Origin of the sequence: Floridaenema aerugineum BLCC-F46, assembly GCF_041929345.1 — a bacterium.
GTDB classification, from domain to species: Bacteria; Cyanobacteriota; Cyanobacteriia; order Cyanobacteriales; family Aerosakkonemataceae; genus Floridanema; species Floridanema aerugineum.
Genome location: NZ_JBHFNQ010000271.1, coordinates 1 through 57,671 on the forward strand (window position 1 = coordinate 1; position 57,671 = coordinate 57,671).

General features: G+C 41.1%; 50 protein-coding genes, 1 tRNA gene and 1 pseudogene (1 of these 52 running past the window's edge). 30 read left to right on the top strand and 22 right to left on the bottom strand.

Annotated elements, in window-relative coordinates; all coding sequences use genetic code 11:
- The first annotated feature begins 136 nt into the window (after positions 1–136).
- From ACE1CC_RS36260 to ACE1CC_RS36280, 5 genes are all read left to right on the top strand, one after another.
- Positions 137–865 (top strand): HAD family hydrolase, encoded by a 729-nt coding sequence (locus ACE1CC_RS36260; RefSeq protein WP_413275292.1) that lies wholly within the window; start codon positions 137–139, stop codon positions 863–865.
- Positions 866–938: 73 nt separating this feature from the next.
- Positions 939–1,011, top strand: a tRNA-Ala gene (locus ACE1CC_RS36265).
- Positions 1,012–1,190: 179 nt separating this feature from the next.
- Entirely contained in the window at positions 1,191–1,424 is a 234-nt protein-coding gene (locus tag ACE1CC_RS36270) for a hypothetical protein (RefSeq protein WP_413275293.1), read from the top strand.
- Between the two features lie 77 nt (positions 1,425–1,501).
- On the top strand, positions 1,502–2,572 hold the full coding sequence (locus ACE1CC_RS36275; RefSeq protein ID WP_413275294.1) for an amino acid ABC transporter substrate-binding protein: 1,071 nt from the start codon (positions 1,502–1,504) through the stop codon (positions 2,570–2,572).
- A gap of 10 nt (positions 2,573–2,582) precedes the next feature.
- Positions 2,583–3,491 carry an amino acid ABC transporter permease gene (locus ACE1CC_RS36280; RefSeq protein ID WP_413275295.1) on the top strand — a complete coding sequence of 303 codons (909 nt, stop codon included), beginning with the start codon at positions 2,583–2,585 and terminating at the stop codon, positions 3,489–3,491.
- An 18-nt stretch (positions 3,492–3,509) separates the two neighbouring features.
- On the opposite strand, the gene ACE1CC_RS36285 is transcribed toward ACE1CC_RS36280, so the two are convergent.
- Positions 3,510–3,851: a hypothetical protein gene (locus ACE1CC_RS36285; protein ID WP_413275296.1), complete on the bottom strand. Its 342-nt coding sequence runs from the start codon at positions 3,849–3,851 to the stop codon at positions 3,510–3,512.
- A 99-nt stretch (positions 3,852–3,950) separates the two neighbouring features.
- Between ACE1CC_RS36285 and ACE1CC_RS36290 the strand changes: the two genes are divergently transcribed.
- Complete coding sequence (locus tag ACE1CC_RS36290; RefSeq protein WP_413275297.1) at positions 3,951–5,000, top strand: amino acid ABC transporter permease; 1,050 nt, start codon at positions 3,951–3,953, stop codon at positions 4,998–5,000.
- 264 nt (positions 5,001–5,264) lie between these two features.
- Here the strand turns inward: ACE1CC_RS36290 and ACE1CC_RS36295 are convergent, their stop codons facing one another.
- Complete coding sequence (locus tag ACE1CC_RS36295) at positions 5,265–8,351, bottom strand: type ISP restriction/modification enzyme (protein WP_413275298.1); 3,087 nt, start codon at positions 8,349–8,351, stop codon at positions 5,265–5,267.
- A gap of 148 nt (positions 8,352–8,499) precedes the next feature.
- Here ACE1CC_RS36295 and ACE1CC_RS36300 point away from each other — a divergent pair, with 148 nt between their 5' ends.
- On the top strand, positions 8,500–9,240 hold the full coding sequence (locus tag ACE1CC_RS36300; protein WP_413275299.1) for an amino acid ABC transporter ATP-binding protein: 741 nt from the start codon (positions 8,500–8,502) through the stop codon (positions 9,238–9,240).
- 83 nt (positions 9,241–9,323) lie between these two features.
- Here the strand turns inward: ACE1CC_RS36300 and ACE1CC_RS36305 are convergent, their stop codons facing one another.
- From ACE1CC_RS36305 to ACE1CC_RS36325, 5 genes are all read right to left on the bottom strand, one after another.
- Complete coding sequence (locus ACE1CC_RS36305) at positions 9,324–9,950, bottom strand: hypothetical protein (RefSeq protein ID WP_413275300.1); 627 nt, start codon at positions 9,948–9,950, stop codon at positions 9,324–9,326.
- An 85-nt stretch (positions 9,951–10,035) separates the two neighbouring features.
- Positions 10,036–11,151: a bifunctional diaminohydroxyphosphoribosylaminopyrimidine deaminase/5-amino-6-(5-phosphoribosylamino)uracil reductase RibD gene (ribD, locus tag ACE1CC_RS36310; RefSeq protein WP_413275301.1), complete on the bottom strand. Its 1,116-nt coding sequence runs from the start codon at positions 11,149–11,151 to the stop codon at positions 10,036–10,038.
- Positions 11,152–11,331: 180 nt separating this feature from the next.
- Positions 11,332–11,880: a rod shape-determining protein MreD gene (gene mreD, locus ACE1CC_RS36315; RefSeq protein WP_413275302.1), complete on the bottom strand. Its 549-nt coding sequence runs from the start codon at positions 11,878–11,880 to the stop codon at positions 11,332–11,334.
- 99 nt (positions 11,881–11,979) lie between these two features.
- The gene (gene mreC / locus ACE1CC_RS36320) at positions 11,980–12,756 is read right to left on the bottom strand and encodes a rod shape-determining protein MreC (protein WP_413275303.1); all 777 of its coding nucleotides are present in this window, start codon (positions 12,754–12,756) and stop codon (positions 11,980–11,982) included.
- A 37-nt stretch (positions 12,757–12,793) separates the two neighbouring features.
- A complete protein-coding gene (locus ACE1CC_RS36325) occupies positions 12,794–13,801 on the bottom strand; it encodes a rod shape-determining protein (RefSeq protein ID WP_413262538.1) in 1,008 nt (335 codons plus the stop codon).
- Between the two features lie 407 nt (positions 13,802–14,208).
- Between ACE1CC_RS36325 and ACE1CC_RS36330 the strand changes: the two genes are divergently transcribed.
- The 3 genes and pseudogenes from ACE1CC_RS36330 to ssb form a co-directional block, all read left to right on the top strand.
- Positions 14,209–14,406: a hypothetical protein gene (locus ACE1CC_RS36330; protein WP_413275304.1), complete on the top strand. Its 198-nt coding sequence runs from the start codon at positions 14,209–14,211 to the stop codon at positions 14,404–14,406.
- 339 nt (positions 14,407–14,745) lie between these two features.
- Positions 14,746–16,497, top strand: a complete 1,752-nt coding sequence (gene ltrA / locus ACE1CC_RS36335; protein WP_413275305.1) for a group II intron reverse transcriptase/maturase — start codon at positions 14,746–14,748, stop codon at positions 16,495–16,497.
- Between the two features lie 30 nt (positions 16,498–16,527).
- Positions 16,528–16,827 (top strand): annotated as a pseudogene (gene ssb, locus ACE1CC_RS36340) (single-stranded DNA-binding protein); the annotation flags it as partial.
- Positions 16,828–16,914: 87 nt separating this feature from the next.
- Here ssb and ACE1CC_RS36345 read toward each other — a convergent pair.
- A complete protein-coding gene (locus ACE1CC_RS36345) occupies positions 16,915–17,652 on the bottom strand; it encodes an SIMPL domain-containing protein (RefSeq protein WP_413275306.1) in 738 nt (245 codons plus the stop codon).
- Positions 17,653–17,783: 131 nt separating this feature from the next.
- On the opposite strand from ACE1CC_RS36345, the gene ACE1CC_RS36350 reads away from it, so the two are divergent.
- The 8 genes from ACE1CC_RS36350 (at position 17,784) to ACE1CC_RS36385 (ending at position 28,550) form a co-directional block, all read left to right on the top strand.
- Positions 17,784–19,322 carry a cation:proton antiporter gene (locus ACE1CC_RS36350; protein WP_413275307.1) on the top strand — a complete coding sequence of 513 codons (1,539 nt, stop codon included), beginning with the start codon at positions 17,784–17,786 and terminating at the stop codon, positions 19,320–19,322.
- 286 nt (positions 19,323–19,608) lie between these two features.
- Positions 19,609–19,863 (top strand): helix-turn-helix domain-containing protein, encoded by a 255-nt coding sequence (locus ACE1CC_RS36355; RefSeq protein ID WP_413275308.1) that lies wholly within the window; start codon positions 19,609–19,611, stop codon positions 19,861–19,863.
- Positions 19,814–20,248, top strand: a complete 435-nt coding sequence (locus ACE1CC_RS36360) for a hypothetical protein (RefSeq protein WP_413275309.1) — start codon at positions 19,814–19,816, stop codon at positions 20,246–20,248. The genes ACE1CC_RS36355 and ACE1CC_RS36360 overlap by 50 nt, the downstream gene beginning before the upstream one ends.
- 43 nt (positions 20,249–20,291) lie before the next feature.
- On the top strand, positions 20,292–22,100 hold the full coding sequence (locus ACE1CC_RS36365; RefSeq protein WP_413275310.1) for an N-acetylmuramoyl-L-alanine amidase: 1,809 nt from the start codon (positions 20,292–20,294) through the stop codon (positions 22,098–22,100).
- Positions 22,101–22,329: 229 nt separating this feature from the next.
- Positions 22,330–23,163, top strand: coding sequence for a glutamate racemase (gene murI, locus ACE1CC_RS36370; RefSeq protein WP_413275311.1), 834 nt, complete (start codon positions 22,330–22,332; stop codon positions 23,161–23,163).
- 813 nt (positions 23,164–23,976) lie between these two features.
- Positions 23,977–24,948, top strand: a complete 972-nt coding sequence (sds, locus tag ACE1CC_RS36375; protein WP_413275357.1) for a solanesyl diphosphate synthase — start codon at positions 23,977–23,979, stop codon at positions 24,946–24,948.
- Between the two features lie 255 nt (positions 24,949–25,203).
- Positions 25,204–25,527, top strand: a complete 324-nt coding sequence (locus tag ACE1CC_RS36380) for a type IV pilin-like G/H family protein (RefSeq protein WP_413275312.1) — start codon at positions 25,204–25,206, stop codon at positions 25,525–25,527.
- Positions 25,528–25,901: 374 nt separating this feature from the next.
- On the top strand, positions 25,902–28,550 hold the full coding sequence (locus ACE1CC_RS36385) for an AAA-like domain-containing protein (protein ID WP_413275313.1): 2,649 nt from the start codon (positions 25,902–25,904) through the stop codon (positions 28,548–28,550).
- Between the two features lie 140 nt (positions 28,551–28,690).
- Here ACE1CC_RS36385 and ACE1CC_RS36390 read toward each other — a convergent pair whose 3' ends face one another.
- Entirely contained in the window at positions 28,691–30,451 is a 1,761-nt protein-coding gene (locus ACE1CC_RS36390) for an AAA-like domain-containing protein (RefSeq protein WP_413275314.1), read from the bottom strand.
- 207 nt (positions 30,452–30,658) lie between these two features.
- Between ACE1CC_RS36390 and ACE1CC_RS36395 the strand changes: the two genes are divergently transcribed.
- From ACE1CC_RS36395 to ACE1CC_RS36405, 3 genes are read left to right on the top strand one after another with little or no spacing between them, the layout of a single operon-like run.
- Complete coding sequence (locus tag ACE1CC_RS36395) at positions 30,659–31,177, top strand: NfeD family protein (protein ID WP_413275315.1); 519 nt, start codon at positions 30,659–30,661, stop codon at positions 31,175–31,177.
- Between the two features lie 19 nt (positions 31,178–31,196).
- A complete protein-coding gene (locus ACE1CC_RS36400) occupies positions 31,197–31,730 on the top strand; it encodes an NfeD family protein (protein WP_413275316.1) in 534 nt (177 codons plus the stop codon).
- A 59-nt stretch (positions 31,731–31,789) separates the two neighbouring features.
- Positions 31,790–32,377, top strand: a complete 588-nt coding sequence (locus ACE1CC_RS36405; protein ID WP_413275317.1) for an SPFH domain-containing protein — start codon at positions 31,790–31,792, stop codon at positions 32,375–32,377.
- A gap of 106 nt (positions 32,378–32,483) precedes the next feature.
- Here ACE1CC_RS36405 and ACE1CC_RS36410 read toward each other — a convergent pair whose 3' ends face one another.
- Positions 32,484–32,972: a hypothetical protein gene (locus tag ACE1CC_RS36410; RefSeq protein ID WP_413275318.1), complete on the bottom strand. Its 489-nt coding sequence runs from the start codon at positions 32,970–32,972 to the stop codon at positions 32,484–32,486.
- A gap of 56 nt (positions 32,973–33,028) precedes the next feature.
- On the opposite strand from ACE1CC_RS36410, the gene ACE1CC_RS36415 reads away from it, so the two are divergent.
- The 3 genes from ACE1CC_RS36415 to ACE1CC_RS36425 are packed head-to-tail and all read left to right on the top strand — an operon-like array spanning position 33,029 to position 37,681.
- Positions 33,029–34,237 (top strand): hypothetical protein, encoded by a 1,209-nt coding sequence (locus ACE1CC_RS36415; protein WP_413275319.1) that lies wholly within the window; start codon positions 33,029–33,031, stop codon positions 34,235–34,237.
- A gap of 32 nt (positions 34,238–34,269) precedes the next feature.
- Positions 34,270–35,301, top strand: a complete 1,032-nt coding sequence (locus tag ACE1CC_RS36420; RefSeq protein ID WP_413275320.1) for a hypothetical protein — start codon at positions 34,270–34,272, stop codon at positions 35,299–35,301.
- A gap of 55 nt (positions 35,302–35,356) precedes the next feature.
- A complete protein-coding gene (locus ACE1CC_RS36425; RefSeq protein ID WP_413275321.1) occupies positions 35,357–37,681 on the top strand; it encodes a transglutaminaseTgpA domain-containing protein in 2,325 nt (774 codons plus the stop codon).
- Positions 37,682–37,740: 59 nt separating this feature from the next.
- Here the strand turns inward: ACE1CC_RS36425 and ACE1CC_RS36430 are convergent, their stop codons facing one another.
- Positions 37,741–38,154, bottom strand: coding sequence for a hypothetical protein (locus ACE1CC_RS36430; RefSeq protein WP_413275322.1), 414 nt, complete (start codon positions 38,152–38,154; stop codon positions 37,741–37,743).
- Positions 38,155–38,341: 187 nt separating this feature from the next.
- On the opposite strand from ACE1CC_RS36430, the gene ACE1CC_RS36435 reads away from it, so the two are divergent.
- Complete coding sequence (locus tag ACE1CC_RS36435; protein ID WP_413275323.1) at positions 38,342–39,028, top strand: ATP-dependent Zn protease; 687 nt, start codon at positions 38,342–38,344, stop codon at positions 39,026–39,028.
- On the opposite strand, the gene ACE1CC_RS36440 is transcribed toward ACE1CC_RS36435, so the two are convergent.
- A complete protein-coding gene (locus ACE1CC_RS36440) occupies positions 39,013–40,008 on the bottom strand; it encodes a GGDEF domain-containing protein (protein WP_413275324.1) in 996 nt (331 codons plus the stop codon). The genes ACE1CC_RS36435 and ACE1CC_RS36440 overlap by 16 nt on opposite strands.
- Before the next feature lie 1,182 nt (positions 40,009–41,190).
- On the opposite strand from ACE1CC_RS36440, the gene ACE1CC_RS36445 reads away from it, so the two are divergent.
- A complete protein-coding gene (locus tag ACE1CC_RS36445; RefSeq protein WP_413275325.1) occupies positions 41,191–42,228 on the top strand; it encodes a diguanylate cyclase domain-containing protein in 1,038 nt (345 codons plus the stop codon).
- On the opposite strand, the gene ACE1CC_RS36450 is transcribed toward ACE1CC_RS36445, so the two are convergent.
- The 4 genes from ACE1CC_RS36450 to infC all read right to left on the bottom strand — a co-directional run bounded on the left by ACE1CC_RS36450 (position 42,225) and on the right by infC (position 48,285).
- On the bottom strand, positions 42,225–42,704 hold the full coding sequence (locus tag ACE1CC_RS36450; RefSeq protein WP_413275326.1) for a Crp/Fnr family transcriptional regulator: 480 nt from the start codon (positions 42,702–42,704) through the stop codon (positions 42,225–42,227). The genes ACE1CC_RS36445 and ACE1CC_RS36450 overlap by 4 nt on opposite strands.
- Positions 42,705–42,789: 85 nt before the next feature.
- Positions 42,790–45,966, bottom strand: coding sequence for an MFS transporter (locus tag ACE1CC_RS36455; protein ID WP_413275327.1), 3,177 nt, complete (start codon positions 45,964–45,966; stop codon positions 42,790–42,792).
- 238 nt (positions 45,967–46,204) lie between these two features.
- Positions 46,205–47,470: an RNA-guided endonuclease InsQ/TnpB family protein gene (locus ACE1CC_RS36460; RefSeq protein WP_459563966.1), complete on the bottom strand. Its 1,266-nt coding sequence runs from the start codon at positions 47,468–47,470 to the stop codon at positions 46,205–46,207.
- A gap of 281 nt (positions 47,471–47,751) precedes the next feature.
- Positions 47,752–48,285, bottom strand: a complete 534-nt coding sequence (gene infC / locus ACE1CC_RS36465) for a translation initiation factor IF-3 (protein ID WP_413266108.1) — start codon at positions 48,283–48,285, stop codon at positions 47,752–47,754.
- A gap of 310 nt (positions 48,286–48,595) precedes the next feature.
- Here infC and ACE1CC_RS36470 point away from each other — a divergent pair, with 310 nt between their 5' ends.
- Positions 48,596–49,561 (top strand): alpha/beta fold hydrolase, encoded by a 966-nt coding sequence (locus ACE1CC_RS36470; protein ID WP_413275329.1) that lies wholly within the window; start codon positions 48,596–48,598, stop codon positions 49,559–49,561.
- Between the two features lie 38 nt (positions 49,562–49,599).
- Here ACE1CC_RS36470 and ACE1CC_RS36475 read toward each other — a convergent pair whose 3' ends face one another.
- The gene (locus tag ACE1CC_RS36475; protein ID WP_413275330.1) at positions 49,600–49,926 is read right to left on the bottom strand and encodes a BON domain-containing protein; all 327 of its coding nucleotides are present in this window, start codon (positions 49,924–49,926) and stop codon (positions 49,600–49,602) included.
- A 576-nt stretch (positions 49,927–50,502) separates the two neighbouring features.
- On the opposite strand from ACE1CC_RS36475, the gene ilvN reads away from it, so the two are divergent.
- Positions 50,503–51,024: an acetolactate synthase small subunit gene (gene ilvN / locus ACE1CC_RS36480; RefSeq protein WP_413275331.1), complete on the top strand. Its 522-nt coding sequence runs from the start codon at positions 50,503–50,505 to the stop codon at positions 51,022–51,024.
- A gap of 172 nt (positions 51,025–51,196) precedes the next feature.
- Here the strand turns inward: ilvN and ACE1CC_RS36485 are convergent, their stop codons facing one another.
- The 4 genes from ACE1CC_RS36485 to ACE1CC_RS36500 form a co-directional block, all read right to left on the bottom strand.
- A complete protein-coding gene (locus ACE1CC_RS36485; protein WP_413275332.1) occupies positions 51,197–52,198 on the bottom strand; it encodes a zinc-dependent alcohol dehydrogenase family protein in 1,002 nt (333 codons plus the stop codon).
- A gap of 125 nt (positions 52,199–52,323) precedes the next feature.
- Complete coding sequence (locus tag ACE1CC_RS36490) at positions 52,324–52,845, bottom strand: hypothetical protein (protein WP_413275333.1); 522 nt, start codon at positions 52,843–52,845, stop codon at positions 52,324–52,326.
- 16 nt (positions 52,846–52,861) lie between these two features.
- Positions 52,862–54,238: an AAA family ATPase gene (locus ACE1CC_RS36495; RefSeq protein ID WP_413275334.1), complete on the bottom strand. Its 1,377-nt coding sequence runs from the start codon at positions 54,236–54,238 to the stop codon at positions 52,862–52,864.
- 215 nt (positions 54,239–54,453) lie between these two features.
- Positions 54,454–54,777, bottom strand: a complete 324-nt coding sequence (locus tag ACE1CC_RS36500; RefSeq protein ID WP_413275335.1) for a helix-turn-helix domain-containing protein — start codon at positions 54,775–54,777, stop codon at positions 54,454–54,456.
- 165 nt (positions 54,778–54,942) lie between these two features.
- On the opposite strand from ACE1CC_RS36500, the gene ACE1CC_RS36505 reads away from it, so the two are divergent.
- Together ACE1CC_RS36505 and ACE1CC_RS36510 are read left to right on the top strand one after the other, a co-directional pair.
- A complete protein-coding gene (locus tag ACE1CC_RS36505; RefSeq protein ID WP_413275336.1) occupies positions 54,943–55,341 on the top strand; it encodes a hypothetical protein in 399 nt (132 codons plus the stop codon).
- A gap of 325 nt (positions 55,342–55,666) precedes the next feature.
- Positions 55,667–57,067, top strand: coding sequence for a sugar porter family MFS transporter (locus tag ACE1CC_RS36510; protein WP_413275337.1), 1,401 nt, complete (start codon positions 55,667–55,669; stop codon positions 57,065–57,067).
- 67 nt (positions 57,068–57,134) lie between these two features.
- Here the strand turns inward: ACE1CC_RS36510 and ACE1CC_RS36515 are convergent, their stop codons facing one another.
- On the bottom strand, positions 57,135–57,671 hold the end of the coding sequence (locus tag ACE1CC_RS36515; protein ID WP_413275338.1) for a dihydrolipoamide acetyltransferase family protein. The gene runs 753 nt beyond the window's last position; only the last 537 of its 1,290 coding nucleotides appear in the window; its start codon lies off the right edge, out of view; its stop codon occupies positions 57,135–57,137.

The window sequence follows — 57,671 nt, forward strand, 5'->3', positions numbered from 1 at the left end:
CCTTTTTTTTTAAACAAATTAATTTTTAATTTTATTAATTTTTGGTTTTTTTATTTTTGTTTGTTGGTTTTTATTCTATTTTTTTCAAAAAACCCCCCAACAACGTACCCATAAACAATCTAAAATCTAAAGTCGAATGGCTCTTAAGGCAGTTTTGTTTGATTTTAACGGTATCATCATCAACGATGAGCCAATTCATGAGCAGCTGATTGAGGAGATTTTAATTGCAGAGAATCTGCGACCGAAACGGGGCGAATTTCGGCAAATTTGTCTGGGAAGAAGCGATCGCGCTTGTCTGAGCGACCTTTTCTCCCGTCGAGGTCGAGTACTTACAGAAAGTTACCTCAATCAGCTAATTTCCCGCAAAGCTCAAGCTTACCAAGAACGGATTGCAGAAATGGCAGAATTGCCGATATATCCTGGTTTGGAAGACTTTATTCACAAAATACAAGCCGCTAATCTGAAAATTGGCTTGGTGACGGGGGCAGTGCGATCGGACGTTGAAGTAGTATTAAGTCGGGCTAACTTGACGCAATACTTTTCGGTAATGTCTACCAGCGATGATTTAAAAGTTAGTAAACCAGAACCAGATGGTTACTTACTGGCGATCGAATTATTAAACCACGAATTTGAAAATCTTGACTTGCAACCCTCAGAATGTTTAGCAATTGAAGATACCCCAGCTGGTATTACCTCTGCTAAACGCGCCGGAATGCAGGTGGTAGGAGTAGCAAATACCTACCCATTTCATATAATGCAGCGTCAAGCTAATTGGACTGTAGATTATTTTTGGGATTTGGAATTGGAACGCATCCAGCAAGTGTTTTCTCAAGAAAAATTTCAACCAACCGTCACAGAATGTTAAAATAAATTTTTGATGGTTAAAAGTCGTTTACTCGTCGCTAAAAGACTTGGAATCGCCAAAAAACTAGGTAAATGGGGAATTAGCTCAGTTGGTAGAGCGCTGCGATCGCACCGCAGAGGTCAGGGATTCGAGTTCCCTATTCTCCATCAGATATAGCTTCTAGGGATTGAGACAGGACTCAATCAGCACTGACTCAGTTCTAATCAAGAAATTGTTCGATTTATTAAGCGATTTGTAAATCTTGTTTCAACTTGTGTTGTCTACTGTTTGGTATGACAATTATTGGCTATCTTAAAACATAAAGCAATAGTTAAGAGGAGATTCCATGACTCCGTATATGCTCCGACAAATTTGGTCTTTGATTGAAGATACCCAATCAAATATACTGCTAAAGCTAGATGACGCTAGTTTAGTCCAATGGCTGCTCAAACAATTGAAAAATCAAGGTTCTTTGAGCAATAACGACGCAGATGTTTTGAGCGACTACCTGCACTCAAAATTAACCCTGATTCGTGATTTAGCCCAAGAACGTCAATCTGGTTGGCAAGAAAGCCACTAGTTGTAAACTAGGTTACATTTATCTCTCTTACTCTCAATTTAGTAGGGAAAGCAAAGGAGAAAATAAGCACAAAATATATGCCTAGATGGTGTTGCAGTATACTAATCACAATACCAATATTGTTGACCCTAATTAGTTGTAGTGGGGCCCAGAGAAAAACTGCCGTTACACAAGATGGGAGTGCTACACAACAAGCTAAAGGTCGGTTAGAGACAATAAAAAATCGTGGCAAACTAATTTGTGGTGTTAGTGGGGAATTGCCTGGTTTTAGTTTTGTTCGCGCAGATGGGAGATATGCTGGATTAGATGTGGATATTTGTCGAGCGATCGCAGCTGCCATATTTAACAATCCTAACGCCGTTCAATTCCGCAACCTGAATGCCAAAGAAAGATTTACCGCCGTTCAAACAGGTGAAGTAGATGTTCTGAGTCGAAATACTACTTGGACTTTGGGAAGAGATACTTCGGTAAAAATGGAATTTGCCCCCGTAATTTTTTACGACGGACAAGGCATGATGGTGCGGAAAAATAGTGGGTTGAAAAAACTCGAAGACCTCAAAGGTAAACCAATTTGTACCCAAACAGGGACGACAAACGAACAAAACCTTGCCGATCAAATGCGTCGTCGAGGACTACCTTATCAACCCGTAGTTTTTGAAGATGTAAATACAGCTTATACTGCTTATGCAGAAGGTCGTTGTGATGCGGTAACTTCAGATCGATCGCAATTACTTTCCCGTCGCACAGCATTACCAAACCCTCAAGATCATGAAATCTTAAATGTGGTAATGTCCAAAGAACCATTAGCCCCCGCAGTCGCCGAAGGTGACACTCGTTGGACTAATATTGTGAGATGGGTAGTTTACACCTTAATTGAAGCTGAAGAACTAGGTGTAAATTCTAAAAATGTGACGCAATTAATCAGTAGTAAAGATCCGTTATTCCGTAGGTTTTTAGGAGTAGAAGGAGGTTTAGGTAAAGGTTTAGGTTTAACTAATGATTTTACGGTGCGGATCGTTAAATCTGTAGGTAACTACGGGGAAATTTATAACCGTAATTTAGGGCCAAATACAGCCTTAAAATTAGACCGAGGTCTAAACAACCTGTGGACAAAAAAAGGCTTACTCTATGCTCCTCCTTTTCGCTAAAGCCTGATTTATGTGGAATAATAGCCGTTTTTGGCGCTGGTTTGCACAAATATTGTTAATCCTGCTAGTAATAATTCTAGCTATATTTTTATGGTCAAATTTTACAGTAAATTTACAACAATTAGGTTTGCAGTTTGGCTTTGATTTCCTGAATTTACAAGCTGGTTTTGATATTGGTGAGACAATAGTTAATTATAAATCTACTGATACTTTCGCCGCCGCTTTATTTGTTGGTTTAATAAACACATTGCGGGTAATGGCGATCGGTCTAGTTTCAGCAAGTATTGTGGGAATTATTGTCGGAGTGGCGCGACTTTCTGATAATTGGTTAGTCCGAAACTTGGCAATGATTTATGTAGAAATTCTCCGCAATACTCCTTTATTATTACAACTTTTATTTTGGTATTTTGCCTTTTTCTTGAAGTTACCGCAACCAGGAAATTCTATCTCCTTATTTGGCATATTTGCTTTATCAAATCGCGGTTTACAACTTCCGGGAGGAATCGCACTTTATCCAGAATTTCTAACTTTAATTTTAGGTTTAACTTTATATACAGGTGCGTTTATTGCCGAAATTATTCGCGGTGGTATTCAAGCAGTACCAAAAGGACAATGGGAAGCGGCGCGATCGCTAGGATTAAAACCTTTACAATTAATGCGGTTAGTAGTTTTTCCTCAAGCTTTAAGAGTAATTATTCCCCCATTAACCAGTCAGTATTTAAATTTAGCGAAAAATTCTAGTTTAGCAATTGCGATCGGCTTTCCTGATATTTATGCGATCGCTTCTACCACCAACAATATTACTGGCAGAGCCGTAGAAGTTATCCTAATTATCATGATAACATATCTGACAATTAGTTTGAGTATTTCTTTACTCTTGAATTTCTCCAATCGCCGGATACAAATAAAAGAAAGATAGGAGGATTAACTGAAATTATCAGAATCGCTGATTGTTTTGGATTTTTGCGATCGTCACCGACAATTCGTTTATATTTCCTTCCATTGAGTGACAATAATGAGATAAAGAATCCATCGTCATCAAATGAGACTTCGATCGAGAAGCCGCCATTTCAAACAACTGTTTAGTCAGCCTTGTATAATTAGCCCTAGCTTGTTCCGTAACGTTTTGTAGCAGATCTAAATCAGCAATACTTGCATCTGTTTCCCCAAACTCTTCCCAAATCCGAAATCCCAAATTACTAGCTTGATAAGTTAATTGCAGCAATCGCTTTTCCAAGTTAAAAGCAATAGTTAGAGCTTCTTCCGGTAATTCTGCCATAAGATTTGTGTTAAGCCTTGAAAGCTAAAGGAGATTATCCGATAATAAACTATGCTCCATTAAGCATAATATTATAACATTCATCAAATCTTAGTGAACATGAATGATGGCAATAACTCTCCACCCTTAAAAATCAGAAGTAGAACCCTCAACTGGTTACTAAAAAACCTGTTTAACACTTGGTACAACAGTTTATTAACTCTGCTCTGCCTTTGTATAATATTTATCTTTGGAAAGAACTTCTTATATTGGGGATTTAACCAAGCACAATGGACAGTTGTCACCACAAATTTACGCTTGTTTTTAGTGGGTCGTTATCCCGTTGATTTAACTTGGCGAATTTGGACAATCGTCGGAATTATTATTACACTTACTGGGGTAACTTGGGGAGCATTAACTAAACGGTTTTTTGCTCAAATAATTAGTTGGCTTCCCTTAATTTGGGCGCTATCTTTTCCCCTAGTGATGTGGTTAATTGGCGGAGGGTTCGGATTAAAACCAGTTGGTAGCGACTTATGGACAGGTTTATTATTAACGTTAATCTTAGCAATTATTAGCATTGTACTTTGTTTTCCTTTAGGCATTGTGTTAGCATTAGGAAGACAAAGCGACCTGCCAGTAGTGCGGATATTCAGTATTATTTACATTGAACTAATTCGGGGATTACCGTTAATTGGTATTTTGTTTATAGCGCAGGTAATGTTACCTTTATTTTTACCATCAGATTGGAGATTAGATCGGGTGGTGAGAGCGATCGCAGGACTCACCCTCTTCAGCGCCGCATACATGGCAGAAAACGTCCGAGGCGGGTTACAAGCAGTTCCTCGCGGACAAAAAGAAGCAGCCAAAGCATTAGGATTAAATCCGGTTTTAATTACCTCATTAATAGTTTTACCCCAAGCATTGAAAGTAGCAATTCCCTCAATTGTTGGGCAATTTATTGGATTATTTAAAGACACATCATTGTTAGCAATTTTTGCATTGCTGGAATTGACGGGGATGGCGCGATCGATCTTAGCGCAACCAGAATTTCTCGGAAAATATGCCGAAGTTTACTTATTTGTGGGGGTGATTTATTGGGTATTTTGTTATTCGATGTCTTTAGCGAGTCGGAGGTTAGAAAAGCAATTAGGTGTAGGACAAAGATAGAAAGAATATTGAACCGCACAGACGCAGAGTTGCGTAGGGACACGGCATCATAAATATTTTGGACAAACAGATAAAGTTAATTATGCCGTGTCCCTACCCTCACCAACAGACTTTTTCAGCAAGCTCTAATTATGGGTAATCGACCCGACATGATATTAGTCCTCTTTAGAGGAGTTTCGCTATTAGCCTGCGAATTGATTCGCAGGCGGATTGTGGGGCTGATGCAAGATTTAAATCTACATTCATCTGCGGTTAAAATTTAACTCATTCCAAAGGAAACCCAGGAATCAACTCATCAATTTCTCCCATAATTTCCCTAGTTTCCTTCAGCGCCACCACAACCCGTTGATAGTGTAAAATATCATCAAAAGACAAACTCCGCCTCGCATTTTTCCGATCCTTCAACCACTTCTCTAAAACCTGATATCCACCAATCTTAAACTCCCAAACTTCCGGGGGAATACCCGCAAAATATTGCTCTTTATTAATATAAACTCGCTGTTCAGTCTCTTTATAAGTAACTTGAGTCACAGCATCATCACTATCACCTTGATATTTGGTGATTAACTTATTCAGTTTTTTCGATTCCATCAAATGCAGTTTAACTAATTCTTCCCCTTTTTGCGCCAAACTTCCGAAAAGATCATCATCGCTAGTCAAAGGTAAACGGGGAAAATCAATTTTCAGAAATTCCGCGTAACGTTGGCGATAGGTAGGACAGTGAAAGATAGCGTAAGCGTAATAAAAAATCGCTTCTTGCGTAGGAATGTAACCCAGTTTTTGCCGAATGGCGCTGAGAAATTTTGATGATAAATTGGGAGTTCGTTCAGTGAATAAGTTACCTTGCTCGTTTTCAGTGTCGGGGTAAAGGTAGAGAGGGAAAATGTTATTTATGTCGTATGCAGCGCAGGATTTATGACTACAAATATATTGATTTACTAATGTTCCCCACTCATCTACTGTTTTACGGGTTGTTATAAGTACTAAATTTATCTTATTGACAATATGCCTCATGACTTCACTTCTAGGCATACAAATAAAACCTCGTGTCAGTCCGGTATAGTAAGTATAACGCTCATCAAATGGTCGATAAAGTATCGGTACAATATGTTTATTTTCAATCCCATGTTTACGAATGTCAGCTTGTGCAAGTGAAACTTTCCAATCTCGTGTATCATTTCCCAAGCTATATATTTGCCTTGCTTCTTCTACGGGAAGCGATACAAAATCTCTCACAGTACTTTCAACTTCCTCAGCAGACCATTTGATTGTTAAAGAATCTCGTGCTGTTACTATACCAACAGAGTTAACAAGCATAATATCTGTAATTTTCCAACCTTCATTATACTCTTTCTGTAAAACTCTGTTCTGAGGTGATAATAAGTAAAAAGGTGAATTAGGTTGAACATTTTCCCATTCAACAGTATCAACATTCAAACGATTTAGATTTTCATATTTATCAGCACGACTTCCCCACAAATCAGCATGATAAACTCGCGCAGGTACAGATTTTCCCGGTTCCTTAACAAAAATCCCAATACTCACACCTTGCTGAATATCAAACACATTTTGATCCGGTGAACCATCAGGACAAACTTCCTTCTTTTTCGCATTTCCATGCAAATCCAAAATATAAATATCGCTAAAACTCTGCATCAAACTTTGACGCATTCCCCGAAAAGTCGGATTATCAATATAACCGTGATTCGTCACAAAAGCTAAAACCCCAAAACCAGTTTGATTAATTCGCCATTGTCCAAACCGAATAAATTTCACATAATCATCTTGCAACCATTTAGGGTTACGTTCTCCTAAAGGTAAACCATCCACCTGATAATAATCTCGCACCAAACTATCAATCCATTCCCCCTTATTTGCAGAATGTCCCGAATAAGGAGGATTACCCAAAACCACCATTACCGGAACATCCCGCTTAATATTCGCCGCCTCATTCGCCTCATTTGCCACAAATTGACCAAACAAAACCTCTGACTGTTTCAAAGCTTCATCTAAGGTATTTGTCAGATAAATTCCTAACCTTTGTTTAGCCGTAAACTCATACCCCAAATTTTGCAATTGCCACCCCAGCTTTAAGTGTGCAATACTATAAGGAGCCATTAATAACTCAAAACCGAATAATCGAGATAAAAGATTACTTTTAACATAATCATTCCAACTCCTAGCCAAACCCATCTCTTCTAAATTCTGGTAAATTTGATTCACCACCGCATAAAGAAAAGTTCCCGTCCCCGTCGCTGGATCGAGAATTTGCACCCTTGGTTGTTGCGTAACTTTATCCTTAGCATTATCCGCCAACCCCAAAGGTAAATTAAACCGATCTTTAAGAATCAAATCAACAGAACGAACGATAAAAGAAACTACAGGTTCAGGAGTATAATAAACCCCGCGACTCTTACGCAGTGCAGCATCATAAGCAGCGAGAAACGTCTCATAAAAATGGACAACCGGATCTTCCTGACGAGTGCGACGACCGAAATTTTCCAGAATATTACCCATATCAACTTGGGCTAATAATTGCACTAAATTATCAACAGCCCAGTTAATCTTACTAATAGCATCAGTATCAACAACCGTATCAAACAACCTTTTCAAAAATGGATTAGTCGGCGGAATAAATAACCCAGCTGTCCGTCGTTCAAAAGGATAACCACCCGGATTTTGTTGATGTCCAACTCTCGCCGCAAACAACCCATAAGAAATAGTTTGGGCGTACATATCCCCAAAAGCAGCATCATCCAAATCAGGAAGTAAAACTTCTTTAAAACCTCGCTGAAGCTGATGTAACTCCCCCGCTTCCGTTTCCAACTTCAAAGCTTCCGAAACAGCATATTTAATCGCCTTTGTTAACCTTGCCATTTGTTTAGCCAGTTCCTCTGGACTAGTGATAGTTTCACCAGTAAAATTGAGAAAACTATTAATTAATTCAGCAGTACTTCTCTGTTCGGAAACATCGACAAGTTGAAGATCATTTTTATAGCGTTCTCCCAAAAAAGCCGTCAATCGCTTTTTCCCTTCCACATACCAGCGAAATTCCAGATAATTAGTCAAAATCAGATTAGAAAAAGACTCTCGATATCGTTCTAATTGCTCTGATTTTTCAATCACATCTAAATCTAACCCAATCTCTTTAGCTTCTACATAACCTACTAGCAAATCTCGCCTTCTTACCGTAAAATCAGGAATACCAGCCTTATTCCCTTTTTCTTCTATAAATGCCTCTATCTCTTGTGCCGAATTATCCAAAATAGCTTTTAATGCTGGATAATTGGTACGTTCGCTACCTCGTTGTAGGCTTTTTTTAAGAGACTGGATATAGCGGCTGAAATCCATATTTTCAAGCAATCCAAAGACAGCAGTATATTTTTTACATAGTACAGTTCTGCACTAACTTAATTCCCCGTTCCTTACACTTTGTAATTCATAGTTATTAAACTCATCAATTCTCAATCAATCTTTTAAACTCTAGAGGTCAACCAAAATGCCAGAACAAAACCCAATCATCATCGCCCAAAACGTACACAAATACTACGGACAATTTCACGTCCTCAAAGGCGTTAACCTCACCGTCAACAAAGGCGAAGTAGTCGTATTAATGGGCCCATCAGGTTCCGGTAAATCCACCTTTATTCGCACCTTCAACGCCTTAGAAGAATACCAAAAAGGACGCATCGAAATCGACGGAATAACCCTCAATAATAACACTCGTAATATTGACACAATTCGCCGAGAAGTAGGAATGGTATTTCAACAATTTAACCTATTCCCGCATTTAACCGTCCTGCAAAACATCACCTTAGCACCAATTTGGGTACGGAAACGATCGCAAAAACAAGCCCAAGAAACCGCAATGCAACTATTAGAAAGAGTCGGAATATTGCAACAAGCTGCCAAATATCCCGCCCAACTTTCAGGAGGACAACAACAACGAGTTGCGATCGCCCGCGCCCTCGCCATGCAGCCTAAAATCATGTTATTCGACGAGCCCACATCAGCACTAGACCCAGAAATGGTGCGAGAAGTACTCGATGTCATGCGAACCTTAGCCCAAAGCGGAATGACAATGGTAGTAGTTACTCATGAAGTAGGATTTGCCCGTGAAGTAGCCGATCGCGTTATTCTCATGGACAGTGGTTTAATAGTAGAAGAAGCCACCCCCGACCAATTTTTCCAACGCCCCCAAGAAGAACGAACCAAGCAATTTTTATCACAAATCCTTTAATCATTTACACAGAAACCCGGTTTTTTCACGTAATTCCATTATTTCAGCGTTAGAGTAGTCAGAAAAACCGGGTTTCTTGATAACTAATCAATAGGTTCTAGTGGTCTAGGAGTAGAAACTCCCGTAGGTTGAGTAAAATTCCGGCTGGAATTATACAAAGTATTTGACACTAGAGCAAAAGCCAAATAAGCAGGTAAAATAATAGCTCCTAAAGCCGCCACCATCCCCAAAATAACAAAGGGTTTGTTAGAAGGGCCATACTGAGTTCTGTAAGGGTCAATAGCCAGCCTTTCCGGTTTAATTAAATCTCGTAAAGCCACCGGACGCTTAAATCTTACCCGACGGTCATCCAGCTTTTCTAATAAAATCCAACCAGCCTCTCCCTCTTCCTCACACAAACGCTGTAAAATTGCCGGATCGCGAAAAATATCTCGATTAGCCCGAACAATTTTAAACTCCCAACCAGTTAAACGCAATTCACGAGGTATTCCCTGCGGTATTCCCTGGGGTACTCCAGGGGGCGAAATATGATGAGATTGCCCAAGCATTTCCATCTCGGTGTTTATCTTGGATTCATAACGGGTCAAAGTTTCTTCCTCCTGTTCCTCTTTTTCCAGCACTGACTGATACCAGCGCATCCATCCACCCAAAGCTGTTGCCTGGACACCAAGGCTACCGACAAATAAAGTTAAAAGGGTAAATTCAAACATCTTTTGCTAGTCTATTCCACATCTTGCTGCTGTAGATCTTCTGGCTTGCGAAAATAACTGAAATTATCTAAAACTCATCCCTAAATTAATTTATGAGGATTCCTTTTGCCTCCTGCCTGCCTAAAGGTAGATAACCTTCCATCAGACAATCTGGGCCAATAGTTCGCCAACTAACCCTTTCCAGAGTTAAAGCTTCTGTCATCTTTTGGAAACCTAAATCACCCACAGGAGAAGGTGCGCCATCCCCACCGATAATTTTTGGGGCAATAAAAGCCATTACTTTTTGAACAGCAGCTTCTGCGATCGCCGAAGCTGCCAAAACTCCCCCACATTCCCACAACACCGATAAAAACCCTAAATCATATAAATAAGACATAACTCTAGCTGGAGTTAAAGAATCTAACTCAACTACATTCACACCCTTTCTCAAAAGTAACTTTTGCAGATCGGGATTTGCTCCTACTTGAGTTAAAACCAAAGTAGCAGCCGCCTCCGTCTCCCACAAATAAGCATTGTCCGGCAACTCCAAACTCCGAGTCATCACCACCCGCAAAGGATTTCGCGCCTCCACTTGATGACTCGTTAAATGAGGGTTATCCAAACGCACCGTATTCCCACCCACAATCACCGCATCACAAGCAGCCCGCAATTGATGTACCACACCACGCGCCGCTAAATCTGTAATCCAAGAACTATGTCCCCTAGTTGTGGCAATTTTCCCATCCAAAGTCATCGCATATTTCAGAATCCCAAACGGACGTTTATATAAAATGCGATGTACAAAAGCTTCATTTAATTGGCGACAAGCTTCCTCTTCCACCCCTACTACTACTTCTATCCCAGCTTCGCGCAACCTGTCAATTCCCGTACCGGAAACTAGCGGATTCGGGTCTACCATCCCGACTACCACCTTAGCCACCCCCGCTGCAATCAGCGCCTCCGTACAAGGCGGCGTTCTCCCGTAGTGATTACAAGGTTCCAAACTCACATAAATCGTCGCACCCCGCGCCAAATGCTCAGCCTCCCGCAAAGCAAACACCTCCGCGTGTGGCTGACCCGCCCCCGGATGATACCCCTGGCCGACAATTTGTCCATTTTGCACCACCACCGCCCCCACCATTGGATTAGGAGCAGTTTTTCCCAGGGCTTTACGGGCTAAATCCAGACATCGACGCATCATGCTGGAGTCAAAATCATTCATTTTCCGATCAATTGTTTGGTAGTTGGTAGTTGATAGTTGGTAGTTGGTAGTTGGTAGTTAGTAATTCTATTTTTCCTTTTCTATTCTGATTAACAATTTTTATCTCAAATTTTTACTTTTTATATCACACTACCTACTACCCATTACCCATTACCCGTAGGGGCAATTCATGAATTGCCCCTACGCATTATTTTCTATCCAATTCATCTTTTCCCACCAAACACTTAATGGATAATAAAGAATTGGAGCCCATAAACTGCTGAGAATCGCACTCGATAAAGCTATTTGTTGATGTTCTGTCCAAATTTGAGCCAAAGTGCGATCGCCCACCAGACTAAACTGAAGTGCCAGTACTGTTTCCGCCACCGCAGTCATCCCAAATACAATTAATGCTACAGAAATAAAATCTTCTTGTACATACCTTTGTTTTTTCATCATCGCCGTTAAAATTCCCACACAGATCAAACTGAGCGTATGAGAAGGATGCGGTCCTGTCATCCCATCCTGAATTAAACCTAAAGCCAGACCAGCGATCGCACCTTGTAAAATACTCCGCTTCACACTCCAAGCCACCACCCAGATCAACAACCAATTTGGGCCAAGCCCCAACAATTCCATCCCCGGTAGTCGAGTCGGCAAAATTAACGTACAGACAACTACCGAACAAGCTGTCACGCCCCAATTCAGCAATTGACGACCATAATAAGGCAAACGAGAAATCTGAATCATTCGCTGTTTAGTTGTCAGTCTCTTTTATATTTTCCTTGCTTGTTTTTCCGATCAACTTCTAACGAGGCCAGGACAACAATTTGAGTTCCTCAAAATTAGTTATTTAGAACTGGCTTGAGAAGTTTCAGAATTAGTATTTTTTCCCACTGGATAAACAGCTACCCATTCTAAGGAACTTGTCGGAGAGATGAGCGCAATCAGAGCTTCTGGCGCTGGGCTTTGACTTAAATTCACTGACTCCACACGCCCCACAGGTATTCCTGAAGGAAATAGCTCACTAGCTGAGGAAGTAATCACCACATCCCCACGACGGACATCGGGAACTCGCTCAAAAAACTGCATTACCGCCTTGTTTCCTGATTTACCCCGCATCACTCCCATAAAACGGCTGCGGTTGATCATCACACCCACACGACTGCTAGGGTCGCTAATCAACAACACTCTTGCAGTATTATCAGTTACACTACTTACCCTCCCCACCAGACCCCCGGGCGCAGTAACGACAAAATCCACTTTGATCCCATCCTTACTTCCCCGACCAAGAGTAATTTGTTGCCACCAATGATCCGCACTGCGACCTACAATCGGAGCCGCTATTGCCTGCTTCTTATCTTTGGATACATAACCCAAAAGTTCTCGCAGTTTTTGATTTTCCTTTTCGATTTGTTGTAACTTTGCCTCCATTTCCAACACTTTGGCATTAGTTAAAAGTTCTTGCTTACTTGGATTAGATTGAAATGGACGAGTAAGCAACTGATAGACTTCAAATAAACTTCCGCCTTGAGTTTGTCTAGCAAACCAAGCAACACTGATTACCAAGCCTATCAGTGCCATTTGCAACCAATTTCGATCCCACCAACGGCGTAACGTATCCATAGATAGTAGTCTTTATTCGGAGTGAAAGAGCTTTGGGTTATAAATTGCGAGAGCGACCACTAAATACGCGATCGAGTTGTTTGATATTTTCTAGCACCCGTCCTGTACCTAAAACTACACAACTCAAAGGATCTGCTGCCACATGAACCACAATTCCTGTTTCATGGCTGATCAAAGTATCTAAACCTCTGAGCAAAGCCCCGCCCCCTGCTAACATGATGCCCCTGTCAATGATATCTGCTGCTAATTCGGGAGGAGTTCTTTCCAAAGTCCGCTTCACTGCTTCTACAATTACCGCCAAAGGTTCAGACATACTTTCCCGAATTTCTGGCCCTTTAATTGTCACAGTTCTCGGCAACCCAGAGAGCAAATGCAAACCCCTGACTTCCATAATCGAATCTTCATCAGCAATTGTGGGATAAGCCGAAGCAATTTGAATTTTAATTTCTTCCGCCGTTCTTTCCCCAATCACTAGATTATGCACCTTTTTCATGTACTGAATAATCGAATCATTCAGTTCATCTCCAGCGACACGCACCGACTCACTCAGCACCGTACCCTGCAAACTCAGTACAGCCACTTCCGTAGTCCCACCGCCAATATCGATAATCATGTTACCCGTAGGTTCAGCCACAGGTAGCCCCGCACCAATAGCCGCTGCCACTGGCTCATCAATTAATCTTACATCTCTAGCGCCCGCTTGCAGCGCCGCATCCATTACGGCTCGTCGTTCTACCCCTGTTACTCCACTGGGAATTCCAATTACTATTCGCGGTTGTACTAAGGCTTGACCTTCGTTGACCCGCTTGATAAAGTGCTTCAGCATTAACTCAGCACTATCAAAATCAGCAATTACCCCATCACGCAGCGGACGCAACGCCACCACGTTCCCCGGGCATCTCCCCAACATTTTTTTCGCTTCTTCTCCCACCGCCAATGCTTCGCCTGTATCTTTGTCAATGGCGACCACTGAAGGTTCCTGGAGAACTATACCTTTACCGGACACATAGACTAATGTATTTGCGGTACCGAGGTCGATACCCATGTCACGAGAGATGGATAAGCGATTAAAAAGACCCACGCGCTTTTTGCCCCCAAACAAGAGATGCTTTTTGTAGGACTGTAACCTAACCGTGCAGGATTTTATTACGTTTTCTATCCTGCGTCTAGTCAAACTAGAAATATTTCTTTTCGGTAGATGCAACCTGAATCTTGAATTGTACCCTCAATTGGTTAAAGTAGATAAATAAATAATGAGTACAGCCGTACTGGTAATTGAATATGACTCTCAATGTTGTAACTTTAGTCGGTCGTGTTGGCGGAGATCCTGACGTGAGGTATTTCGGTGCGATTCGTTGAGCGAGAAACCAGTCTTCTTAGATTGGGTGTCGTTCACAAGGATAAGTAAACATACTTACTGAACCTTGACAACTTAGCTCCTGAGAGGGTGAGATGTTAAAGAAAGTTAAGACAAAACAAACTCTTAACAAAGATTTAGAATCAATTCCCTTCTCCCAGATGCAAGGAGATGCGATTCCCCCACTGGTAAGACTGATTATCACGCCTGGTGAAGCGGGGAATAACGGAGGTCACTCTGAACCTGACAGAGAATCCCTTCTAGCAGAGATTGGCATGAGTAAGTTCATCTGAACATTACGTCTGAACCATCGTGACTGACAACAGCCTACACAGGTTATTGGCTGAGCCAAAAGGCAAGGATAAGGGCTAGGCAACTCGAAATTTGACCTAGAGGCATCCCCAAAGAAACCCGGTGGATAGTAGGACTCTAACCCAGTCGCAAAGCAGGAGCTAGGAACGAAGTAACCCTTTGTTGTCTCTCGAAAAGGTCGATAGTCGAGAAGGTAATCAGCCGGATGGCAACAGAGGGAAAGATTGATTCAGAAGCTAATGCCTTTAGGAAAGCTAAAGGATATGCAGACGGAATCACGGTGATTTGGAGATAAACAATTCAGTAGAGGTTAAAAAGTCATGGACACGGTTGAAAAGCCGATGTATGGATGGGAAACAATAAACTGGGGTAAAGCCCAGCGATATGTTTTCAAGCTTCAAAAGAGAATTTATCGAGCCTCTGAACGTGGTGACGTTAAGGCAGTCCGCAAGTTACAAAGGCTGTTGACTACCTCTTGGTACTCTAAGGTTTTAGCGGTCAGGAAAGTGACCCAAGATAATCAGGGTAAAAATACTCCTGGAGTAGATGGTGTATCGCGCCTCCGCAATCACCAAAAGGTTAAATTGGCACAAAAGCTTAAATTTAACGATAAATCCCAACCCACCAAAAAGGTTTGGATACCTAAGCCAGGAAAAGATGAAAAAAGACCCCTGGGAATACCGACAATAGAGGAAAGAGCAAAGCAAGCCCTGCTGAAAATGGCGCTAGAACCGGAATGGGAGGCTAAATTTGAGCCAAACTCATACGGGTTTAGACCAGGTAGGTCGGCTCATGATGCAATATCAGCAATCTTTAACAGCATCTGCCAAAAATCTAAGTATGTATTAGACGCTGATATTGAAAAGTGTTTCGATCGAATCAACCACTCAAAACTGCTGGATAAACTTCAAACTTCACCTACATTCAGAAAGCAAGTTAAAGCTTGGCTTAAATCTGGAGTGATGGATGGGGGGAAATTGTTTCCCACAGATGAAGGAACTCCTCAAGGCGGAGTAATTTCTCCCCTGCTGGCTAACATAGCCCTACACGGAATGGAAAACATCCTTGAAGAAAGGTTCTCTAGAAGAGTCGGCAAGAATAGCGCCAAGCGAAAAATCAGTTTCATCAGATATGCCGATGATTTTGTCCTCATGGACGAAAGCCTTGAAGTCATCCTAGAAGCAAAAGCAGTAATAGAAGAGTGGTTGGCAGAAATAGGGTTAGCCCTCAAAGCCAGCAAGACCCGAATTACTCACACATTTGAAAAGTATGAAGGGAAAGCAGGATTTAACTTCTTGGGTTTTCATATCCGGCAATATCCATGTAGCGATAAGCAAAGTGGGTCAGTTGGTGGAGCCGAGAGAAAAAGAGGACACAAAACGCTCATAAAACCCAGCGCAGAAGCCATCCAAAGACATCTACAGAAAATAGACGGTCTCATACAGAAGAATAATACTTCTACCCAAGAGCAGTTAATAAATGCCTTGAACCCGGTTATACGGGGATGGGCAGCATACTACTCAACCGTAGCAAGTGCCGAAACTTTCAAGAAAGTAGACAGTCTGGTCTTTCAAAAGCTGTTTGGATGGGCTAAACGAAGAAGAGCGCGGAATCAGAACAATACTGATATCGTCTCAAACTACTGGGGGGTCAACAGAGGACTAGGCTGGAAATTTATTACCCAGGATAATCAATACGTTCTAGAAAAGCACTCTGGTACTAAAATAAAGCGCCATCTGAAAGTCAAAGGGACGAAATCTCCATACAACGGAGACTTATCCTACTGGGGACAAAGATTAAGCCAACATCCAATGCTACGAAACGTAGTAACCAAACTCCTGAAAAAACAAGAAGGGAAATGTAGCGAATGCGGTTTAAAGTTTATCAGTGAAGATTTGTTAGAAGTACATCACTTAGATCGAAACAGGTCTAACAACAAATCAAAGAATCTCACGCTGGTACATAGACACTGCCACGACGTTATACATTCATCAAGAGGTACTGTAGCCAGCCAAGTCATTGAGGAGCCGAATGAGGCGAAAGTCTCACGTTCGGTTCTGAAGGAGAGGTAGAGATGGCGACATCTCTATCGACTCTAATAGTCGGGTAGCGTTGTTTGTAAGTGTACCCTAGCGGTGAATCGTCGCAGTCGTGAAGAAGAACCTGATTGGTTCAATTTGGAAATTTGGGGAAAAACAGCAGAAATTGCCGCTAATTATGTTCGTAAGGGCAGTTTAATCGGAATTACAGGCTCTTTAAAGTTTGAATACTGGCAAGATCGCGCTACTGGGGCTAATCGCTCTAAACCTGTAATTAGAGTAGATAAATTAGATTTATTAGGCTCTAAGCGCGATAATGAAGCTGCTGCTATGGGCAGCTATCAAAGTAACGACGAGTTTTAAGTAAGGGTAGAGGACTCCAAGACTCCAAGGCTCCAAGGCAGAAGGTAAAATTCCCCTTGTCTCCTGTTCCTCTGCCCTTGGCTTTTGCTAATACTGAATTTGCAGGGTTACAGATGCTTGGACTTCCTGTTCTCCACCGATGACAGGAACAGAAAACATTTCTGCTCGATCTTTTTCGGTTGGTGGTGCAGCCGCAAGTGGTATTGGTGGTGGGGGTGGTGCGGCTGCGCCATTGACTTGAATGTTGACTACTTGCTCTGGTTTTAGGTTTAAAGTGGCTAAGACGGCGTTGGCTTGTCTTTGAGCGTCTAGGGTAGCTTCTTGTAATGCTTGTTCTTGAGCTTTGGCTATAGCACTATCCGTCGCGACAAAACTAATCCCATCAATTCTACTCGCTCCGGCTTTTACAGCTTCATCCAACAAGTTGCCGACTCGTTGGGTATCGATGCGAAAACTGACTGTGTTAACTGCGGTGTATCCGACTAAACGCTGGACGTTATTTTGGTAAGAGTAGTTGGGATTGAGACGAATGCCAGTGGTTTGGAGTTTTTCGACGTTGCGCGATCGCAATAACTCTACCACCGCTGTCGATCGCCGCGCCACCTCCTGTTGCACCTCCTGAGCCGTTTTCCCCTGCGCCTCCACACCCAAACTGATTTGAGCAATAGTAGCAGGAATTGATTCCACACCTCGACCTGTCACCGTCACAGTTCTCATTAACTGACTCGGAATCTGTCTTGACTCTTGAGCCACAACTACACCACCGAGAAACAAACTCAGCACTCCTGCGCCTAGAACTATAAACCTTCCTTTCTGCAAACTCATATATTCACTCAACATTAGATTTTTCTATACACTCCCTAGAAAATACAAATACACTAAACAACAACAAAAAATAAACAATTGAAATTGTAAAGAAACCTGTACATTAGAAAAAACGACACTCTGTAAAACCAATGGCTGACGTATTTGCCTGGTCGAATTTCTTCACACCTTTGTTCCCGAAACTTTCCTTGGGAATAGCTCTCCCAGCTTGGGGACAAACTGCGCCTATCCTAGCAGCCACCCACGAACTAGATGCAGACAGTGCAGCATTAGTACTGCCGGGAGTATTACTGAGTCTAGTAGTAGTTTACATAGCCAGTAAAATTGGCGGCGAATTGTCTAACAAACTAGGCTTTCCGCCAGTTTTAGGCGAACTGGTTACAGGTGTAATTGTCGGCGTATCAGCCCTACATTTACTAGTGTTTCCAGAAAGCGGAGCCCACAGTTCTGACTCTTTGATTATCCAGCTGTTACAAACAACTGCTGGACTGAACCCACAATCAGCAGAAGCAGTATTTAACGCTCAAAGCGAAGTAGTTTCTGTGTTATCAGAACTAGGAGTCATTGTACTACTGTTTGAAATTGGCTTAGAGTCAAACATTAGACATTTGATGGCAGTTGGTTATCAAGCTACCATTGTTGCTTGTGTCGGGGTAGCAGTACCCTTTGCCGCTGGTACAGCCGGATTAATGCTACTGTTTGGTGTACCAGCAATTCCGGCAATTTTTGCTGGTGCGGCTCTCACAGCTACTAGTATTGGGATTACCTCGAAAGTTCTCTCGGAAATTGGACGATTAAACACCAAAGAAGGTCAAATTATTCTGGGTGCTGCGGTTATCGACGACGTTCTCGGTATCATTGTCTTGGCTGTTGTCGCTAGCTTGGCAAAAACTGGCGAGGTAGATGTAATGAACGTCATCTATCTGATTGTTAGCGCGACGGTTTTCCTACTAGGCTCAATCTTACTGGGTCGTTTCTTTCACAATACCTTTATCAGAGTAGCTAATGCCCTCAAAACTAGAGGTGGATTGCTAATTCCGGCATTAGTGTTTGCTTTTGTCATGTCTTACTTAGGTGCAGTGATTCACCTCGAAGCGATTTTAGGTGCTTTTGCAGCCGGCTTAGTTCTAGATGAAAGTGATGAAACTCTAGAATTACAAAAACTGGTGTTGCCTATTTCGGATATGTTGGTACCAGTTTTCTTTGTCTGTGTGGGTGCGAAAACTGATATCGGTGTACTCAATCCAGCGGTTCCTACAAATCGGGAAGGTTTGATCATGGCTATTTTTCTAATTGTGGTAGCCATCATTGGTAAGGTTGTCACTGGTGCGACAGTGTTTGGTCAAGGTAAGATGAATCGGTTGGCGATCGGTGTGGGCATGATTCCTAGAGGTGAAGTAGGATTAGTATTTGCTGGCATTGGTTCCGCAAGTGGCGCTTTATCTAAACCTTTAGAAGCCGCTATCATCATGATGGTAATTATCACCACCTTCCTAGCACCTCCCCTGTTGCGAGTTGTATTTAAAGACGAACCTGTACCTGCTACAGACTCAGATTCACCTGCTTTAAATGGTCACAATCAATCACCTGTCCTTCTAGAATCGGAAATGGTGAAACAAGGTTTATCTCAAAAGCCACTGGCAGAAAAATCAGAACAAGTCAGTAATTGATCTAAAGAATTACCCAAGAAGTTGCACTAGCAACTTAAAACTCAAGATAAATACCGTTAGGGAAAAGGGAGAACAAACATTAATTTCCCTTTTCCCTTTTTTGTCTGAAAGCAGAAACGGGAAAGGAAACAGGGAGTAGGGAGTAGGGAGTAGGAAGTAGGGACAAAACTAAACAAACATTCAAGCAAACGTTTGATTCATTAGTTTTTTAAATATGCTTAAATTAGGATTTAAAGAGTTTAAATATGTTAAAATACCAAAAAGTAAATGTTAGTTCATTGTTTGAATGCCCAAAAGTTTTCAGACAAAAATAAACCTAAATAACAAGCAAAAAACATTGGCTTCTGGGCAGGCTGTCGTTTCTCGTCACGCTTGGAACTGGGGTTTGGACGTTGGGATTCAAGCAAAAGAGGCGAAAGAGAAAAGACCAACCGCCATTGACTTGCATAAGCGATTGGTAGGGGAGGTTAAAACAGTTAATTCTTGGTATTATGAAGTTTCTATTCGGCGCTCCTCAACAAGCGTTAAGATACTTAGATGAAGCCTTTAAACGTTGTTTTAAAGTACCAGTAACAGGTCAAGCAAAATTCAAAAATAAAAATGTGAAAGATAGCTTCTATCTAGAAGGTAATATTAGAATTTCTGGAAATAAAATCAAAATCCCCAAGTTTGGCGGGGTTAAATGTTATGAAATCCTCCCAACAGTTAAACTCAAAAATGTAACTATTTCAAAAAGAGCAGATGACTGGTACATTAGTTTTAAATACGAGTTAGAACCGATTTGCTTGTGGAGAGTAGGGGTAATTCATGAATTACCCCTACTTAATAGTTCAACTATTAAGGACTCAATGAAGCAAGAAGAAAACATTGAATTTACTTGGTTTGGGCCCAAGGGCCTAGCTCACGGCGAAACCTTCGTTGTTTGACTGAGTAAGTTTGAGGAAGTTTTTCGGAGCGGCTATGTAAATCATGGAGAAATCAGCCGTGAAATTTCACTGGATACTACCCAGTACTTTTTTAAGCCTACTTTTACTTTCATCTCCAGCGATCGCAGGTAAACTGCAATCATGGCGTTTTGATAGTCAACGCAATCTGTTGGTTTTCACCACAGATGGTGACGTTCAACCCAAAGCAAAATTATTGTTTAATCCGACTCGCTTGGTGATTGATTTACCCGGTACTACCCTGCGTCGGAGTATTAATCAGCAAGCCGGAGGTTTAATCCGTTCTATACGAGTAGGACAGGTAAACTCTCGGACAACTCGTTTAGTGATTGAATTGGTTGATGGGTATACTCTCGACCCCCAACAAATACAATTTCGCGGAGTTTCCCCTAAACAATGGGTAGTCCAACTGCCAACTCCGAGCCGGACTGATGGACAACAAAATGTAGCTACTGAAGGACAAACGAATAGTACTACTCTGACTCTACCAACCCCAGAAGCTGCACCTGCGCCCCCTCCTGTAACTGCTAGGGCGACTGAGGTGCCTAGAATCACGCAAATTCAATATCTACAGGTAACACCTGATGGTTTGTTCCTGCGGACAAATGGTGGCAATCCAGAGATTGAAGTGGAGCGGAATAGAGAACGGATCAATATTCAATTGGAAGGGGCTATTCTCTCACCTCAACTCTTGAATCGGGAATTTTCAGTTAACCGTAATGGTGTTAGTAGTATTCAACTTAATCAGGTGAATAATAATCCGCCTGTAGTTCGTTTGACTCTCAAGGTAGGGGAAAACAGCCCGGACTGGGGTGCTAGTGTTAGCAATTTGGGTGGTATTGTTTTGCTACCAGGGGGACAACAGTCTACTACTGCTCAAAGAGGAGAACGTCAAAGGGCGAATATTCAGTCGATCGAAATGAATGGCAATCAATTATTAATTCGATCGGATCAGCCTTTTACTTACACTAGCGGTTGGGACAGGTCTAGTGGTGCTTATCGGATTACGATAAATTCATCGCAGTTAATTGAGCGTTTCCAAGAACCGAGACTTGACAGGGATGCGCCAATATTACGCTTGCGTGTCCGCGAGGACGATGGTAAAGTAACTATTCTGCTCTTACCTGCTTCTGGGATTCAAATTGGGGAAGTGGGCCAGCCTAGTCCCCAACTTCTAGCTTTACCGTTTTATACTGCCTCTTCAGGGCAGATTCCAAAGCGTCAAAATTATCCTCCTCTAAGTCAAGGGGCTACAGATTATCCTTTGCCACAGTTACCCACACGCCGCCCAAATGCCCGTGCTTTGGTAGTAATCGACCCCGGACATGGGGGAAAAGACCCGGGTGCGATCGGAATTGGCGGTTTAAGAGAAGTAGATATAGTCTTGCCGATTGGACTCCAAGTCGCTAGATTATTGGAACAACAGGGTGTTCAGGTAGTTCTGACTCGCAGTGCTGATTATTTTGTGGAGTTACCAGGTCGAGTTGCGATCGCTAATCGAGTCAATGCAGATATATTTGTCAGCATCCATGCTAATGCAGTAGCTAACCGTCCCGATGTCAGCGGTTTGGAAACTTACTACCTGAGTAATGGTCTGACTCTAGCTCGATTTATTCACAACAGCATTCTCCAAAGTTTGGGTATTAACGATCGCGGGGTCCGACGTGCTAGATTTTACGTACTACGCCACAGCGATATGCCATCTGTATTGGTGGAAACTGGTTTTGTCACAGGATTGGACGATTCTGCTAGGTTGGCAACTCCTGCTTACCAAAGCCAAATGGCAGAAGCTATAGCTCGTGGTATACTTCAGTACCTTCAATATTATAGATAGCCATAATTTTAGGGGGTAGGCGTTAGGGAAAAATTAGGTGATAAGGGTCAGGGGTTAGGGGGTAGGTGTTAGGGAAAAGAAAATTTTTAAAACCCTGTCCAAAATATTTTGCCTTCTCCCCACCCCCTATAACACTCAACCCCTAACCCCTAACCCCTACTTTGTTTGACTCTTAACAATTCTTCAATCTAAAATTCACAGCATCAATTTACAAAGGACTTGTATATCAATGACCTCTCAAAGAATCGGGATTTTTGACAGTGGTGTGGGTGGTCTTACCGTTCTCAGAGAACTTTATCGTCAATTACCCTCGGAATCTATCCTGTATTTTGGAGATACGGCTAGATTACCTTACGGAAACCGTCGGATGAGCGAAATTTTAACCTTTGTTCGGGAAATTCTCACCTGGATGCAGCAACAGTCTGTCAAAATGGTGATTATGGCCTGTAATACCAGTTCGGCTTTAGCACTGGAAACTGTAAGATCAGAATTCAATTTCCCGATTTTAGGGGTTATTTTACCAGGAGCTAGAGCAGCGGTGTCACAAGGAAGAAGAATTGGTGTAATTGCTACCCCCGCCACTGCTGCTAGCAATGCCTACCGTCGTGCCATTCACGAGATTGACCCCACAGTTCAAGTTTGGCAAGTCGGCTGTCCGGCTTTTGTACCATTAATCGAACAAAACCGGATTCATACCCCAGATACTTACCAAGTAGCCAGGGAATACTTAGCTCAATTGCTGGAGCAACAAATTGATACTTTGGTCTATGGCTGCACTCACTATCCCCATTTAGCACCAGTGCTAAAATCTATTTTGCCTCGGACAGTGCGTACAGTCGATCCAGCAGTATATGTGGTGAGAGCCATGGCTCAAGAATTAGATTTACTGGGGCTAAAAAATACTAGTCCACCGCAGCCGACGCGCTTCTGTGTGAGTGGTGATCCACATCATTTCGCTCAATTGTCGGTGCAGTGGCTAGGTTGTACCCCTATTGTGGAGCAGGTATGGTTGCCAGCTGTCTCTTTAGGGCCAGCGAAAATAGAATCTCTCGAAAGAGAGTAGTTAATAGTCAAATGTATTCTTTAGAGCTTGGTGTTAACCTTGGGGTCTTCTCCAAGCTCTAGACCGTTGGGCGATAATCAGAAGCAGATAAATCGCTAACAAGTAACCTGTGGCTAAAAAGGGAATCATCAGAGGCATATCGCGGTAAACCATAATGAATTTACTAGTAGGTAGAGCAATGGGATTAAGTTGATAGTTATAGAAAATTCCAGCTTGCTAGTACTCACGGGAATAGTACTCTTAAGCTGTCAGCAAAACAGGTCACGCAACGGCATGAATACCGCTTAGTGTTTCTGTTTGCTTATTGAAACCTTAGATAAGCACTAAGGAATGGCAGGTTAGGTTGGTTGACCCAGCCCTGAAAGTCTTAGAGTTTCTCTAAGAAACCAAGCTCCGATTTTAACAATCGGTGAAAGCAACTACTGGTGAGTAGCTACATTTATCTTCAAGTGAAAGGAGTCACTCCATATCACCATTGGCAACCAACTATTGTTGGTTCCCTGGGAGTGTTATTCAAATTTAGTGAAATCCTTACTAACTAGCCTATCACAAGCTTCTCAGCTTTTTGAGGTGAATCGGAAAAATGCTTAAAAATTTTATACAATTTTTGGAATCCGAATAAAATTTCGCTGTGTTATTTATCTTTTCTAGCAAATTAATACAGAAATCCACTGGTCGGAGCGGAGGAGCGGGGATTTAGTAGGTTAATGGGAGAAGAGGATGGGAAACGGGATTTCATCTGTGGGGTGCTTAGCTTAAAATGAGGTAGAGAATATGTTAAATTTCGTAAATAAAGCCGGAACTGGCAGATCCATGACCTCAACTACCTCCCTCTTTTCGCCTGTTGAAGCAGACCTGCGTTTGCTGTCGGAGAATTTAAAGCAGCTAGTTGGTAATCGTCACCCTATCTTGTCTGCCGCAGCGGAACACCTGTTTGGAGCAGGAGGAAAACGACTGAGACCAGCGATCGTCCTGTTGATTTCGCGAGCTACCATGCTAGAACAGGACATTACCTCTCGACATCGACGACTAGCTGAGATTACTGAAATGATTCACACTGCTAGTTTGGTACATGATGATGTGGTGGACGAATCTTCCGTGCGTCGAGGTGTACCGACAGTACATAGCTTATTCGGTAATAGAATTGCGGTACTAGCTGGAGATTTTCTTTTCGCGCAATCTTCCTGGTATCTTGCTAATCTAGATAATCTAGAGGTTGTCAAACTCCTGTCGGAAGTGATTATGGATTTGGCAGCTGGGGAAATTCAGCAAGGTTTAAATCGCTTTGATGCTAGTTTATCGATCGAGGCTTACCTACAAAAGAGCTACTATAAAACTGCTTCGCTGATTGCTAATAGTGCTAAATCTGCGGGAATACTCAGTGATGTGAGTAGCGAAATGGCTCAGAATTTGTATTACTATGGTCGTCATCTTGGCCTAGCGTTCCAGATTGTCGATGATATCTTGGATTTTACGGGTTCTACGGACGTTTTAGGTAAACCGTCGCTTTCCGATTTAAGAAGTGGTAATTTAACTGCGCCAACGCTGTTTGCTCTTAAGGAAAAACCTTTTTTGGAAGTTTTGATCGATCGGGAATTCTCCCAAGAAGGAGATTTAGAACAGGCATTACAACTGATTAATGAAGCCAAGGGTATTGAGAGAGCAAGAGAATTAGCTACTCAAAATGCGCGGACTGCGGTGGAGTATTTAGCAGATTTACCATCCTCGGAATCGCGTCAAGCTTTAATTAATATGGCGGATTATGTTTTGAGTCGTCTTTACTAAGAGATTTAGATATAAACTACCGCGCTCATCTTAACGAAGAGCGCGGTTTTGCTTTTGGTTATTGGTTATTAGTTATTGGCAGGACTTACGCAAAGGAGCAGTCGATGAGAAGTTAACGAAATCTAAAAGAAGTCAGTTAAGAACTCAATAAAGCATTTGTCTAAATAGAAAAAGGAAGGGGTGAATAGATAAAGACAGTTTGATTGAAGCTCTTTTTTGAGCCTAATATTAGTACATTTTTTCTGGAGAATAACTATGAAAAGGTTTTTAGTAAGCTTTTTTACACTATTCTTAGCTTTGAACTTAGGCATTGAGGTTGCTAAATTTTTTTCTGGAGCCGCTCACAAAGGTTACAATGCTGAAGCCAGACAATATATAAGTTCTCTTAATAAATCTCAGGCGGCTTACTACACAGAAGAAGGCACTTTTTCTAATTCATTTAATGATTTACAAGTTGGAATAAGAACCAAAACTAAACTATATGAATATTCTATACAAGCTACAAAAAATGCTGCATTAAGCTATGCTATACCGCGTGATGATGCCTACGAAAAAGTTTACTTTGGTGTTTTTCAATAAAAGAAAAAAATCAACTTTACTCGCAGCCATGTCGGTGCTGTATTCTTAATCGATAATACAGGTGAAAAGACATCAAAAAGTATTATCTGTGCTGCTGATTTTCCGGGTAAAATTAAACCAGCACCACCAATAATTCAAAATGAAAAAATTGTTGGCGGTGCTGGAACGAAAGCCATTGATTATTAAGGTAAATTAAACAATATTTGGAATTGATTTTAAGGATCGCCAAATTTGCTAAGAGAAACTATAATTACAATAATCTTTGGCGATACGTATATTCGTTTGATCTCAAAGGAAAAACTTAATCCCCTTTTCAATAGCGTAAATTCGAGAAGGTAGAAATCAGGAATTCAAAATAAAGGACTTCTAATTTTATGAAAAACTACCAATATCAAATAGGTGGAAGTTTGCCGGAAGATGCACCAACTTATGTGGTGCGCCAAGCTGATAATGAACTTTATGAAGCGTTGAAAAATGGAGAATTTTGCTATGTGCTGAATTCTCGGCAAATGGGGAAATCAAGCTTGTTGGTAAGGACGATGCAAAGACTCAAAGCAGATGGGTTTGCTTGTGCTACAATTGACCTTTCTGATTTAGGGAATCAACAAGTTTCTCTTGATAAATGGTATGGTGGTGTTGCTTATAAGTTATTAACTAGTTTTAATCTGTTTTCTGCGATCGAATTTATGACTTGGTGGAAAGAGCGAGAAATCATTCCACCAGTACAACGTTTGGGTGAATTGATTGGCGAAGTTCTGTTAGTAAAAATCTCTGAAAACATAGTTATTTTTATTGATGAAATTGATAGTGTTCTCAGCTTTAAAGAGGCGTTAGACGATTTTTTTACTTTGATTAGATCTTGCCATAATAAACGCGCTCAGAATCCAGATTATCAGCGTCTTACATTTGCTTTGCTGGGAGTTGCAACACCAACAGATTTAATTTCCGAGCCGACACGCACGCCTTTTAATGTGGGTCGAGCAATTAATTTAGATGGGTTTAAACTTCAGGAAGTCGCACCTTTAGTTAAAGGTTTAGAAGGAAAAGTTGATCGTCCTGAAGCAATTTTAAAAGAGATTTTAGAATGGACAGGGGGACAACCTTTTCTGACGCAAAAACTTTGTAATTTGGTGGTTCAATATTTGCCTTCTGGTGCAGATGTTTCGGTTGACGAATTGGTAAAAGTTCAGATTATTGAGAATTGGGAATCTCAAGATGAACCAACGCATATAAAAACGATTCGCGATCGCCTAACCAGAAATAGCCAATCTGCTGGCAGACTATTAGGATTATACCAGAAAATCTTGCAAAAAGGAGAAATTTCTGCCAATGAAACCTCGGAACAAACGCAATTAAGATTATCAGGTTTAGTGGTAATGCGGGAGGGAAAATTAAGAGTTTATAATCGCATTTACGAAACAATATTTAACGAAACTTGGGTGGAAAAAACTTTTTTTGCTTTACGTCCTCACGCTGAATCATTAACAGCTTGGCTAGCTTCTAATTGTCAAGATGATTCGCGTTTATTGCGCGGACAAGCTTTACAAGATGCTCTCAATTGGTCAACTGGGAAAAGTTTAAGCAATCAAGATTATCAGTTTTTAGCAGCTAGTCAAGAAGCTGCTTTGGCAGATTTACGCAAAATTGAAATGCAACGTCAAGCGGAAATTGAACAGCTTTGTCGAGAAAAAGATTTGGTTTCTCAACTGAGTAAAGAGCAAGAACAACGAAAATTAGCTGAGGCTAAACTGAGTCATGAACGGCGATTTAAAGCAGCAATTAATATTCGAGCGATTATAGTTTTATTGTTGTTTTTGGTGTTGATTGTAGAAGTAGTTTTTTTAAAGCTATTTATCGATCGCAGAAACACCGAACTAAATAGATTAAGCTTATATTCAGAAAACCTTTTTGAATCTGGGAAAACTTTAGATGCTTTGCTGCAAAGTATTCGAGCAGGTAGAGTAATGCAGAGGTCATTAGACGTAAATCCGGCAACTAAAATGCGAGTATTAATGGCTCTAAATCAAGCTGTTTACTCTGGAGAAAAACCCAAACAAATAGAAGATCAGGATAATTATTTTAACTTGGTTGTTTTCAGCAAGGATAGTCAATTAATTGCTGGTGTTAGCGATCGCGGATCGCTGAAAATTTGGCAACGCGATCGCACATTAAAAACCACAATTAATCCCGATACTAGTAAATTTACCAGCGTTAGTTTTAACCCAAAAAATTCAACTATTGCTTCAGCAAGTGATGATGGAACTATTAAAATTTGGTATTTAGACGGTAAATTAATTCAATCTTTCCCGGCGCATAACCAAAAAATCACCTGTATTAATTATAGCTCAGATGGGGAAATGCTGGTTTCGGGAAGTGTAGATAATACGGTGAAAGTTTGGCGATCGAACGGTCAAGAATTACGTACTTTAAAAGGTCACAAAGGTTGGGTAAATAGCGTAACTTTTAGCCCTAATAATCAAATTATTGCTTCAGTTGGTAGTGATGGAGTTGTTAAAGTTTGGCAACGAAATGGCACTTGGTTAAGAGATTTAAAAGACAATAATAGTGCGATTAATAATTTAAGTTTTAGTGCTGATAGTCAATTAATTGCTGCTGCTAGTAGCGATCGAACTGTAAAACTATGGCATATTGATGGCAGGTTAATTGGTATTTTGAAACATCCCGGCAAAATTAATAGTGTTAGTTTTAGTTCCGATGGACAAACAATTGCTACAGCAAGTGCAGATAAAATGGTGAGAATTTGGCATATTGATGGTAGTTTGCTGAGAACTTTAAAGAATCATCAGGGTGAAATTTTGAGTGTGTCTTGGTCGCCAGATGGTCAATTTCTTGCTTCTGCTGGTGTTGATAAAAGGGTGATTTTGTGGAATTTGAATCTGGAAGAAATGTTAGTTAAAGGTTGTAATTTGCTGCGGGAATATTTGCAGAATAATTCTCAGCTTAATCAGCGGGATAAAAGTATTTGTGAGGGGATAGGAGGTAAGGGAGTAGAAGAGAATTGAGAAATGATACTCCTTTATTATTAAACCGCAGAGACACAGAGGACGCGGAGGAAAGAGGGAGAAGATATAGGATTTGGTATAAATTGAACTTGGTATCCAAAATGAAAAATAACCAATGACCGATGACTAATAACTAATGACTAATTCCGAAAATATTGGGCGTATAAATTGCATTTTGCTGTGCAATTATTGCCATCTAGTTTTACTAAACCCATACTATTTAATTTGAAGGCTTGTTCCGATCGCAATTTCACGCCTCCTTCACTACTAACAACTTCTTTCATTGCTGTTAGTAATTCTGGGTATTTCTCTAAGTTCCATAAATGTCGTCGCAAGTGATCGCTGTAAATTCCTGCTTCTGTTGCTCCCTGTGCGAGGACTTGTTCTAAGGTCACATCTTGTCGAGCAATATGATACATTGTTAGTCGAACTAAATAAGGATGTCCTCCTACTAAATTCATTAATTTTTCGATTTGTTCTTGATGCCAATTTAAGCCATGTTTGATTGCTAATTCTTGTAATTGTTGGGAATTAAATTCTGGTAATTCTATTGGTAATCCTACGTTAAAAGGCGATTTGTTGATGTCTAAAGGGATGTAAACTTCGGTGGAATGTACGACAATTAAACGGAATTTTTTCCAAATATCTCTTCGTTTGGCTTCTTCGTGTAAGGCACGTAACAAACCAAAAAAGTCGTCGGCAATTTCGGGGGATTCAAATACGCGATCGACTTCATCTAAACCTAAAGTCAAATAATTTGGTGTTTCTGGTAATACATATTGTTCAAAAAAAGCTTTGCAACATTGATTACTACCAATAATTTCGGCTAATTCCCAACATTTAGTTAATTGCTCTAAGATTCCTAATTCTTGCGCTAGGCTGGCACAAAACCATTGTAAAAATGTGTCGGAGTTATTGAATACTCGCTTATTAGCTAATTGAAAACTTAAGGCTAGTGTAGTTGAATTTTGCTGTTCTACGTGATGTAAAATCCTTGCCATTAAAGAGGTTTTACCCATTTGTCTAGGTGCTTTAATCCGAATTAATGCACCTGGTTGATCGATCGCTTCATAACAGCGTGATTCAATCGGAGGACGATCGATATAAAATTGCGAGACTATTTCAACTTGTCCTTCTGGTAATTCTGGCGATGCAACTGGTAAAGGTTGAGATAAACTTGGCGAAGTGAAAGCGGAAATAGTGAGATTTTGCCAGTTAATTGCTAATTGATGATCGGCGCTAAAGGAAGTGCGATTTTGTTGAAAAATGCTGAGAAGTTCGGAGCCGATCGCACTTGTATCTTCTGTCGATCGCCATTGCCAAGGTTGACATCCTGCTAACATTTGAACTAAATCAAAAGATAGCCCATTCTTCCAAGGTAAATTGATACAAATCGGTAAAATTGTGGGTTTCTGATTATGGGATTTTTGCGTTTCTTTTACTAATAAAACTTCTTCTAAAACCATTTCGCTGACTGCGGCGCTGGGTGAAAGCAGTAACAGCAGATAATCGCACATTTGTAAAGATGATTGTGGGAAAGAGTTAGCATTAAGTATTGTTACTTGGTGTCCAGTGTTACAGATTTCTTGCTGCAAGTGCTGTGAGAGGCTGGGGTGACAAGAGCGATCGCTAATTAAAACGCTGACTTTCGCATCCGATACCACATCTACTAGGTGATTATCCGCAAAATCAGCGATATTTCGCCATTCTTGCGCCAAAATTCGGCAAATTTCTAAGAAATTCGCATAATCCACAGGTCTACCGTTCAGAAAATTGCTGACTGTGGACTGGGAAATCCCTAAATCTTCCGCCAAAATTTTTTGACTGGGAAAACCATTTCTCAGTAGAGAGGATTTGACTGTGGGAATGAACTCTTGGAGCAGTTTAAGCGATCGCGGCATAGCAGCGCTATCAAAAATACACTTCCCAGATTTTATAACTAAAGTCGATGAGAAGTCGATGAGATCTCAAAGAAGTCAGTTAAGAACTCAATCAAGCATCCATCTTAATACTAAATAACAAAGGTTTGTCGGGTGTGTCAGAAGAAAATTTTAGGAGATAACCGCAAAGTTTAAACTTCTGATGAACCCTACTAAATCGAGGATTTCTTGAGTTTAGACGAACTCTTTCAGGAGGTTTATGTGCTGTCAAGTTATTACCTAACATGGTCAAGATTAGCGCCTACCTTATTTTGGTTTTTCCTGGGAACTTTTCTTTGTTTAACTGAACTTTTTTTCGCCAAAAACATTGCCAAAAACTACAAACTAGTACCGCTAATTGCTGGAGTTAATTCAATTATATTAGCGATCTTCTTGTTCCGAACTTATTATCTACCGGATTGGAATTGGCAAATTGCTTATTGGATGGGTTTATCAGCGGTTTCGGTTATTTGGCTGCGTCCAATGTTTCTGAAAAGTACAAAGTCTAAGGTTCGGGAGGCAACTGAAGCGAAAACAATCACCGAGATTTTAGCAGGAAAAACCGGAAAAGTGCTTTATGAAGGAACTATTTGGCACGCCCGATGTAACGATAAAACAATAGCGATCGCCTCCGATCAAATAGTTTATGTTTTGGGTCGAGAAGGAAACACGCTAATTATAGCACCAGAAAATTTTTACCAATTGTAATTAAGGAGATTAATGTGTTGTGTACTTTGTTCCTACATGGTTTTTCGCCCAAACCACTACTAATTCAACTTTCATCTTCAGCCCCCCTTGGTTGTGGTTTACAGTCGGACTTGTGCTTGGTATCACAGAATTTTTTCTAGCTAAAAACCTGCCTAATAAATTCAAAAAAATTGCTTTATTTCTCGGAATTAGTGCATTTATTACCTCTATTTCCGTCTGGCAACTGGCAGTATTCATGGAAGTTGATTGGAGTCTCACCAATAATTACGACGAAGATTTTAACATTCAAATCGTTTACTGGATGGGAGTTTCTCTAGCCTTAATTATCTGGGTACGTCCCGGATTAACCAAAGGGAAAAAAGTTGTCATTCCTGATGCTACTGAAGCGAAAACAATTACCGAAATTTTGCCAGGAAAAACTGGGAGAGTGCTTTACGAAGGCTGTTATTGGAAAGCCTGTTGTGTGGATAAAAAAATGGCGATCGCACCTAACCAAAAAGTTTCTGTTCTCCGTCGCGAAACAAATACTTTAATTATTTCGCCTCGCCAATAACCCGAGAAACAAATAAACAAACAACGTTCATTTTTAGTTAATTTTTGAGGAATTTTACCATGAATCCATTAGCATTATTTACTTTCTTGACAATTGCCAGCGCGACTACCCTAGCCAGCAGTGTGAAAATTGTCCGTCAAGGTGACGAAGCTGTAGTGGAAATGTTGGGTAAATATGAAGGTAAAAAGTTAGAACCTGGTTTAACTTTTTTGATTCCTTATATTGAAAATGTGGCTTACAAACAAACGACGCGAGAACAAATTTTAGAAATGCGTCCGATCGATTGTATTACCCAAGATAAGATTTACACAACTCTTAATTTTGTAGTGTTCTGGCGAATGACAGACATCGAAAGAGCTTACTACAAAGTACAAGACTTGAAAGCGGCGATGATGAATATTTTAATTACCAATATTCGAGCGCAAATTGCCACAATGGAACTCGACCAAATCTTTACAGCGAGAGCCGAAATTAATGAAGCATTAGTCGAACAGTTAGATATTGCCACAGAACCTTGGGGAGTGAAAATTACACGGGTAGAAATGCTCGATTTTACAATTGGGAATAAGCTGGTGCATGAAGCATTAAAAACTCCCGCCAAAAACGGAAATTTAAGTAAGGATTACGTCTCTACTCGTCAAGCTTAGAAATGCCCAGATCCCCGACTTCTCCAAGAAGTCGGGGATCTGATGCCTTGATCTGCCAATTTTCATCAATAAATTCTAGATTTTCATCGGGCTAAATTCCTGAATTTTAAGCGATATTGGGTGGAATGTTCCCAGGTGAAGACTGAGAAGGCGGAAATTCCTGTTCTAGGTAGGATTGCACCAAATTTTGTAAATCTTCCCGATGCAGTTGCATTCCTTCAGAAAGATTACCAGGGGTTTCAAAAAAGATCGTGCTATCAACAGTGTCCATACCTACCATTTGGAACAAAATATGGGTGACAGGAACGGGAATCGCCATGACTTCGGGATCTTCTAGAGTGCTTGTTTGGGTAGTGACATCTTGAAGAGTCGGAAAAGCGTAAAGAATATGCTTTGTTTCTTGAGGCTGTTCAGGATTGCTGAAAGTTGTGAGTACCCAGGCATCGTCCAATGTTTGGAGAACGTAGTACTGGGGATGTTGCAACTGACTTGCCACGAGCTTCAGTGCTGGTGCGATCGCTCGCATAGCTTGGGGTGTTCGCCCATCATTGGGTGCATTATCAATCAAAACTTGAATCTGTTGATCTAAATCCATAAAACAAAGCTCTGGTAGTCTCGTTTCGAGTCTAACGATTTACCTGATTAGTGGCAGTGAAGGTAGTTCCAAAAAAGCGATCGCACAACCCCCGGCAAAAACTAGGCGAGGAGAAATCTGCGGGCGTGGAGGCTATATTAGAGCTAATATTCAACGAACTTAGACGATCTACCCCTGCTTCAGAGCACAATTGCCGTGAAGTAGCAGCACGTTTAGCAACGGAAGCGATCCGAATTTGCCAACAAAGTCAGCGGATTCAAGCTCTGGGCGATGTGGAAGTGTGGGCTGTTAAATTAGCTCGTCATCGCTTACAGCAATGTCTCCACTACTATTATCTCCGGGCAACTATGGCAAGGTTGGACTTACACAGTACATTAAGTGCTATTGTTTATCGCTACATCGCTCCTTCGCGTACATCTTCGGCGTATCAAAGACGCTTGACTTTGATCGAAGATTTTTTGCAGGGATTCTATGTAGAGGCGTTAACTGCCTTTCGTCGAGAAGGAGCAAACTGTGAAGTTGCTCCCATTAGCCCTACCTATACACCAAGGACGCTGTTGGAGTTAGCAGAGTTCCTGAGCTTTACAGAACGTTACGCTAAACGCCGGATTCCCATTAGTAACAGAAGCCGTCAACAGTTAATTATTTTGCGGGCGCAGGCTTTTGTCCAACAACAACCGCCGGAAACACTGATTGATATGGAACAGGTAGCTGATAGCTCTGGGATGGAATCGACTCCTCAGAATATGGACGAGGTTTTGTTGCGGCAGGTGGGGGAAATGATGTTAGTCCAAGAACAGGGGATAAATCAACAAAATCAGCTGCGCCAGTCAGTGATTAATGAGTTAATCAACTACCTAGAGGAACATCAACAGCATGACTGCGTTCAGTACTTTGTGCTTCGTCTCCATGATAGTAATACTAAAGAGATAGAAAGTATCATGAAGCTAACACCCCGTCAAAGGGATTATTTGCAGCAACGCTTTAAGTATCATCTGATTCGTTTTGCGCTGTTGCATCAGTGGGAGTTAGTGCATGAGTGGTTAGAAGCTGAGATAGATAAAAATCTTGGCTTAACGCCGCTGCAATGGCAAACTTTTCTTGCCAGACTAGATTCTGAGCAATTAACTTTATTAGACTTAAAGCGTCAGAAATTGACTGATGCAGAGATCGCACAGCGTTTTGGTTGGACCCTTAGCCATACTCAGAAGCTGTGGTCTAAGCTTTTAGAACTAGCTTGGGATATCCGTAACTTTTTACCGTAACTTTTTCCTGTCTGGATCGGGTGCATCGACTGATGAACAGAGACATTGATTTTTTCCCGGAACATTTTTTCGCTTGGTTACTTCATTTCGATCGATCCACCTTATCTGTCAAAGATAAGGAACTGTCTATTTTGAGCGCAAATGACCAAGATTGTGATATAGAAAATTGGGAGTTAGATGATTTAGACTTGCTGGAGTCAGAACTATTGAATAGCACGACAGACTGGGATTTTCCTGAAGCATCGCCTCAATCAACGGAAGTGGCAGATATTCCGGCAGTACGCGATCGGTTCCAAGCGCTGATCAAACGCCGGATTCAATTAGAGTTAGAAAATAATCCGCCTTTGTTTCCTTGGGAGACGGAGGATTGGGAATATGAAAATGACGAGGTTGCTTCACCTGTAGCCGCTGTGGGGGAAAATTTGTGGCTGACTCAAGTGGAAAAATTAGGAATACCAGTGTCTATTCCCCCAGAAATTTTACTCAAATTATTTCATCGATCGCAGTCTGTATTACAGTCTTCCCTCGCCCAAGAAGCTAAAATAGTCCGGGCGGTGGAGGCTTTATTTCCCAGTCATTCCCAGTTATTAAAGAACTTTGCCGACAAGATCGGCAATTTTTCCCAAAATTTAGCGTTTGTGGACTTTTCCCAGGTTAAATCTCAGTTTCCTCTCAGTTACGAAGCGGCGAAACAAAATGAACGCATGGTTTTATTGCTGCTTATAGCTAAACAAATTTTTGGCTTTCTGACTTTGGCTTTATCACCAACTAACAATTTAGTGGAACGCCAATGGTTATGTGAGTTGGGGATGCTGACTCTGCAAGCAGAATATAAGTTGGAAGCTCAGTTAATCAAGTCTATGCGGATTCAATGTTTATTTCCCTGTGGCGGTATTTTAAAATTGCAGGGAGGTCAAGCATCTGCTCAAACTGAACGACCCGATCCGGGTTATTTAAGTGTGGAATTGTTTGATTTAGCGCCTAACCAGAGTTATCCTCTAGAAGTTCAGTTCCACCACTTCGCTAATAATTCGTTAATTTTTGCTATTTGTCCGACAATCTAGCTATTAAAGATTTTAGATTGAAAGTGATTAGTAATGTAACATCTGTGGCTTGGCGATGCAACAACTGCGAAACAGTCCTTTTTTGAGCCAATTTCGACAACGGCTACAAGCGAAACCAAATCAAGAGGTTGAGGATTCGATCTGGTTAAGAATTTTGGTGCAATTGTTGGTAGCGATCGGAATTATTGCTACTGATGTGGCAGCTGAAACTAGTATTAGTTGGTGGGCTGTTCCTGTTAGTATATTTGGTGCTACTTGGAGTTGGTATCGTCGCAGACATAGTAACATTCCGGTGAAGTTTGGGATTGCGATCGGGATGTTGTTGGCTTTAGCTTCTTTTCTGTTGAATATCCAAGGTTCTTTGAATGATACGCGATTAATTTTGGCTGAACTGTTAATTCAATTGCAAGTTTTACACAGTTTTGATTTGCCCAGGCGTAAGGATTTAGGTTATTCGATGGTGATCGGTCTGATTTTATTGGGAGTAGCTGCTACTCTCAGTCAGACTATGACTTTTGCGCCTTTGTTGTTGTTGTTTTTGGCGATCGCTTTACCAGTTTTAGTCCTAGATTATCGCTCTAGATTAGGATTAAAGCCCACACCTATAAGTTGGCGAAAAAAAGAGACAATTGTTTTGCCTTTTTCGGTAAAACGGTTAAGTTTATTGTTATTGGTAGTTGTTGGTTTAGGTTTGACTATTTTCGCGTTTCTGCCGCGAGTTCCGGGTTATCAGTTGCGGACTTTTCCAGTAAGTGCTCCTATTGAGTTAACCGGAAATTTCGATCCGAGTAATATTAATAACCCTGCTTATAGCCGAGGAAGAAATCCGGGGCAAGGTAACGGTAGAGGTTTGGGGAGAAACCGCGAAAAAGGTGCGGGGGAATTAGATGATACTTTTTATTATGGGTTTAATAGTGTAATTAATCAGAATTTACGTGGCACAATGAAGCCGAAAACTGTGATGCGGGTGCGAAGTCAAGCGGAAGGTTTTTGGCGAGTAATGGCTTTTGATAAATACACGGGACAAGGTTGGGAAGTTTCCCGCAATAAACAAACTCAAACTATCGAGCGTCCGATTTGGTCTTTTCAATTTATTTTACCTATGATACCTACTTTAAATCAGACTCAGGAGGTGATTCAAAGTTATACGGTGGTGTCAGAAATGCCCAATATTATTCCGGCGCTTGCACAACCCAGGCAAGTCTATTTTCCCACGCAACAAATAGCAATAGATGCGGAAAGAAGTTTGCGATCGCCTGTGGGATTGAATGAAGGTTTGACTTATACGGTAATTTCTGATGTTTCCCTGCGCGATCGTACTGCTTTAAGTAAAGCTCCTACTAATTATCCGACAAATATCAAAAAATATTATCTCCAAGTTCCTGAAGCAATTAAGGAAAAGGTAAGAAAACGCACGGAAGAGATTTTAGCTAACCAAAATAAGGTGTCAAAATCTAACAAAGATATTACTTCTGTTTATGAGAAAGCGCTTTATTTAGCTCAATATCTCAAACAAAATCCTAACTACAAACTTGAAGGATTACCTCCATTTTTGCAGAAAAATGAAGACTTAGTGGAAGCATTTTTGTTTGGTTACAAAAACAGTCCGCCTAATAAAAAAATTACTGGAGGTTACGCCGACCACTTTACCACAGTTTATACAATAATGTTGCGTTCAATTGGCATTCCGGCGAGAGTAGCAGCAGGTTTTTCCCCCGGAACTTTCAATTATTTCACAGGTTTATACATTGTTAAAAATACCGATGCTCATTTGCTAACTGAGGTATATTTCCCGAATTATGGTTGGTTTGCTTTCGATCCTATACCCGGACATCCGTTAATTCCTCCTTCAGTTAATGAAAATCAAACTTTTAGTTTAATTGAGAGATTCTGGAAATGGATCGCAGGTTGGCTACCTTCGCCAGTTACGGGGTTTTTAAATACTGTTTTTGGGGCGATCGCAGCTGCTTTATTTGGTGCGATCGCTTGGTTTTTTGGTTTATTTGCTAAAGGTTGGATGGGTTTATTTTCTGGATTATTTACAACCATTGTGTTAGCCTTTGTAGCTTGGTTAGCTTGGCAAGGTTGGCAAATGTGGCGCTATCATTTATGGTTGCAGAAATTGCCACCAATGGAAAGTATTTATCAGCAAATGCTCAAATGGCTAAAAGAAAAAGGTTTACGTAAACATCCCGCACAAACACCTTTAGAATATGTCAATGCGGTAACTAAACATTGTCCTCCTGAACGTGCCGAAGCGATCGCAGAAATTTCTCAAGCTTACATTAGCTGGCGTTACGGTGGAGAAAACCCCAATCTTAAACGCCTGAGAAAGATATTAAAAGATTTGCAAAATTCGCCAAATAGGGGTAAAGGGTAAATCTCAAAAACCCGGTAACTTCTGCGAAACCGGGTTTTTTTGTAATTATCTAAAATTAATTAACCAACGTGAGTTAAATCTTGTTTATCAGAGGCAGAAGTAACATCTTCTACTTTAGGTGCAAACAGAAGATCTGCGGAATTAGTATCAACAGGAACCTCTGGATGTACAGTATAAGCTTCGGCAGTGGTAGCAGTGGTAGCATCAGCTTTATTTGCTAAACGTGCTTTATAAGACATTCCGGCAGCAAATAAGCCAGCCACAGCTGCGATTCCTGCACCTGCGATCGCCAACTTAGGTAATTTGTTAGCAACTAAAGTGTTTGGACTATCAGCATTTACTGCATTTGTACCCTTATTCTTGAAAAAAGCACAACCTCCAACTGCTTCGGAAGGAGCAATATTAGCCAACAAAATACCGCTGCTGATTGCTACTGTAGATAAAGCGGTTGCCAGAGGTAAATTTAGTTTCATAATTGCCAAGTGTGAAGAACAATTAATTAACTGTTTTAGCAGCACTTTCCAGCTAAGTCAAGGGGCAAGCAATTTTAGATTTTAGATTTTAGATTTTAGATTTTTCCACCTCAAATCTCAAATTTGTTGATATGCTAAAAGATGGTCTGATAATAAATCTACTTAAGAATTTAATTTACCTGCCAAGATGAGCAAAGTTAGTTTGAATTTAATCGCTATTTTAGTATTTGCGATGACACTTTCAGTTCTGCTGGGGCCTTGGCTACATATATCACCTTATGTGCCAGCGATTGCCACTGCGATCGTTTTAGGTTTTACCACCCTGGATACTTTCACTTGGCAAGGGCAAGGCGGAAATTTAATTATAGATTGGTTAGCTAGTACCTCACCTGAGCATCGCGCCCGGATTGTGCGCCATGAAGCTGGGCATTTTTTGGTAGCTACTTTGTTAGAAATTCCGATCGCAGGCTATTCCCTGAGTGCTTGGTCAGCCTTGAAACAAGGACATCCGGGACAAGGAGGAGTGAGATTTGCCGATCGAGAATTAGCAACTCAGTTAGAACAAGGCATTTTGTCCTCTAAAATTTTACATCGCTACGGCACTGTTTGGATGGCGGGAATTGCAGCGGAAATTTTAGTTTATGGTAATGCTTCAGGCGGCGCAGAAGACCGAGAAAAATTGGGAATTACTTTGGCGCAAATAGGTAATTTGGCATCAAATTATCCTCAGCAAGAACGTTACTATATTTTGCAAGCTCGTACTCTTTTGCAAAGTAATTGGGATGCTTATGAAGCTTTAGTAGCAGCGATGGAGAAAGGTGAATCTGTCGAGGTTTGTCAGCAAATTATTCCACAAAATCAATCTTCTTCTTGAGAAATGAAGCGATTACGTCCATCAGTCTTAGCTTTTAGTAAGTTTTGATCGGCGCGATCGAGTAAGCTAATTCCCTGCTCGTCGTCATCGGATCTGAGAGTAGCAACTCCAATACTAACTGTAATTTGCAGGGCTAAATTTTTGTCAATCATCAAGGGTTGATCGGCAATTAAGGTGTTAAGACGTTGGGCAACTAATTTAGCTTCTTGAAGTTTGGTATTGCTGAGGATAATTACGAATTCTTCACCACCGTAGCGAAATGGGGTATCCTGAAAACGCAGATTGTGTCGCAAGCGGGCACTGAGTAATTGTAAAACGCGATCGCCTACTAAGTGACCGTGAGTATCATTTACTGATTTGAAGTAATCTACATCTAAAATTAGTAAACTTAGAGGTGCACAACGAATACGAGCATTATCAATTTGTCGAGGTAATTCCCAGTCTAAGGCGCGACGATTATTTAGTTCTGTTAAGGGATCGGCAAGTGCGATCGCTGATAAATAATCATTACTCTGCATCAAATTACGGTAAATTTTTACTTGGCGCACTCCCGTTTGAATCTGAGAACAAAGCAACGAATTTTGTAGCCGCCACTGAGCTTCCGCAAGTCTACAATTGGATTGCTTTGGCGACAACCAGCAACAAGCATCCGCGCCTGCTTCTAACGCCGCTGCTCTCCATCCTGACTCCCAATTCCATCCTGGTAAAATTGCTTCCACAGCGTTTATTGGTTGATCTAATACTAAAATGCAATATATCCAAGCTAAATTGGAGCTTTGCTTCAGCAGGCGACAAACTTCTAAGCTAGTTGCCTGATTTGCTGGCAAAATCACCAAATCCGGTTTTTTTGCCCCAATTGAAGAGATTACTTCGTTGGCAGAAGCTATCACTTCAAAGCTACAGGTTGCTAAATCACGCAAGCGATCGAGAAGTGTGCCGTAAAATTCAACACTTCCAACTATCAAAATGGAAGTATTCATTTGGTGTAGAAATAAAAAGGAAATGTTATGTACAAATGAAATAACGTGACTTTCATAGGTATGGTAAGCCACTATGAATTTACCGCGCTAAGTAAAGTTATTTACACAGATGCTTTACGAGTATATCTAGATTTTGAATAGCCTTGTCTAGTTATACATTGAGAGTTCCCCGCTAAATTCATATTTTGTTGCATTGAAGCATAAATTTAAGCTATTAGCAACAAAACTGAGAAGCAGGCTGCCGACTTCCTATTGCTTATTAACTTTAACCCCCGATCATCTATTATCTTACTTCAATTTTCCTATGCCTTTGGTTAATTACTTATAGCAACGAACATATCGGTTAGGACATGATATTTTGATTTAAAGGGAACTCCTGAACTCCTGAACAGGAAAATAGAGAAATGTCCTCACAATTTTGGCGACTGCTATATAACCATGAGATCGGCTTTTTTACATCCGAAATCTTTGCATATTTTGGTTAAAAAGTTAAAAGTTTTATGTCGAACCAGAGGATTTTTAATACTTTGTAATCTATTTTAATTTAAGTAATGATTTGTTGAATTACTTATTCTAGATTTAGCCGATGGAATTAGCAATGACAATTGTAGATCAAAGCAATCAAGGTATATGCTTGCAGATTAAATATTTTAGTTGTTTTAACGGATATGCCAATGCCAGTGATTGATGGCTATCAGGTGATGAAACAAAGCTACGCTCAAAGAAAAAGTCGTATACTTATTGCCATTACTGCCAGTGCTTTTTAGGAAGATCGATCGCTCAACCCAAGGGCAGGCTGTGATAATTTTATCCGCCAACCATGCTGAGAAAATGTATTATTTGAAAAAATAGCCAAATATTTCCGAGTCAGCTATATATGTCACAAACCCACCGTCAAGCTACGCTGTGACGGGGGCTCATCAAGAGTCCAAGATGTGACCAGTTCACCTGAAAAACAGGTAGCCGTTATCCAGTTCATGACACCTACAGGTGCGTGCCAGCTTGAGCTTCTGTCGCTCAATTTTAAACAGGACTAAACGGGTTAATCCAGTGAATTGAGCTAAAGCAAGATTGGATAACTGAACGAGGCAAACTTTACCCCTTTTAGGGAGAACAAAATGTCTAATTTCCTATTCGTTTTCTGCTTAGATCAAAAATAAATATCACTGAAAAATCTGCCAAATGAATACCAACCAACCAACACCATATAAAGCCGATATTTTAGTTGTCGATGATAAACCAGATAACTTGCGGTTGCTATCTACCATGCTCTCAGAACAGGGATATAAAGTAAGAAAAGTCATTAGCGGTGAATTAGCACTCAAAGCTTGCCAAATCATGCCACCAGATTTGATTTTACTAGATATCAATATGCCCAACATGAATGGTTACATGGTATGCCAAGAATTGAAATCTAGGGCAGAAACTCAAGATATTCCAGTAATTTTTATTAGTGCGCTTGATGGTGTAGTAGATAAAGTAGAAGCTTTTTCTCATGGGGGAGCAGATTACATCACCAAACCTTTTGAAATTCAAGAAGTATTAGCCAGAGTCAAAAATCAACTAACTATTCGCCAATTACAAAAAACATTGCAACAACAAAATGATCTCTTGTCTCAAGAAATTAAAGAGCGCCAACGTGCAGAAGACGAACTGCAAAAAGTCAACAGAGAACTGCATCGCCTCGCTACTTTAGACGGTTTAACTCAAGTAGGTAATAGGCGTTTTTTTGATGAAAACTTTAACCTGGAATGGCGAAGACTGCAAAGAGAAAAAGCACCCTTATCTCTAATTCTTTGTGATGTTGATTATTTTAAACTCTTTAATGATACCTACGGACATTTAGCAGGAGATTTTTGTTTAAAACAAATAGCACAAACAATCAGCGATACCTTAAAGCGTCCTGCTGATTTAGTAGCGCGTTATGGGGGAGAAGAATTTGCGATTATTTTACCCAATACAACTATCGAAGGCGCAGTTTATCTGGCTGAATTAGTGCAGCAAAACATCAAACAATTAAAAATTGTTCACGGCAAATCTTCGGTTTCTGAATATGTCACTTTGAGTATGGGAGTTTCTTGCGTAATTCCGCAAGTAAATTTAGCCCCCAATCAACTAATTGATGTTACTGATGAAGCGCTTTATGCAGCCAAAGCTCAAGGGAGAAATTGCCTGGTGACGAAAATATTAGAAATTCCGGCAAAGAGTAGTAAAAATTAACCAACTAATTTTTTGCCACTAGTTGAATCTTCTACTCCCCTTGCCTTAGTTTGAGCATTAATTTTTTCATTCAGTTCTCGAATGCGGCGGGAAAGTAACCGAATAATATTAATAGCAATTCCTGGTGTTTCTTCAATAGCATCGTAGAGTTGTTGTTGGGTTAACATTAAACATTCACAGTTTGCTAAAGTGGAAACCGAAGCCGAACGAGGTTCAGCATCAAATAAAGACATTTCACCGAAGCAAGCACCAGGCCCTAGTTTAGCTAATTCTTGGTTGCCGATGTGAACTTTTACTTGACCAAGTACTACGATATAGAGCGATCGCCCTTCTTGACCTTGAGTAAAAATTGTATGTTTAGCTGGAAAAGATAACTCATCCATTACCGAAGCTAATCTCACAAGAAAATCATCCCGTAATTCTTGAAAGATCGGTACGTTTCTTACAAATAATAGTCTTTCAACACTGGTTAACATTGACTGCTAATTATTACTAATTATTTATTGCTGGAATAGGTAGTGGGTAGTGGGTAGTGGATAGTGGGTAGTAGGTAGATACCTATTAACTATTACCTAACTCTGTCATTAATTGTTGCACTTGAGCAGCTACCAAGCGATCGGGATCTTGTTGCAGCTTCGGAAGCAGTTCAGACAAAGAACGCGGGGAAGCTACTTTCAGGTAAGCAATTGTCGCTTCTCGCACAAAACCAGTGGGATGACGCAGACAAGCTAAAGTTGGTTCAGCCGTGAGATTCCAGCGCTCCCTAGAAGCTAAATGGAAACAACAAGCTAAAGACCAATCTGATAAAAAGCGCCTTAAAGATAGCAATCGCCTAATCCGATCGCGTGCCTCCAAAGGTTGATAAGCTATTATACCTGCCAGATTCCGCAATTTTTCTTCATCGGAATGTCTTTCCAAAAAAGTTAATAGCTCTCGTTTATTGAAGATATCAACAGTTTGGTCTAATATTTCTAACCCCCTTGCCATATCTGATGGGGAACCCGATCGTAAATTAAATGCTGCTGCTTGAATAGTATCTGGAGAATAAAGAAACTTCATTAACAGAAAACACCGTTGGGCCGCATCTGCCAAATCCCCTTCAAAAGCTTTAAGAATTAAATCTATTTCTTGAACTTCTAACTTTGCTGCCTTCAGGTCTACCATAGCAGCATAAATTTGACCGACGAACATTAATTCTTGACCAATTAATGTTTCTACACCACTCCGACCTAAGCGATCGAGAACAGCATCAATTCCGGTTTCTTGGGGTAATTTCAGCAGAATTTGCAGAATATGTCGGCGGGTATTTCCCCAAGCAGTCATCAAGTTAGCTACCAAGACATTTCGCGCTTCAAGCGTGCCAATCCTCCCCAACACATCCCAGGCATATCTTCTGATTAAATCTGGTTTTTGGATATTGGTGGCTAAACTCAGCACCATTGGAATCGCTTCCGAATCCAACCTTTCCAAAGCCCGAATTGCTGCTTCTCTAGTTGATTTATATTCCAAACCGCGCAGTAGGGCAGGATAATATTCTTCTAAATGGGTAGCTGCGATCGCTTCCAACAAAGCCCGCCTTACCCGCAAAGATTTATCCTGTAACAAACCCGGAATATTCACCCGCAGCGCTTGTAAATACAACGCATCTCCCAGTGCCCGACACCCCATCACCCGTTCTTCTTCTTCAGGATGAGTCAGCATTCGTCTCAATGCCGAAGTCGCCTCAGCCTTTTGCACCCCATTTCCCAACCTCAACAACAAAGCCGCAGCTGTTCCCCGCACCACCGGGTCAATTTCTGGCTCGAGATAAGATTTTAGCGCTCGTAAATCTGGGTTAGGTTCAGTCAACCAAATATAGCGCAACGCCAACGCCAACACTTCCGGCTGAAGATTTTTCGGGGTTGGGGGTTGGGGGTTGGGCGAATTTTGGGGGTTGGGGGTTGGGGGTTGGGGGTTGGGGAAAGAATTGGGGGTTAGGGGTTGGGGGTTGGGGGTTGGGGAATTGTCTTTTCCCCTATCCCCTAACACCCTACCCAGTTCCCCTTCTTCATCCCCTAACACCCTACCCAGTTCCCCAATTCTTTCCCTAACCCCTACACCCTGACCCCTAACACCTTCTCCTTCTTCACCAATCAGAGCTTTAACATGAGGTAAATAATTAGTATTAGGAGCGATTAGCATACTTTCCAGACTTTGGTATTGCAAAGCTGGCGGTAAAACTTTTAGTAATGGTGCTAGAACTTCCCCCACATTTTGCGGGTCAATTTGAGTCAGCAATTCAATACAGGAACGTTTATCTGCTTCCGATGTCGTCCCTTCTAAAGCTTCTACCACTGCTCGTTTAAGTATGCGTAAATCGACTTCTCCGACTCCGCTTAATTGTCCTCGTTGGGCGCTGAGAACTAGTAGGTCTAGGTAGCGCGATCGCAACAGCCAAACTATCAGCAACCACGAAAAAGAAAACAACACTATTCCTAAAACAATTAACCAACTTACCAGATTTACTTTAACGGTTTCTGAACTGTTATGACTCGCCCAATTTAACACCCAAATTACCGCTAAAATCCCAATTCCTGTCAACCCCGTTGCCACAGGTTCAGCAATACCCCGCGCTTTTGTCTCTATATTACCCCGCAAATTATCAGGAATTGGCTGAAACAAAACCGAAGCCGTACTAGCAACAAAAGTGTAGCGCAACAACTCATCAGCGAACTTTAAAACAATTAAACCAACAAATAATTGTACCAACCCCGTCAACGGCAATAAACCCAACATACTCAACACCGCCCCAGGTAACATCGCCGTGAGAAAAACCCCCATCCGTTCAATAACTCGGCTAGAAATAAACCATTGAGTAATCAGTTCAAAAATCCCCACAAACCCACTAAATAACCCCAAAAAGCTAGCAATTTGTTTAACATCAAACTTTAATTCCAACTGTGTTAAATACTGAAAATCAATTAACAACAACAGGATTTGGGAAATTATAAAAAACCCAAATAAATAAATCGCGTATTCCTGTAACGGCCCTTTCAACCGACGGTTAGTATAATCTGATTGCTCATCGTGCAAATCTCGATAAGGAGCATCAGGAAAAGCCTGTTTATAACGTTGGCTCAAATAAAATAATATTCCCGCACCCAGCACCAACATTCCTGCTGATACCAAAATTACATTATTTAAACCTACTAATTTCAGTAACAGAGGTAAAGAAAAACCACTCAATACATCTGCTACTAAAACACCACTACTAATTAAAGGAAAAGTGCGTTTAATTTCTCGAATATTAAATAATTGATTTGCCGTTAGTGAAGTAGTTAAATGATTAAGAGAATAACCCCCATCTACCCAAAGCGGTAACAAAAATATTGTCAGCCATCCTAAAGAATTAACTTCTAAACCTAAGCGAAACAGTAACAAGGGAATAGCTGAAATTAAACCAATTAAAACCACAAACCGCCGCAATGGTAAAATCCTTTGCATCCAGGTAGAAAGAATTCCCAAACCTGAACCCATCAGGGCACTAGCCATGTAAATCCAAGGCAACTTATTTGAGCCATACTGTTCTAAGAACAGAGCTACCGTCGTCGCCTCCAACCACAAAAGACCTACTGAAGTCGTGGTGTAAACAGCAAACATCAGCAAGGTGCGTTCGCTTTCTTCAGCACGAAGATTCAGCCCTTGTAGCAATATCCGCCACCATCCACGGTTATTAAACAACGGATTTTTCAGCGTCATCTGAATCTCCGAAATCGATACTGCACACCTGCCAATTCTAGCCACCCAGTAATAAAGGATTCATGGTTCACGATCGTTTCTTACCAAACCAATGAACAATGAACCATCAACAATTCATTATTACTGAATTGCTGCTCCTCATGGCAAAATTTTCCGGCAATGTCTAGTGTGACAAGTTTTGCCGACGATCGCACCACGATAATACGAGAGTATCACGACTTTCTTACTGATGAATGAACTACCCACCGTTATTACATTGAACGGTGGGTTTCTGTCGCTTCTTTTCCCAGATTTGCTTCCATCCTCCAGTCTCCTGTGGAACAGAAGTAGAGATCTCAGATCCACGATTAAATGCGCTGGTTCCCAACGCATACGACACCATTACAAGTGATGCAGCTACATCACGGTCGCACTCATAGCCGCACTGCGAGCATTTGTGAATCCGCTCAGACAAATCTTTCTTTTTCTGATGATGGCAGTTTGGACAAGTTTGCGATGGCTTAACAGTTAAGGTAGGAACTTTGACTAAAAAGCCTCCCGCTTCCTGCAATTTGTAATTGATGGCATCGGTAAGTTTTCCGATACCAACATCCAACATCGAACGGTTAAGACCAGTCTTTTGTCTCTTGCGTTTACTACCTTTTTTCGCTTTCCGGGTCATCCCCTTCAAATTGAGTTTTTCCGTTGCGACCATGCTATTACTGCTGACAATTTGTGAGGCAACTTTATGAACCCAATCTTGTCTTTGATTGGCTACCTTTGTATGCAGTTTGCCTACTTTTCTTGTAGCCTTCTTCCATCGCTTTGAACCTTTAACTTTTTTCTTAAAGTTAGGCGCTCTTTTGCGACGTTTCTGTTTAGATGCTTTGCGGATCTTCGACTGCGTTTTAGCTAAGAACTTCGGACTATCAATGATAGTTCCATCGCTCATGGCTATGGCATGATATACCCCGAAATCTACCCCAATTACACCGTCACCAGTTTCTCTGACTGGCGTGCATTCTACTGTTATGGATGCGTACCATTTTCCGTTACGGTAAACAATCGTGCAAGTGGTTGGAGTTCCCCAGGTTCTTGCCTTTCCCCGCATTTGAATTGACACTTTTAAGTCCCTTAACTCCAGATAGCCGTTATCCCCAGTGCTGTGAACTTTCCAGCCAGCTATATCGGGATAAGTCCATCCAGAATAGTGTCTAATTGACTTAAACTTTGGCTTGCCTCTCAATCCTTTAAGGAATGACTGGTAAGCTAAATCAACCCGTTTTAACGTGGCTTGTAAAGTGTGCGAACCAAGTTCTTTGTACTCCGGCCACACTTGTTTAAAAGCCGGGAGTGAGTTCTGTTGTTCTAAGTAATTAACTGAGCGACCAAACCTCTCATATTGGGTTTTTCGGTTGGCTATTCCAGCATTATAAAGGTCTTTATGCAAGCGTCTTGCATAAAGTAAATTCTTTAATGCTGCTGGTTTCGGATACAACCTAAATGTCACTCTTCTAATCACTATTAAATCACCCCTTTTTTGAGATAAATTATAATATTGAATACTAGCCAATGTCAAAAAATTAAAGAGTGCATGAATATTTTGGACTACCCACAAAATAATTGTTGGACTCCGTACCTCCGTCCAACCGCTATCCTTCCCCACCTTATAAGAAGGTGGGGAAGGATAGCGATTCGTTCAAAGGGGGGAGATCCAGGAGATCCTGGATCTCCTGGAGCAGTAAGGGTAAAAATTCTCCTTGTCCCCTTGTCCCCTTGTCCCCTTGTCCCCTTGTCCCCTTGTCCCTACTTCTTAGGGGCTAACAGTAACATCATGTTGCGTCCTTCTTTCTTGGGCGCTTGCTGCACTTCTCCTAATTCCTGCAAATCTGAAGCCATGCGGTTGAGTAAGTTTTCTGCCAAGTTGCTGTGTTGAATTTCTCGACCACGAAACATTACGGTGGCTTTGACTTTGTTTCCCTCATTTAAAAAGCGCTTGGCGTGAGCTATTCTCACGTTATAGTCGTGGTCGTCAATGTTGTAGTGCATTTTCACTTCTTTGACTTCCGCAGTGTGCTGCTTTTTCCGGGCTTCTCGCGCTTTTTTCTCTTGCTCGAACTTGAATTTGCCATAGTCCATGATGCGGCAAACCGGGGGGTCAGCTTTATCACTAACTAAAACTAGGTCTAGTTCTTTTTCATTTGCGATCGCCATAGCTTCTCTAGGAGTTATGATCCCTAGTTGAGCGCCATCGGTGTCGATTACTCGAATTTTGGGAAATCTAATCCGTTCGTTGATTTGAGGTTGATTATTTGTGCGTTTTGTTTCGATTACTGTCATTTAGTTGGGTATAAAGTTAATTAACAACTCAATTGAGCCTACAAGCCGCAGTTATTGGGATTACAGACAACATCAACGGCTGAACTTTAAGGTCAAAGCACGAAACCACCACAATTGTCTACCAGCTTGTCTTTCGATTCTACTGGGCTGAGTTTTTTTCGGCTCATTCTTAATTTTATTTTCCATTTGCCAGTTTTGTCTGCTGCCAACCCCCAGTACCCAATCCCCAGCCCTCAGCTAATACACGAAACAAAGACTACAATGAGAGTCGAAGGTTAGTTTTGTAAATATTTTTAAAGCAGAGGTTAGTGTGACAATTTCCCTGCATTGGCAGCAACGAATTGGAAGTCAGAGGGACTGGGTTTGGCGGGGTTGGCAAACTCGCTACACTTATATTCGTACTCCTCAGTCGGCGGCTAATGCTAATGCTACGCCATTAATTTTGTTGCACGGTTTTGGGACTTCGATCGGACATTGGCGGCAAAATTTAAATGTATTTAGTCAGGTACATCCAGTTTATGCTCTGGATATGTTGGGTTTTGGGGCTTCGGAAAAAGCGGCTGCACGCTACAATGTGAGGCTTTGGGTGGAGCAAGTTTATGATTTTTGGCAAACTTTTATCCGCCAGCCTGTGGTTTTAGTGGGTAATTCGATCGGTTCTTTGGTAGCTTTAACCGCAGCTGCTACCTATCCAGAGATGGTGGCTGGGGTGGTAATGATGAGTTTACCAGATCCTTCTTTGGAAGAGGAGATGATTCCGCAGCAATTGCGATCGCTAGTAGCCACCATCAAAAACTTAGTACTATCCCCACTACTCCTGAAAACCCTCTTCTATTGGGTCAGACATCCCCAACGAGTTAAAAGTTGGGCGGGACTAGCATATTCTAACCCAGAAGCCGTCACCGATGAACTAGTAGACATTCTCACCGGACCTGCCCAAGACCAAGGTTCAGTACAAGCTTTTTGCGCTATCCTCAAAGCTATGACCACTTCGGGATTTAACCCCAGTGTCAAATCTTTGCTTCCCGGTTTAAACATTCCCCTGTTGCTATTGTGGGGCGCACAAGACAAGATGGTTCCCAAAAAATTAGCACAGCAGTTCACTCAATTCAATCCCAATTTACAGGTAATTGAAATCGAAAATGCTGGACATTGCCCCCATGATGAAAGCCCAGAGCAGGTTAACCAAATTATCCTAGACTGGATTGATTCATGGCAGACAGCCACAAATCAATTCCCTGTGACACCTCAGCAATTAGTAGTTAAACCCGCTTAGGCATTCCTCATCTTTGATCGGAAAGAACCGAAAAATGCTTAACCAACTTTAACTTCGTCGGTGTTTACAGAGGTAGCACCACTAATACCACCAGCAATTGATACCATTTTGTCTAGAACATCTTGACTGGGAACCGATCCTTTCAAAACTACAGTTCCACCAGTCTGAGCTACCCAAAGATTATTGATATCATCTAGGCTAGGATCTTCATCGAAAGCTAGGGCAACTCTTTTGGCTAAACCGCTTTGGTCGTACTCCCCATTCAATCCTACCCGTTCTGGGGCAATACCATCCTCAGTCGGTGCTGGGTTTGTCTGAGCATCGGCAGGTTTCCCGAATCCAAATAGTCGCTGTAACCAACCCATTGGGATTTTCCTCCAATAGCATTTAACATCAACAATACTAAATTAAACAATTTTTGGCTTTTTGCGGCATGATTCGCCAGAAGGATTTATATATTTCACTTTTTCTGCTTCCACTCTCACACTGGATTCCGTTTACTCGGATGTGGTATTATAAAACATCACATTGTTAGGATAGCGAGGAAGCAAATCCTGAAGCTTGAGCCATTTGAGTCGGTCGTCTGCGAACAGGTGTAACTGGGTTCGACTAGTTCTGGATTGTCTAGGGTTGCGATCGTAATTTCAAGATATTCCGATTTCGATTCTCGATGTCGGTAGAATAGCAGCGAAGCACAAACCAGACAGAAACAACGAAAGCCTTGTTCGGAAGAGGCATAATCTACTCCCTTGGGTTGGTAGCTGGCAGAATCAATAAAAGAAGCTTAAGTAATTTTTTTAGCCCAACAATGCCAGTAATATAGTAATTATTACTAAAGATGCTTTTGCAATGTTTGGGTCAGCAGAAAGGTCGGTGTTACTAGAAGTGCATCGTGCTGTCCGCAGCAAAAGCTGTTTGCACTGAAGGATTTGTTACGGACAATGAAACACACACTTTCTGTTTTAGTCGAAGATGAAGCCGGGGTATTATCTCGGATTGCAGGTTTATTCGCCCGCCGGGGTTTTAATATTGAAAGTCTGGCTGTGGGTCCTGCCGAACAAATGGGCATTTCCCGGATTACGATGGTAGTGCCAGGGGACGATCGAATAATTGAACAGCTAACTAAGCAACTCTACAAGTTAATCAATGTCCTGAAAGTTCAGAATGTGACTGAGATTCCTTGTGTAGAGCGCGAATTGATGCTAATGAAGGTTAATGCTACTGCTAGCACTCGTTCGGAAGTGATTGAGTTGGCGCAAATTTTCCGGGCGCGTGTTGTGGATGTGTCAGAAGATTCGTTAACTATTGAAGTGGTGGGCGATCCTGGTAAAATGGTGGCGATCGTCCAAGTGCTACAAAAATTCGGAATTAGGGAAATTGCCCGTACTGGTAAGATTTCTCTGACTCGTGAATCTGGCGTTAATACCGAATTCCTCAAGTCTTTGGAAGCAAAACTAGCCTAATAATTTATGTACGTTGTTGCGCTTTAGCGCTCTTAATTATGTACGTTGTTGCGCTTTAGCGCTCTTAATTATGTACGTTGTTGCGCTTTAGCGCTCTTAATTATGTACGTTGTTGCGCTTTAGCGCTCTGATTACCACTCTCGGTAACAGCGAAGACAGCGCAACAACGTACCTAATCCATCAGTAGGACTAATTTACTTGTAACTGAGCCGGATTCTAACAACCGATGAGCAGCAGCAGCTTCGGCTAAGGGAAAGGTTTGACTAACATGAATTTTTAGCTGACCTTGCTCTATTAACCGGGCTGATTGGGTTAAAATTTTGGCTTGATGTCGCTGATCTTCAACTAAGCCTTGCAGCATTGGTGTCAGCATTAATTCTAAGCTGATTCGCAGATTGCGTAATCTGGCAGTTTTTAAGTTTCCCAATGTGGCATCGGGTTCTAAAATGGTGACGAGATCTCCGTAAACTTTGACTGCTGGAACGGTTTTAAAGAAGGTTTCGCCGCCAACTGTGTCAAAGGCGAGATCTACTCCTTCTCCTTCTGTCCAATCTAATACTGCTTGGACAAAATCGGTTTGTTTGTAAAAGATTACTTGATCTGCGCCTAGTTGTCGAACAAAATCGGCTTTTTCTTGGTTGCTAACGGTGGTGCAAACTTCTGCACCTTGTAATTTTGCTAGTTGTATTGCTACGTGCCCAACTCCACCTGCACCTGCATGAATTAAAACTTTTCTTCCGGCTTCTAAGCGGGCGCGATCGTACAATGATTCCCAAGCTGTAATAATCACTAAAGGTGCGGCGGCTGCTTCGGCAAAACTCAGGTTTTTCGGTTTATAAGCAACGAATTTCTCATCGACAACTATTTTTTCGGCGTAGTTCCCTTGTTTTGTTCCTAATCCGCCACAACAAAAGTATACCTCATCCCCAACTCGGAATTTATGCACGCCACTACCGACTGCTTCAACTACTCCTGCACCGTCACATCCTAAAATAGCAGGCATTTGGTCTGGGTAAAAGGTTCCTCGTTTCCGCAGTTTGGTGTCAATGGGGTTGACTCCGGCGGCGTGGAGTCGGACGAGGATTTCTGTTTCTTTTTCAATTTTAGGGTCTGGGAGTTCCTGAAGTTGCAGGACTTCTGGATCTCCTGCTGCTGTCATTAGTACTGCTTTCACGGCTTTTTTTGCAAGAGTTTATTCAACCAGAATTAGATTTTACTAATTAAACCGCAAAGAACGCAAAGGGCGCGAAGGAAGAGAGAGGAGAGAGAATAATGAGTTGGAGTAAACTTTATTTCACTTTAAAGGCAGAAATATGTTTCCAATGTTTTTAGTTTTTTCTCTCCTATTTGGCAACGTAATTTTGTTAAGGGTCTAAAGCTTTTCCATGTTTCGCTGCGATTCTCAACTATCGCTTTGGCGGCTTGTTCGGGATCTATTTGTCGGAAACTAGGATTAACGCTTTTGATATAGTCGAGCATTTCAGCTATAGTTTTTTCGGAAGCAGTTAAAATATTAACTTCAAATCGTTGCTTTGCTTCAACTTCTATTTGCTTGCGTCGCTGTTCGTCTGCTAAAATGCACCAAACAAAATCAAGCTTTGCTTTTTGAGCAGCTTCTAAAACATCAGCATTTAGGAGTACTTCATACTCATCTTCATCTACCTCTTCAACAATTAGCGGCAAGTAGTTTCGTCCATTTGCTTTTAGTTTTTCTGCAATTGCTTCTACCAATGCGGGATGAGACTTCTGCTCATTTTCTCTTAGCTTTATTTGTTGGCAAGGAATACGAATATACGAGCCAATATCGCTAAATTCTTCCATTTATAAGACTCCTGGGTTAACTATCTACCAAGTTATTACTGAAAAATATCTCTTTGGTAAGGTCTATGTAAAGTTTAGTAATCGGAGATTTGGGTCTGTAAAATACTACAGGCTTCCGAGCAAACTTTGATATGGGAACCATATCATACCGCCTTAATTTCGTTTGGTAAACTTTGATGTGTACTTGTTCCATCAAATTTTGGTCAATTTGTTTCTCTAGAACAGTACCTACATCTGAACAATTACTAAAAACTAAGCCTAGTATTCTTGGCCCTATATCCTCCATAAAGGATTTTTTGCTTACAGATGCTTTACGTGCAGTACGAATTTTATCTGGAATTACTTTTTGACTAATCTCTGAGACATGACGTAGCGTTTCTGGATCGTAGTCTGCTGGTATTATGACTCCATCAGCTGCGAAAAGTGAGCAAGCTGTAAGCATATCCGTTTTAGGAGAAGTATCGATAAATATATAATCATATTGCCGAGAAACAAGAGATAAAAGGCTTTTTAGTGCTGTTTGCTTTTTAACCATTTGGTAGCCTTTATCGCTCTGTACTTCACCAAAGTACTCAAGTGTATTTTTTTCACCAGGTAATAGAGAAATAGAATAATCTTTATCATTAGAAATTGAAAATTTTTGAACTTGTATTAGTTCGCTCAAAAGTTTTAATGCCTCTTCCTCCTCTTTCTGTTGTATTTTGTCAAAGCAGCCGAATATTTTATTTTTAAATTGTTCTGGTTCAAAACCTAAACTTCTAGTTAAATCTACTTGAGGATCGAAATCAACAACTAAAACACGCTTCCCCTTTGCGGAAAGAACAGCAGCAATATTAATAGTGTTGGTTGTTTTAGCTACTCCACCCTTACGATTCCATATACTAACTACAAAGGCTCGCTGAGGACTTTTCAAATAGTATTGCAACTGATTAATCAATCTAGGTAAAGATTCTGCTGTTACTTTTTGAATGTCTGTTAATGGCAGAATCAAGCCATCAACTCGGCGGAAAAGTTGGAAAAAATCTCCATTAAACACTAAACCGTATTTGGCAGGTGTGGCACTCAAATATTGCTTTATACCATTCTCACCTGTTTCTTCATAACCAACAGCTGCCTTGTACAAGGCATTTGTTTTGCACTTTTCAATAAATTCTGTATCGGAACTGTTTGCCAAAACAGGTGTTCTTTTCTTAGTTTCAACGACTAATAAAGGTTTAGAGGAGTCGTCATATAATATATAGTCTGGAATTAACCCTTGACCAATATTGGTTCCTACGGCATATTCAAATCCCAGATATTCCCAGATAAAATTGGTGAATTGAGCATTTAACTGTGCTTCAAGCGCTTTGGGTTGCAAGTTTGACCATTTGTTGACTAGATCGTTAATTTGCATTGATAATTGTCCTTTTACGGATACGGTTGTCATGTCTTAGTGTTGCAGAGAGTTGTTAATCACCTAAGCGATCGCCCTACCTTGACAAAGAATGAAAAATGGCTCTTTTACTCAGAGTACCCGCAGCGACAGTATTTTTCACTGTATACTCAATAACAAAAGCGATCGCACCTCTACAAGTCAGCGCGATCGCCATATCTAATTCCCATCTTTACCTACTTCTGGACTTCCAATTCTGGTGGATCTTCTAAAATCATGGCGATTTCTAATAATTCCCAACACTTGTAAACTTCGCCAGTCTCAGGATTCACAGGACGAATTACCCGGCGATATGCTTCTAAGGTATCGACCATCAGTTTATTGCCATTTCCTAATTCCACATCGTTGAGTCTGGTTTTGCCAACGCCTGTGAGATCCGCGAGTTCATCCAACGTCAAGCCTTTCTGTTCACGCGCATTCTTTAAAATTAGCCCAACTTTGACCATTCCTACTTTGTCAAATCTAGCTATCGGTTGGCTTCTTTTGCTTTGACGGGGCATAACCACCAGATACAAGCCTCGTAATTCTTCAATCCTTTGACATTATCAGCATTCTAACGCAGTAGCTAGTCTATTTTATGATTTGTTCGACATTGTGGATATTGACAAAATCCACAATAGAGGATAGTGTATTTATATAAAATTTTAGCAGCACTTTTCAGAGATATGACAGCTTTATTTAAGCGCATCAAACCCGCCGAAAGATTCCGTATTAGTAAAAGAGAAATTGCTAAGTTTTTGGGGATTGCTGAGTCGCTGATTAAAGAAGTGAAAAACTGGCTTTACGTGATTTTCGTTCATCGCTTAGATAAAGGCGGACAATTTATCAGCTATCGCAAGGTAGAAAGGTGGCGCAATGCTGTTGCTTGTCAGATTCAAAAATGTGTGAGTTTGGAGGAATTGCAGCAGTTGGCAAATGCAATTCGTAGAGATTGGAAAAAGCATAAGAAACAATACGACGATGTGGTATTGCGATTTATAGAAAAAATCTGGGATCAACGCAGGAGAGTTATTGTGCAAGATTTAAATCAAGAATGCAGTCTAGCCAGTTTACCTGCATTATAATGTAAATTATATTGAAGCTTCCTGTTTCAAATCAGCTTAAATACCACAAAATAAAGATATTAAAATCCGCCAAAAGATAGAAATAATTTAAGTTATTTACCTAACAATATTGCTGTTTATTTTAATTTTTGTTTAAAAGTGTATGGTTATAAAAATAATTTAGTTAACCTGTTTTATTAAGAGATTAAATTTAGTAATAGGGCAAAGAATGCAGAGTCAGGAGAGAGAAGTGAACAACTTCTTTAAATCCTGACTCGGATATTTGCAGAAAAACTTTTCTCTTTGAATCACAGATTTAACAGACTCATCCAATCAGAGAAAAAATATGGTTGTTGAAAACAGAGTTGCTAAACCGAGTCTTTCCTACGTTATTCTAATTTCTGTTGTGGCTGCGATCGGGGGTTTCCTTTTTGGATTTGACACAGCAGTTATTAACGGTGCAGTTGCAGCGATACAAGGTGGTTTTGGTGCTACTAGTACCCAAATTGGTTTTGCGGTTTCTTCGGCGTTGTTAGGTTCAGCGGTGGGTGCTTTTTTTGCCGGACAATTTGCCGATCGCTACGGTAGAGTCAAGTCAATGATGGTAGCTTCGGGGTTGTTTTTGATTAGTGCGATCGGTTCCGGGTTAGCTTCTGGCATCATTGATTTTAGTGTTTGGCGTTTGTTGGGTGGTGTAGCAGTTGGCGCAGCGAGTGTGATTGCACCAGCTTACATCGCGGAAGTTGCACCCGCCCATTTGCGGGGAAGATTGGGTTCTCTGCAACAATTAGCAATTGTAGTGGGAATTTTTGTCGCCCTAGTGTGCGATTATTTTATTGCAGTTGCCGCAGGTTCAGCAGCATCACCTTTTTGGTTTGGGGTAACAGCTTGGCGGTGGATGTTTTGGACAGAAGTTCCTCCTGCTTTACTTTATGGTATTGGCGCATTCTTAATTCCTGAATCACCTCGTTATTTAGTAGCGCAGGGAAACGAAACCCAAGCGGCGAGGGTATTAGCAAAAGTTGAAGGTGGCGATGTAGAGAGAAAAGTTGCAGATATTCGCCTAACAGTAATTAGGGAACGTAAACCTAGATTATCCGATCTTTTGAGTAGAAGTGGTGGTTTGTTAGCGATCGTTTGGATTGGAATTGGACTTTCTATCTTCCAACAATTTGTGGGAATTAATGTGATCTTTTACTACAGTAGTGTATTGTGGCGTTCTGTGGGATTTTCGGAAGCAGATTCTCTTTGGATTACAGTAATTACCAGCGTGACTAACATTGTGACTACTTTAATTGCGATCGCATTTGTTGATAAATTCGGACGCAAACCCCTACTTTTGTTAGGTTCAGTGGGAATGTTTCTCACTTTAGGAACAATGGCAACAGTTTTTGCTAACGCACCCTTAGATGCAGCTGGTAATCCCAATTTAGTCGGAACTTCTGGGTTAGTTGCTTTACTAGCAGCTAATCTTTATGTATTTTGTTTCGGTTTTTCTTGGGGTCCGATTGTTTGGGTGTTGTTGGGAGAAATGTTTAATAATAAAATTCGCGGTGCAGCACTTTCTGTCGCAGCAGCGATGCAATGGATTGCTAATTTCATGGTCTCCACAACATTCCCTGTGATTTTGAAAAATTTCGGTTTAGGTTCTGCTTATGGACTTTATACGATCGCCGCAGCCATTTCTTTCTTCTTTGTTTTCATGTTAGTCAGAGAAACCAAAGGCAAACAGTTAGAAGAAATGTAGCTATCCCTTCTAAAACGCTAAAATCTAAAATGTAATTCCCCCAAAAACCGGGGGAATTACTAATTTTTTACAGCGTTAAAGATTGGGCATCATTTTCGATTAATTTTGCCAAATCTTGTAAAAATGCTGCCGCATGAGCACCGTAAATAATCCGGTGATCGGCGGTAATATTTACCTGCATTTGCTGTTTGACTCCCATCATTCCATCAGCAGTTGCTACTACTTGGGGACGGGCGGCACCGATCGCTAAAATTGCCCCTTGTCCAGGTGGTAAAATCGCATCAAAGCGGTCTACACCAAACATTCCCAAGTTGGAAAGGGTGAAAGTTCCAGAGTTATATTCTTGGGGTTGTAATTGTTTGGTGCGAGAGCGATCGACTAAATCTTTCCAACTACGCGACAAGGAATAAATATCTAATTTGTCAGCATTTTGCAACACTGGCGTAATCAAACCACCATCATCCATTGCCACTGCAACGGCAACATTAATTGCTGAATTATACTGAATTCCTTGTTCGGTATAACTCGCATAAAGCAATGGGTGTTTTTGCAAGGTTACTGCCACCGCTTTCGCTAACAATGCCGTCATTGTTACACCTTTGGA

Bases quoted from the DNA above. Each gene is read 5' to 3' on its own strand.
- ACE1CC_RS36260 (WP_413275292.1), top strand. From the start codon at position 137: ATGGCTCTTAAGGCAGTTTTGTTTGATTTTAACGGTATCATCATCAAC.
- ACE1CC_RS36270 (WP_413275293.1), top strand. From the start codon at position 1,191: ATGACTCCGTATATGCTCCGACAAATTTGGTCTTTGATTGAAGATACC.
- ACE1CC_RS36275 (WP_413275294.1), top strand. From the start codon at position 1,502: ATGCCTAGATGGTGTTGCAGTATACTAATCACAATACCAATATTGTTG.
- ACE1CC_RS36280 (WP_413275295.1), top strand. From the start codon at position 2,583: ATGTGGAATAATAGCCGTTTTTGGCGCTGGTTTGCACAAATATTGTTA.
- ACE1CC_RS36285 (WP_413275296.1), bottom strand. From the start codon at position 3,851: ATGGCAGAATTACCGGAAGAAGCTCTAACTATTGCTTTTAACTTGGAA.
- ACE1CC_RS36290 (WP_413275297.1), top strand. From the start codon at position 3,951: ATGAATGATGGCAATAACTCTCCACCCTTAAAAATCAGAAGTAGAACC.
- ACE1CC_RS36295 (WP_413275298.1), bottom strand. From the start codon at position 8,351: ATGGATTTCAGCCGCTATATCCAGTCTCTTAAAAAAAGCCTACAACGA.
- ACE1CC_RS36300 (WP_413275299.1), top strand. From the start codon at position 8,500: ATGCCAGAACAAAACCCAATCATCATCGCCCAAAACGTACACAAATAC.
- ACE1CC_RS36305 (WP_413275300.1), bottom strand. From the start codon at position 9,950: ATGTTTGAATTTACCCTTTTAACTTTATTTGTCGGTAGCCTTGGTGTC.
- ribD (WP_413275301.1), bottom strand. From the start codon at position 11,151: ATGAATGATTTTGACTCCAGCATGATGCGTCGATGTCTGGATTTAGCC.
- mreD (WP_413275302.1), bottom strand. From the start codon at position 11,880: ATGATTCAGATTTCTCGTTTGCCTTATTATGGTCGTCAATTGCTGAAT.
- mreC (WP_413275303.1), bottom strand. From the start codon at position 12,756: ATGGATACGTTACGCCGTTGGTGGGATCGAAATTGGTTGCAAATGGCA.
- ACE1CC_RS36325 (WP_413262538.1), bottom strand. From the start codon at position 13,801: ATGGGTATCGACCTCGGTACCGCAAATACATTAGTCTATGTGTCCGGT.
- ACE1CC_RS36330 (WP_413275304.1), top strand. From the start codon at position 14,209: ATGTTAAAGAAAGTTAAGACAAAACAAACTCTTAACAAAGATTTAGAA.
- ltrA (WP_413275305.1), top strand. From the start codon at position 14,746: ATGGACACGGTTGAAAAGCCGATGTATGGATGGGAAACAATAAACTGG.
- ACE1CC_RS36345 (WP_413275306.1), bottom strand. From the start codon at position 17,652: ATGAGTTTGCAGAAAGGAAGGTTTATAGTTCTAGGCGCAGGAGTGCTG.
- ACE1CC_RS36350 (WP_413275307.1), top strand. From the start codon at position 17,784: ATGGCTGACGTATTTGCCTGGTCGAATTTCTTCACACCTTTGTTCCCG.
- ACE1CC_RS36355 (WP_413275308.1), top strand. From the start codon at position 19,609: ATGCCCAAAAGTTTTCAGACAAAAATAAACCTAAATAACAAGCAAAAA.
- ACE1CC_RS36360 (WP_413275309.1), top strand. From the start codon at position 19,814: ATGAAGTTTCTATTCGGCGCTCCTCAACAAGCGTTAAGATACTTAGAT.
- ACE1CC_RS36365 (WP_413275310.1), top strand. From the start codon at position 20,292: ATGGAGAAATCAGCCGTGAAATTTCACTGGATACTACCCAGTACTTTT.
- murI (WP_413275311.1), top strand. From the start codon at position 22,330: ATGACCTCTCAAAGAATCGGGATTTTTGACAGTGGTGTGGGTGGTCTT.
- sds (WP_413275357.1), top strand. From the start codon at position 23,977: ATGACCTCAACTACCTCCCTCTTTTCGCCTGTTGAAGCAGACCTGCGT.
- ACE1CC_RS36380 (WP_413275312.1), top strand. From the start codon at position 25,204: ATGAAAAGGTTTTTAGTAAGCTTTTTTACACTATTCTTAGCTTTGAAC.
- ACE1CC_RS36385 (WP_413275313.1), top strand. From the start codon at position 25,902: ATGAAAAACTACCAATATCAAATAGGTGGAAGTTTGCCGGAAGATGCA.
- ACE1CC_RS36390 (WP_413275314.1), bottom strand. From the start codon at position 30,451: ATGCCGCGATCGCTTAAACTGCTCCAAGAGTTCATTCCCACAGTCAAA.
- ACE1CC_RS36405 (WP_413275317.1), top strand. From the start codon at position 31,790: ATGAATCCATTAGCATTATTTACTTTCTTGACAATTGCCAGCGCGACT.
- ACE1CC_RS36410 (WP_413275318.1), bottom strand. From the start codon at position 32,972: ATGGATTTAGATCAACAGATTCAAGTTTTGATTGATAATGCACCCAAT.
- ACE1CC_RS36420 (WP_413275320.1), top strand. From the start codon at position 34,270: ATGAACAGAGACATTGATTTTTTCCCGGAACATTTTTTCGCTTGGTTA.
- ACE1CC_RS36425 (WP_413275321.1), top strand. From the start codon at position 35,357: ATGCAACAACTGCGAAACAGTCCTTTTTTGAGCCAATTTCGACAACGG.
- ACE1CC_RS36430 (WP_413275322.1), bottom strand. From the start codon at position 38,154: ATGAAACTAAATTTACCTCTGGCAACCGCTTTATCTACAGTAGCAATC.
- ACE1CC_RS36435 (WP_413275323.1), top strand. From the start codon at position 38,342: ATGAGCAAAGTTAGTTTGAATTTAATCGCTATTTTAGTATTTGCGATG.
- ACE1CC_RS36440 (WP_413275324.1), bottom strand. From the start codon at position 40,008: ATGAATACTTCCATTTTGATAGTTGGAAGTGTTGAATTTTACGGCACA.
- ACE1CC_RS36445 (WP_413275325.1), top strand. From the start codon at position 41,191: ATGAATACCAACCAACCAACACCATATAAAGCCGATATTTTAGTTGTC.
- ACE1CC_RS36450 (WP_413275326.1), bottom strand. From the start codon at position 42,704: ATGTTAACCAGTGTTGAAAGACTATTATTTGTAAGAAACGTACCGATC.
- ACE1CC_RS36455 (WP_413275327.1), bottom strand. From the start codon at position 45,966: ATGACGCTGAAAAATCCGTTGTTTAATAACCGTGGATGGTGGCGGATA.
- infC (WP_413266108.1), bottom strand. From the start codon at position 48,285: ATGACAGTAATCGAAACAAAACGCACAAATAATCAACCTCAAATCAAC.
- ACE1CC_RS36475 (WP_413275330.1), bottom strand. From the start codon at position 49,926: ATGGGTTGGTTACAGCGACTATTTGGATTCGGGAAACCTGCCGATGCT.
- ilvN (WP_413275331.1), top strand. From the start codon at position 50,503: ATGAAACACACACTTTCTGTTTTAGTCGAAGATGAAGCCGGGGTATTA.
- ACE1CC_RS36490 (WP_413275333.1), bottom strand. From the start codon at position 52,845: ATGGAAGAATTTAGCGATATTGGCTCGTATATTCGTATTCCTTGCCAA.
- ACE1CC_RS36495 (WP_413275334.1), bottom strand. From the start codon at position 54,238: ATGCAAATTAACGATCTAGTCAACAAATGGTCAAACTTGCAACCCAAA.
- ACE1CC_RS36500 (WP_413275335.1), bottom strand. From the start codon at position 54,777: ATGCCCCGTCAAAGCAAAAGAAGCCAACCGATAGCTAGATTTGACAAA.
- ACE1CC_RS36505 (WP_413275336.1), top strand. From the start codon at position 54,943: ATGACAGCTTTATTTAAGCGCATCAAACCCGCCGAAAGATTCCGTATT.
- ACE1CC_RS36510 (WP_413275337.1), top strand. From the start codon at position 55,667: ATGGTTGTTGAAAACAGAGTTGCTAAACCGAGTCTTTCCTACGTTATT.